Origin of the sequence: Pseudoalteromonas sp. TB51 (assembly GCF_000498055.1) — a bacterium.
Lineage (GTDB): Bacteria > Pseudomonadota > Gammaproteobacteria > Enterobacterales > Alteromonadaceae > Pseudoalteromonas > Pseudoalteromonas atlantica.
Genome location: NZ_AUTO01000109.1, coordinates 1 through 46,898 on the forward strand (window position 1 = coordinate 1; position 46,898 = coordinate 46,898).

The 46,898-nt window shown below is 41.3% G+C and carries 40 protein-coding genes, 6 tRNA genes, 1 other RNA gene and 1 pseudogene; 33 read left to right on the plus strand and 15 right to left on the minus strand.

All coding sequences use genetic code 11. The features are described from left to right. Positions 1-511: DUF2726 domain-containing protein (locus L650_RS0105350; protein WP_029772451.1), on the minus strand; the 511-nt coding region annotated here is incomplete at its 3' end. Between the two features lie 114 nt (positions 512-625). Then, on the minus strand, positions 626-1,546 hold the full coding sequence (gene folE2, locus L650_RS0105355) for a GTP cyclohydrolase FolE2 (RefSeq protein WP_029772452.1): 921 nt from the start codon (positions 1,544-1,546) through the stop codon (positions 626-628). A gap of 225 nt (positions 1,547-1,771) precedes the next feature. On the opposite strand from folE2, the gene arcB reads away from it, so the two are divergent. Then, entirely contained in the window at positions 1,772-4,090 is a 2,319-nt protein-coding gene (arcB, locus tag L650_RS0105360) for an aerobic respiration two-component sensor histidine kinase ArcB (RefSeq protein WP_029772453.1), read from the plus strand. 14 nt (positions 4,091-4,104) lie between these two features. On the opposite strand, the gene arcA is transcribed toward arcB, so the two are convergent. From arcA to trmB, 4 genes are all read right to left on the minus strand, one after another. Next, positions 4,105-4,821 carry a two-component system response regulator ArcA gene (gene arcA, locus L650_RS0105365; RefSeq protein WP_004587530.1) on the minus strand — a complete coding sequence of 239 codons (717 nt, stop codon included), beginning with the start codon at positions 4,819-4,821 and terminating at the stop codon, positions 4,105-4,107. Positions 4,822-5,311: 490 nt separating this feature from the next. Beyond that, the gene (locus tag L650_RS0105370) at positions 5,312-6,916 is read right to left on the minus strand and encodes a sensor histidine kinase (RefSeq protein WP_029772454.1); all 1,605 of its coding nucleotides are present in this window, start codon (positions 6,914-6,916) and stop codon (positions 5,312-5,314) included. A gap of 154 nt (positions 6,917-7,070) precedes the next feature. Continuing rightward, entirely contained in the window at positions 7,071-8,096 is a 1,026-nt protein-coding gene (locus tag L650_RS0105375) for a methyltransferase (RefSeq protein ID WP_029772455.1), read from the minus strand. A 44-nt stretch (positions 8,097-8,140) separates the two neighbouring features. Further along, positions 8,141-8,866 carry a tRNA (guanosine(46)-N7)-methyltransferase TrmB gene (gene trmB / locus L650_RS0105380; RefSeq protein WP_024031613.1) on the minus strand — a complete coding sequence of 242 codons (726 nt, stop codon included), beginning with the start codon at positions 8,864-8,866 and terminating at the stop codon, positions 8,141-8,143. Positions 8,867-9,027: 161 nt separating this feature from the next. Between trmB and mutY the strand changes: the two genes are divergently transcribed. Both mutY and L650_RS0105390 read left to right on the plus strand, forming a co-directional pair. Further along, positions 9,028-10,089: an A/G-specific adenine glycosylase gene (gene mutY, locus L650_RS0105385; RefSeq protein ID WP_029772456.1), complete on the plus strand. Its 1,062-nt coding sequence runs from the start codon at positions 9,028-9,030 to the stop codon at positions 10,087-10,089. A gap of 33 nt (positions 10,090-10,122) precedes the next feature. Beyond that, the gene (locus tag L650_RS0105390) at positions 10,123-10,395 is read left to right on the plus strand and encodes an oxidative damage protection protein (protein ID WP_004587535.1); all 273 of its coding nucleotides are present in this window, start codon (positions 10,123-10,125) and stop codon (positions 10,393-10,395) included. Between the two features lie 50 nt (positions 10,396-10,445). Here L650_RS0105390 and L650_RS0105395 read toward each other — a convergent pair whose 3' ends face one another. After that, complete coding sequence (locus L650_RS0105395; RefSeq protein ID WP_029772457.1) at positions 10,446-13,220, minus strand: hybrid sensor histidine kinase/response regulator; 2,775 nt, start codon at positions 13,218-13,220, stop codon at positions 10,446-10,448. Between the two features lie 338 nt (positions 13,221-13,558). On the opposite strand from L650_RS0105395, the gene L650_RS0105400 reads away from it, so the two are divergent. The 9 genes from L650_RS0105400 to L650_RS0105440 all read left to right on the plus strand — a co-directional run bounded on the left by L650_RS0105400 (position 13,559) and on the right by L650_RS0105440 (position 21,268). After that, positions 13,559-13,634, plus strand: a tRNA-Phe gene (locus L650_RS0105400). A 71-nt stretch (positions 13,635-13,705) separates the two neighbouring features. Beyond that, positions 13,706-13,781: transfer RNA gene (locus L650_RS0105405), tRNA-Thr, on the plus strand. Positions 13,782-13,827: 46 nt separating this feature from the next. Then, a tRNA-Phe gene (locus tag L650_RS0105410) sits at positions 13,828-13,903 on the plus strand. A gap of 57 nt (positions 13,904-13,960) precedes the next feature. After that, positions 13,961-14,036 (plus strand) — tRNA-Thr (locus L650_RS0105415). 124 nt (positions 14,037-14,160) lie between these two features. Next, a tRNA-Phe gene (locus L650_RS0105420) sits at positions 14,161-14,236 on the plus strand. A 411-nt stretch (positions 14,237-14,647) separates the two neighbouring features. Next, positions 14,648-15,280 carry a putative quinol monooxygenase gene (locus tag L650_RS0105425; RefSeq protein WP_029772458.1) on the plus strand — a complete coding sequence of 211 codons (633 nt, stop codon included), beginning with the start codon at positions 14,648-14,650 and terminating at the stop codon, positions 15,278-15,280. Between the two features lie 222 nt (positions 15,281-15,502). Next, positions 15,503-16,918 carry a TolC family protein gene (locus L650_RS0105430; protein ID WP_029772459.1) on the plus strand — a complete coding sequence of 472 codons (1,416 nt, stop codon included), beginning with the start codon at positions 15,503-15,505 and terminating at the stop codon, positions 16,916-16,918. Continuing rightward, positions 16,908-18,188, plus strand: coding sequence for an efflux RND transporter periplasmic adaptor subunit (locus L650_RS0105435; RefSeq protein WP_029772461.1), 1,281 nt, complete (start codon positions 16,908-16,910; stop codon positions 18,186-18,188). Before L650_RS0105430 ends, L650_RS0105435 begins: the two co-directional genes overlap by 11 nt. Next, positions 18,185-21,268 (plus strand): efflux RND transporter permease subunit, encoded by a 3,084-nt coding sequence (locus L650_RS0105440; protein WP_029772462.1) that lies wholly within the window; start codon positions 18,185-18,187, stop codon positions 21,266-21,268. The genes L650_RS0105435 and L650_RS0105440 overlap by 4 nt, the downstream gene beginning before the upstream one ends. Before the next feature lie 128 nt (positions 21,269-21,396). Here L650_RS0105440 and ssrS read toward each other — a convergent pair. Further along, positions 21,397-21,580: non-coding RNA, 6S RNA (gene ssrS / locus L650_RS23585), on the minus strand. A gap of 193 nt (positions 21,581-21,773) precedes the next feature. Here ssrS and L650_RS0105445 point away from each other — a divergent pair. From L650_RS0105445 to L650_RS0105460, 4 genes are read left to right on the plus strand one after another with little or no spacing between them, the layout of a single operon-like run. Further along, positions 21,774-22,328 carry a UPF0149 family protein gene (locus tag L650_RS0105445; protein WP_004589599.1) on the plus strand — a complete coding sequence of 185 codons (555 nt, stop codon included), beginning with the start codon at positions 21,774-21,776 and terminating at the stop codon, positions 22,326-22,328. A gap of 25 nt (positions 22,329-22,353) precedes the next feature. After that, complete coding sequence (pepP, locus tag L650_RS0105450) at positions 22,354-23,676, plus strand: Xaa-Pro aminopeptidase (protein ID WP_029772463.1); 1,323 nt, start codon at positions 22,354-22,356, stop codon at positions 23,674-23,676. Positions 23,677-23,691: 15 nt separating this feature from the next. Beyond that, on the plus strand, positions 23,692-24,879 hold the full coding sequence (gene ubiH / locus L650_RS0105455; RefSeq protein WP_029772464.1) for a 2-octaprenyl-6-methoxyphenyl hydroxylase: 1,188 nt from the start codon (positions 23,692-23,694) through the stop codon (positions 24,877-24,879). Beyond that, the gene (locus L650_RS0105460; RefSeq protein WP_029772465.1) at positions 24,876-26,042 is read left to right on the plus strand and encodes an FAD-dependent monooxygenase; all 1,167 of its coding nucleotides are present in this window, start codon (positions 24,876-24,878) and stop codon (positions 26,040-26,042) included. The genes ubiH and L650_RS0105460 overlap by 4 nt, the downstream gene beginning before the upstream one ends. 310 nt (positions 26,043-26,352) lie before the next feature. Here the strand turns inward: L650_RS0105460 and L650_RS0105470 are convergent, their stop codons facing one another. Then, the gene (locus tag L650_RS0105470; protein WP_029772466.1) at positions 26,353-27,552 is read right to left on the minus strand and encodes an alpha/beta hydrolase-fold protein; all 1,200 of its coding nucleotides are present in this window, start codon (positions 27,550-27,552) and stop codon (positions 26,353-26,355) included. A gap of 445 nt (positions 27,553-27,997) precedes the next feature. Between L650_RS0105470 and rpsF the strand changes: the two genes are divergently transcribed. From rpsF to alr, 9 genes are all read left to right on the plus strand, one after another. Beyond that, complete coding sequence (gene rpsF / locus L650_RS0105480; RefSeq protein ID WP_004588455.1) at positions 27,998-28,339, plus strand: 30S ribosomal protein S6; 342 nt, start codon at positions 27,998-28,000, stop codon at positions 28,337-28,339. Positions 28,340-28,382: 43 nt separating this feature from the next. Then, complete coding sequence (gene priB / locus L650_RS0105485; RefSeq protein WP_004588456.1) at positions 28,383-28,700, plus strand: primosomal replication protein N; 318 nt, start codon at positions 28,383-28,385, stop codon at positions 28,698-28,700. A gap of 12 nt (positions 28,701-28,712) precedes the next feature. After that, positions 28,713-28,940, plus strand: coding sequence for a 30S ribosomal protein S18 (rpsR, locus tag L650_RS0105490; protein WP_002962753.1), 228 nt, complete (start codon positions 28,713-28,715; stop codon positions 28,938-28,940). A 35-nt stretch (positions 28,941-28,975) separates the two neighbouring features. Continuing rightward, the gene (gene rplI, locus L650_RS0105495; RefSeq protein WP_004588457.1) at positions 28,976-29,428 is read left to right on the plus strand and encodes a 50S ribosomal protein L9; all 453 of its coding nucleotides are present in this window, start codon (positions 28,976-28,978) and stop codon (positions 29,426-29,428) included. 210 nt (positions 29,429-29,638) lie between these two features. Next, on the plus strand, positions 29,639-30,187 hold the full coding sequence (locus L650_RS0105500) for an RNA polymerase sigma factor (protein WP_004588458.1): 549 nt from the start codon (positions 29,639-29,641) through the stop codon (positions 30,185-30,187). After that, the gene (locus L650_RS0105505; RefSeq protein WP_004588459.1) at positions 30,180-30,656 is read left to right on the plus strand and encodes a hypothetical protein; all 477 of its coding nucleotides are present in this window, start codon (positions 30,180-30,182) and stop codon (positions 30,654-30,656) included. The genes L650_RS0105500 and L650_RS0105505 overlap by 8 nt, the downstream gene beginning before the upstream one ends. A 9-nt stretch (positions 30,657-30,665) precedes the next feature. Beyond that, on the plus strand, positions 30,666-31,604 hold the full coding sequence (locus L650_RS0105510) for a DUF4097 family beta strand repeat-containing protein (RefSeq protein ID WP_029772468.1): 939 nt from the start codon (positions 30,666-30,668) through the stop codon (positions 31,602-31,604). Positions 31,605-31,717: 113 nt separating this feature from the next. Further along, complete coding sequence (gene dnaB / locus L650_RS0105515) at positions 31,718-33,097, plus strand: replicative DNA helicase (protein WP_004588461.1); 1,380 nt, start codon at positions 31,718-31,720, stop codon at positions 33,095-33,097. Next, positions 33,097-34,176, plus strand: coding sequence for an alanine racemase (gene alr / locus L650_RS0105520; protein WP_029772469.1), 1,080 nt, complete (start codon positions 33,097-33,099; stop codon positions 34,174-34,176). Before dnaB ends, alr begins: the two co-directional genes overlap by 1 nt. A 14-nt stretch (positions 34,177-34,190) precedes the next feature. Here the strand turns inward: alr and L650_RS0105525 are convergent, their stop codons facing one another. Then, positions 34,191-34,430 (minus strand): DUF2960 domain-containing protein, encoded by a 240-nt coding sequence (locus L650_RS0105525; RefSeq protein WP_004588463.1) that lies wholly within the window; start codon positions 34,428-34,430, stop codon positions 34,191-34,193. 98 nt (positions 34,431-34,528) lie between these two features. Here L650_RS0105525 and L650_RS0105530 point away from each other — a divergent pair, with 98 nt between their 5' ends. The 3 genes from L650_RS0105530 to L650_RS0105540 are packed head-to-tail and all read left to right on the plus strand — an operon-like array spanning position 34,529 to position 36,249. Beyond that, positions 34,529-34,780, plus strand: coding sequence for a hypothetical protein (locus L650_RS0105530; protein WP_004588464.1), 252 nt, complete (start codon positions 34,529-34,531; stop codon positions 34,778-34,780). 41 nt (positions 34,781-34,821) lie between these two features. Beyond that, positions 34,822-35,439, plus strand: a complete 618-nt coding sequence (gene pnuC, locus L650_RS0105535) for a nicotinamide riboside transporter PnuC (RefSeq protein ID WP_004588465.1) — start codon at positions 34,822-34,824, stop codon at positions 35,437-35,439. A 3-nt stretch (positions 35,440-35,442) separates the two neighbouring features. Further along, positions 35,443-36,249, plus strand: a complete 807-nt coding sequence (locus L650_RS0105540) for a phosphotransferase (protein WP_029772470.1) — start codon at positions 35,443-35,445, stop codon at positions 36,247-36,249. On the opposite strand, the gene L650_RS0105545 is transcribed toward L650_RS0105540, so the two are convergent. Beyond that, positions 36,246-36,428 carry a hypothetical protein gene (locus L650_RS0105545; protein WP_024031630.1) on the minus strand — a complete coding sequence of 61 codons (183 nt, stop codon included), beginning with the start codon at positions 36,426-36,428 and terminating at the stop codon, positions 36,246-36,248. The genes L650_RS0105540 and L650_RS0105545 overlap by 4 nt on opposite strands. A gap of 234 nt (positions 36,429-36,662) precedes the next feature. Here L650_RS0105545 and L650_RS0105550 point away from each other — a divergent pair. Both L650_RS0105550 and L650_RS0105555 read left to right on the plus strand, forming a co-directional pair. Then, positions 36,663-36,737, plus strand: a tRNA-Arg gene (locus L650_RS0105550). A 151-nt stretch (positions 36,738-36,888) separates the two neighbouring features. Next, positions 36,889-38,115, plus strand: a complete 1,227-nt coding sequence (locus tag L650_RS0105555; protein ID WP_029772471.1) for an HD-GYP domain-containing protein — start codon at positions 36,889-36,891, stop codon at positions 38,113-38,115. Here L650_RS0105555 and L650_RS0105560 read toward each other — a convergent pair. Then, positions 38,075-38,398: a hypothetical protein gene (locus tag L650_RS0105560; protein WP_029772472.1), complete on the minus strand. Its 324-nt coding sequence runs from the start codon at positions 38,396-38,398 to the stop codon at positions 38,075-38,077. The two genes, L650_RS0105555 and L650_RS0105560, sit on opposite strands and share 41 nt — an antisense overlap. 281 nt (positions 38,399-38,679) lie before the next feature. Between L650_RS0105560 and L650_RS0105565 the strand changes: the two genes are divergently transcribed. After that, positions 38,680-39,948, plus strand: coding sequence for an outer membrane protein transport protein (locus tag L650_RS0105565; protein ID WP_029772473.1), 1,269 nt, complete (start codon positions 38,680-38,682; stop codon positions 39,946-39,948). A gap of 105 nt (positions 39,949-40,053) precedes the next feature. Here L650_RS0105565 and L650_RS0105570 read toward each other — a convergent pair. The 3 genes and pseudogenes from L650_RS0105570 to pepA all read right to left on the minus strand — a co-directional run bounded on the left by L650_RS0105570 (position 40,054) and on the right by pepA (position 45,173). Further along, positions 40,054-42,890: pseudogene (locus L650_RS0105570) on the minus strand (valine--tRNA ligase). 55 nt (positions 42,891-42,945) lie between these two features. After that, the gene (locus tag L650_RS0105575) at positions 42,946-43,392 is read right to left on the minus strand and encodes a DNA polymerase III subunit chi (protein ID WP_029772474.1); all 447 of its coding nucleotides are present in this window, start codon (positions 43,390-43,392) and stop codon (positions 42,946-42,948) included. Positions 43,393-43,661: 269 nt separating this feature from the next. Beyond that, a complete protein-coding gene (gene pepA / locus L650_RS0105580) occupies positions 43,662-45,173 on the minus strand; it encodes a leucyl aminopeptidase (RefSeq protein ID WP_029772475.1) in 1,512 nt (503 codons plus the stop codon). Between the two features lie 308 nt (positions 45,174-45,481). On the opposite strand from pepA, the gene lptF reads away from it, so the two are divergent. Beyond that, the gene (lptF, locus tag L650_RS0105585; RefSeq protein WP_024031637.1) at positions 45,482-46,594 is read left to right on the plus strand and encodes an LPS export ABC transporter permease LptF; all 1,113 of its coding nucleotides are present in this window, start codon (positions 45,482-45,484) and stop codon (positions 46,592-46,594) included. Further along, on the plus strand, positions 46,591-46,898 hold a 308-nt coding region (locus L650_RS0105590), incomplete at its 3' end, for an LptF/LptG family permease (protein ID WP_128081044.1). The genes lptF and L650_RS0105590, both read left to right, overlap by 4 nt.

Consider the following 46,898-nt stretch of genomic DNA (forward strand, 5'->3'; position numbering starts at 1 on the left):
GAGCCGATTGCACCGCTGCAGGTTTGCCTAATTTAAACATAATTGCATCGCGCACCTCAGAAGGGCGGTAGCCTGATTTTACTTTCATACGAATATGTGGAATGCCAGCGGATTCTAAAGCGCCGTTTACAAACCAGTCGCGCTGCGCTTTGTGGCCATCTTTATTGGCGTTGTTAACTAAATCGACCGCTGCCACTATCGTCATTTTTTCTTTATCTACCAGCACAAAATCGAGCTGCTTATTTTTAGCTTTAGCTAAAGCTGCACGTTTTGATTTAGCTGAGAGGCCTTGCTTGCAGTCGATTACATCGATGAGTTTGACGCGGCTCACAATTTTGTATTGATCGCCTACCGCACGCTCTAAAAGATTTAAAAATGCACCCTCAACCTGTGTAAACACGGTTTGTTTGCGGGTAAAAGGATAGGGATTGCCGCCATCATCACTAAATTTTGACGCAACCACAGAGGCCCCAACCACTAATACTAAAATTGATAATAAAGCGAATTCCATACGGTAACTCCATAACAACAAATTGACACTGCTTAAGTAAAGCAATTTACGTGCCTAAAAATTGGTTGTTATGGCTAATTACCGTATGTATTTATTATTAATGCAGCATGGCTGCTAGGCTTTGTAACCGCCCTCAATTCCTTTAACGGCAATCGCGACTGCATCATGCGCATGGAGTGATTCATAATGATTAATTTGCAGCCAGTAATCACTAAAGTTATCGTTTTCAAGAACCGCTTTAATTTTACGTGCAGCGTCTTCACAAAACATTAAATTTTGACCGTTAAGGCGGGCAAATTCTTGCTCATCTTCACGTTTTACTGCCGCTTGTACGGGGGTTTTTAGCTCAGCTTCTAATGTATCAATTAAATTTACTACGTCAAATTCACTAATTGTGTTGTCTAGCTTTACTTTAACGTTTGCAATTGAACGCTGTGAGTGAGGCGTTGCCACAATACCCTGCGTTGTACCTAGCCATGCTAAAACATCTTTTTGATTAAGTGTTTCTTGATTAAACTTTTCGCTAAAAGCATTTTGAATAAGTTGGCGAGCAAGTGCTGCAGAGCATGGACAGGTTGATGAATAAGTAACATCCACGCTTAGCTCGTAGCTAATTACGCTATTTTCAATAGTGCTGGTTAGGGTAATTGGGTAGCTTTTCCAACCTGCTTTACCGCTTAATAACGATTTACGACGCAGCGGTAACTCAAATTTAAACTCTATTTGGGCTTTGTCACTTAATCCTTCGTGGCTGGAGATAAAGGTATCGAGTGCTTGAGCTAAAGTTTGTGGGTTAACTTGTTGCTCTGTTGAGAGTAAATCAAGCGCTAAAAATAAACGTGACATATGAATGCCTTTAGCGTCTTCTTTATGCAAATTAACAAAGGCACGCGCTTTTGCGTTAACGGTAACGGGTGCTAAATCTTTCGATTCAAAAATAAATGGCAGTTCGATTTCGCCCATACCAACCCAGTCTAACTTACCTGTTTGTAAGGCGGGAGCCGTATCAGCTATATCGGGCATGTTGGTTTGCATGTGCGCTACTCGTTATTGGTCATAATAAAGCGCAGCATTTTACACTAAATAATTTATTGCTGAAATGATGAGTTTAACAGTAGGCAAAAGTAAACATGAAAATTTTCTGTTTTTGTCGCACAACATGAATATAGCTAATAGAAAAATGCTAAAATCTGCTGCAAAATGCGTTTGACTATTAATAGGCACTTTTTATTTATGCCTAGTAACGAGATACACTGACCTATGACCGATTCTTCTTTGAGCCCTTGGGCTCGAGTACTTTCTAGTTTAATAACTCGCTTTGGTGAGTTAAAAACCGCGGCAATGTGCTACGCGCTTTTATTAGGCGTGTCGCTTATATTGTCGAGTATGTTTTATTATGTGGCACTGGGTGAGGTTAATTTAGTTGATATTTTAGCTGTGGTATTTTTTACCGCGGTTGTATCTCCCTTTATGATCAGTATTTTACTCAACTCGATTAGACAATTAGATGCCTCATACGCTTATTTAGACAGCGCCACAAAACAAGAAAAGCTGTTAAATCAAACATTAAAAGATAATATCAATCGCCTCAACATTGAAATAGATGAGCGAAAAATGGCTTTTCATGCCAAGCATCGCGCCATTGAAGAGCTTCGCCGCGAAATAGCAGAGCGTAAAAAAACACAACAAGAACTTGCTCAGCAAGGCATGCTCCTTCGCTCTATTGTCGACTCTTCTCCCGATTTATTTTATTACCGAGATAACAACGGCGTGTTTGCCGGCTGTAATAAAATGTTTGAAGAGGTTATGGGCAAAACCAGCGCTGAACTAATTGGTAAAACAGTGGAGCAGATTTTCCCTAGCTACTTTTTAGCAGAAGTACTCAGAACCGATAAACAAGTCGAGCAAACGCATCAAGCGCTTACAATTGATGTTGAATATATGGTTAATGGTGAAAACCGTTGGTTTGAGCTGCGTAAATTACCGTTTATAAACGATCAAGGTGACTACATAGGTTTGCTTGCATTTGGCCGTGATATAACCAGCCGTAAAGAAGCAGCACAAGCGCTTGAAACAGCCTATAAGGATAAAGGTAAGTTTATAGCAACGCTTAGTCATGAGCTGCGCACGCCATTAAATGGCATTGTAGGTTTAACCCGCATGCTGCTTGATACAGAGCTTAATAAGCAGCAACGCAGTTGGTGTAATACGGTGTTTTCGAGCGCTGAAACCTTAGGTAATATTTTTAACGATATTATAGATTTAGATAAAATAGACCGAGAGCAGTTAGATATAGCAACCGACTCTATTAACGTTTCAGACTTTATTAACGATGTAGTGAACTTTGCCGGTTTAATTGCTGAACAAAAAGAGCTTGAATTTTCAATTGAGCGAAATGGCACATTAGATGTTTATGCACTCCTAGACCCAACGCGTTTACGCCAAGTGGTATGGAACTTAATTAATAATGCCGTTAAGTTTACCCAGCATGGCGAGGTAAAACTCACATGTAGCCGAGAAGAGCGTAACGATGGACCGTGGCTTGAACTTAAAATATCAGACACAGGGCAGGGGATCCCAGAGGATCAACTCTCGCGCATATTTGATATGTACTACAAAGCCCCAGATTTAAGCGGTAAAAACGCGATTGGCTCAGGCATTGGTTTAGCCGTAACCAAAGCGTTGGTCAGTGCAATGAAAGGCACCATTTCGGTAACCAGTACAGAAGGGGAAGGCAGCTGCTTTACAGTACACATACCGCTTAGCTTATGTGTAGCGCCTACCGAACAAAGCTATGCCGGTAGAGGTTTATATATTTTACTTGTAGAGGATGTACCATTAAATGCCGAAATTGCGACTAACCTGTTAGAGCAGCGCGGCCATGAAGTAATTTGGGCCGAAACGGGTGAAGATGCACTCTCGTTTGTAGAAACCGAAGACGAGCTAGATTTAGTACTACTTGATATGCAACTGCCCGATATAAATGGTGATGAGGTGGCAAGACAAATACGTGCCGATAGCCATTTTGATAAATTACCTATCGTTGCGCTTACAGCGAATGTACGTAGCGCCGAAGAAGACTTAGAAGGCATTTCGGTGCAAGGGGCGCTTGCTAAACCGATTAATACAATAAAGCTTGATAAAATGCTGGCTGATTTATTTGATATTCAACAAAGTGAATCAGACAAACCGCTGCTAACGGTAAGTAAAGAAGCGCTTGAGGGTATTAATGCAGGTGTGCTTGATGTTGAAACCATTGAAGACTTTGTAAACTCTATGGGGCTTGAAGTATTTAAGCGCAGCAGTGGTTTATTTGAAAAACTAAACCCGCAATATCAGCAAGAGCTGCAAAGCGCGTTAAATGAAAGCGACAGGGAAGAGTACAAATCGGTGGCGCATAAGCTTAAAGGTGCTGCGGGCTCTGTAGGATTAAACGACGTACAGTTACATGCTAAAAAGATGGAACACGGTGCGCTTGATGAATCAGATGAAGTACTAAAAGAATGGTTAGATATATTGGCAGATAAAATAAATGAAGGACAAATTGCCCTTCATTCGTTTTTACAATTATTAGAGTAAGCGGTTTACTCTAATTAAGCGTCGATTTTACCAATAAAGCGGTAACCTTCACCATGGATGGTGCTGATTAGCTCAGAAGTAGAATTATCACTTTCGAAGTGCTTACGAATACGACGAATCGTTACATCTACTGTACGGTCATTAGCGCGAAGCTCACGGCCAGTCATATGCTTAATAAGTTGCTCACGGCTAAAAATACGCCCTGGAGAATCAAGCATTAAACGCAACGCTCTGTATTCACCTTTAGGTAAACGCTTAGCATCACCATTTGGTGACGTTAAACAACGGCTGTTTTCGTCAAGTTCCCAACCGTTAAATGTAATTACACCGTTGGTTTCTAGCACTGACTCTTCGCCGCCTAGCGCTGTACGGGTAATTAAGTTGCGAGCGCGTATAGTCAATTCACGAGGGTTAAAAGGTTTAGTGATGTAATCATCAGCACCAATTTCTAAACCTAAAATACGGTCTACATCGTTATCACGGCCGGTTAAAAAGATTAAACCGACTTTACGTTTTTGGCGTAATTCACGTGCTAAAATTAGCCCGTTTTTACCCGGTAGGTTGATGTCCATAACTACAAGATTGACGTCATCATTATTTGTAAGCTTGTCATGCATATCATCGCCATCAATGGCTTCAATAACTTTGTAACCTTCAGCTTCAAATAAACTCACGAGGTTTAGTCGAGTTACGTCTTCATCCTCTACGATTAGAATGACTGGCGTTTGCATTATTAATTAACCTTTTTGGAATATTTTATTTACAAAAAATCGAATCTTAACTAAATAATTCGATTACTAGAGATTATAGGATTATACCCAAATGTTAACAAGAAAAAACAAGTTGGATAAAAATAAAACAGTAGGGGTGTTCCAAACTAACCAAAAGGCATTGTGCAAAAACTACTGTTTAATGATATATAACGGATGCAGCTTTTTGAATTATGAAAACGAAGCCATTTCCTTTAATAATTGATACATCCACCAATCGCTTAAAGGTACTAAAAATAATCGCGCAAATTCAAAACGGAATTATATCATTTTATAACCTTTCATCAATGTATGTGATACTGCAAAAGCAATAAAGTTCAGAAATTGTATCGCTTAATTATTAGATCAAGTTAAATAATTAAACATGAAATATCACATGCTCTCTCTATAAGGTCATTAAATGGTAATTCAAGTAAAAAGCGTAAATAAATACTCTTTTTTTAAACACTTTTTATGGAATTGTAATAACAAAGCGTACGCCGGGTTTCGCATCTAGGTCATACAGTATATGCCCACCTAGTGCTTGGGTTACCAAGTTGTACACTAAGTGCATGCCTAAACCACTTGCCCCTTGGCCTCGCTTAGAGGTTACAAATGGGTCAAATATCCTGTTTTTGACATTTTTATCAACGCCTTGGCCGTTATCTGTGTAGATTATTTTTATTTGTGGGCCTGTTATTTCTATATCAAACTTAATTTCGTTATTTTCGCTATTGCTAAAACCATGAATGGCAGAGTTTAAAATAAGCTGTTGGAATATTTGTTGTAGTGGCTCAGATTTACTCTCAATGGTTAAATCACTCGGACAATTGATCACAACGTTAGGCTTTGACTTTATTAACTCTGATTGAATCGACATTAACACATCAGATATTAACCTATGGATGTTTACATGGGTTTTAATCCCATCATCTTGAATTACAGCTACCTTTTTAAAGTTAGAGATAAGGTCGGCCGCACGGTTTAGGTTTCTATAAATTAAATCAAGGTTTTCGATACCTTCGTCAATAAAGCGTTTTAATTGGTTAGAAGTTAGAGACTTATTATCAAAACTAAGCTGAATATCGGCAAGTTTATCGCGCAGCAAGGTTGAGCCAGTAATACCTAGGCCAATTGGGGTGTTAACCTCATGGGCTACGCCGGCTACCATTTGCCCTAAAGATGCCATTTTTTCGTTTTCTACTATTTGTTCTTGGTATTGGTGCATTCGCTCAAGGGTAGAAAGCAGCTCTTGGTTTGCTTCACGCAGGGCTATTGTTCTTTGGCTTACCTTTTCTTCTAAGCTTTGGTTGAGTTGTTTAATCTCTAGTTTGTCTTTTTCATGACGTTCTATTTGCTTACGGGTGCGAGTAAGCATGATATTTAAGCTGTTTGATAAGGCTGTAACCTCTTTTACGCTGGTGCTTGGTGCGCGTACGTCATAGTTATGATTTTTTGATACGTCTTGTAGCAATACACTTAAGTGTTCAATAGGGTTAGCGATACTTTTTTGTGTTTTTATCGCTATAAAGTACACAAAAAACAAAATAAACAGGGTAAGGAAAATATCTATAATAATTTTTTGTTTTATAAATTCATCTAGGCTTTCTAAACTACCACGCATGTAAACGTAACCCACCACCTGCTCGTTATTAAGCACAGGTGTTATTAGCTCAATGTAGTTGTTGGTCGCTCTTGGCTCGTTAAGCTCTTTAATGCTGTCTACGCGCAGCGGAACAGGTGGGGTTTTTTTAGCATTAAAGCTAATAAAAAATACAGGTTTACTCGATGTTTTCTCTATTGCGTAAATATGAATGTTTTTAACAAGGGGGATTTTATCAAACGACTTTAGGCGTTTTTCTTCTGTTTTTCTGTCGTCTTTTACCAATGAATCTGCGGCATCAAAAGCAACAATATCGGAAAGGATCACGAGCTTGTTTATGATCAGTTCCTTTTGTTCTTTTACACTCATATAAGTGGAAATTGAAACCGATAAAGTTAAACAAATAGCAGTGATAAGCATGATGGTGTTGATCAGCGCTTTTCGAATACTTTTTTGATGTACTTTTTTTGGCATTATTGCTGCATCGCCTAAGCATGAATATTTATATTTAGAACTTTAGTTTAGCAAAAACCATAGAAAGTGAAGGGAAATAGTGAAATTAATTCTGATATTTATTCGAAAGTTAGGCTAAGTATTAATTACACTTAGCCTAACTAAGTATAATTAGTTAGCTACTGTAAACGGCAAATTTGTTATTTTTGTACACAGTGTGGAAGCTACCAAACTGCGCCTCTAAAATTGGCGGGTATTTTAAAAAGCTATTAGCCACTATGCTTAGCTTTCCTACCTTGGTTAAGTGCTGCTTAGCATTTGATAAAAATGCTTCAGCAATTGTGTAGTCGGTCGCTATGCCAGTATGAAAAGGCGGGTTACTAACTATTAAATCAAACTTGCCGCTAATACTTTTTAAGCCATCACTTAAAATTGTGCCGCCTTTAATATTATTAAGCTTTAATGTTTGCTCAGTAGCATAAGTTGCAAGTGCGCTCACATCGCTGCAAGTAAAAGTCAGTGCTGGGTTTTTAATACCTAAAAAAGTGGCTATTAAGCCTGCGCCACAGCCAAAATCCAGTACATTACCTTGTTTAGTGGTAGGGGCATTTTCTAGTAGCATTTTTGTGCCAGCATCTAAAGCGCCGTGGTTAAATACACCCGGAACACTGATAGCATCAAACTCTACTCCTGCTACATTTATTCTAAACGTTTTATGGTAGCGGCTAATCTCAAAGGTTGGGTTGTTCTCTAGTTGCTCAAATGAGAACAAAATACAATGCTTAGCAGAGTCAATTTTATTACTGTGCTGCGCTTTGCCCGCGAGCTGTTTTTCTATCGACTTAACGCCACTTTTATTTTCGCCTACCACAAGTAGCTGTGCTTTTTCGTTAATAACGGCGCGAATATTATCAAGTGCCATTAATACTTCAGGCTTTGATTTTGGGTAGTAAAGAATGACTAAATCGTAATCGTTGGCGGCCATTTCATGGTTAACACACACGTTTATGCCATTTATTTTTTTAGCAAATTCCCCATTAGCATGGTTATAACTAAATGCGGTGATGGCACTTTGAGGATTTAGCTGCTTTAGCTCTGCTAAAAAGCCATCTTGAACAAAGTTGACCACCAAGATAGATTTTCCCACTAGTTCTTCGCTATTACGAAGTAACAGTAAACTTGGGTTGGTTAATATGCTCATAAATGGCTTTGCCTTACAAATTATTGATTAGTAAATTGGTGTAATTATTTTGTGCGCTCAAACATTAAGTCCCATACGCCGTGACCTAAACGGTGGCCGCGCTGTTCAAACTTAGTTAGCGGGCGCGAATCAGGGCGAGGTACGTAGTCGTTGGTAGATGACTGATTTTTATAGCCTGGCGCTGCTTGCATAACTTCTAGCATGTGCTCGGCGTAGTTTTCCCAGTCAGTAGCCATATGAAAAACACCGCCAATTTTTAATTTGGTACGCAGTTTTTCAGCAAATTCTGTTTGCACTATACGGCGTTTATGATGACGCTTTTTATGCCATGGATCAGGGAAGAATAATTGCAGCGTTGTTAAGCTTTCATCTGCAAGGCAGTCAGCGAGTACTTCTACCGCATCGTGTTCAAATACACGTAAATTAGTAACACCGGCTTCATCTGCATCCATTAAACATGCGCCAACGCCTGGGCGATGTACTTCAATACCAATAAAGTTTAGGTGCGGTGCATTTTTCGCCATTTCAACTAATGACTTGCCCATACCAAAACCAATTTCTAATACTACATCATTGTTATTGCCAAATACTTGGGCTAAATCGAGTAGGCCGTTTTTATGCTCAAGCCCCATAGTTGGCCAGCATTTTTCAATTGCGGCAGCTTGGCCTTTAGTTAAGCGGCCTTCGCGTTTTACAAAACTGCGAATTGTGCGGATATATTTACCTTCTTGCTTAGCTTGCTCAAGGTTGTTGTTACTTGATTCACTCATATTATTGGCCTGACAAAAACAATGTGTTTAAAAATGGTTGCGTATTATCCCTGACCACGCAGCTAATCACAAGTATTAGCGTGTTATAGCGCCTTCATAGCTTGATCTTTTTATTAACTGCAATAGACTGAGCCGCTATTGAGCATGAGTAAAAGTAGTATATGTTGGATTTAAATAAACAGCAGTCAGACAAATTTGCTAACCAAGTGGTTCAGTGGTATCACCTTCATGGGCGTAAAACACTGCCTTGGCAACTAGGTAAAACACCTTATAAAGTGTGGGTGTCAGAAGTAATGTTACAGCAAACGCAAGTTGTTACGGTTATTCCATACTTTGAAAAGTTTATGGCAAGCTTCCCTGATATCATAGCTTTAGCAAATGCAGATGAAGATTTAGTGCTGCATCATTGGACTGGCTTAGGTTACTACGCACGGGCACGTAACTTACATAAAACGGCCAAAATAGTGCGAGATAAATACCAAGGTAAATTTCCAACTACACTTGAGGAAGTCATGGATTTACCCGGAATAGGGCGCTCTACCGCAGGTGCGGTATTATCGCTGTCGCTTGGCCAGCACCACCCTATTTTAGATGGTAATGTTAAGCGAGTGCTTGCCCGTTATTTTATGGTTGAAGGGTGGTATGGGGTAAAAAAAGTAGAAAACCAACTTTGGCATTTGTCTACCCAGTTAACCCCTAAAAACAATGTGACTGAGTTTAATCAAGCCATGATGGACTTGGGCGCCAGCCTTTGCTCTCGCAGTCGCTTTGATTGCCAAGCGTGCCCACTTAATAGCGATTGCGGTGCGTTTAATGCCGGTAAAGTAAAAGAGTTTCCTCATTCTAAACCTAAAAAAGCGGTGCCTAAAAAGAGTTGTCACCAATTAATTATTCAGCATGACGAGAAAGTTTTAATGGAAAAACGCCCAAGTAGCGGTATTTGGGGCGGTCTGTTTGGCTTTTTTGAGTTTAACGAATACAGCGAAATGGTTTTATTTTTAAATCAGCAAGGCTTAAAAACCGAGCTGGAAGAGCTAACGCCTTTTACTCATGTGTTTTCGCATTTTGAGCTGACAATAAATCCACATGTGCTTAATATTAATAACGTACCGGATGTAGTAAACGATAAACAACTTGTGTGGTACCCACTCGATCAATCTATAGAGGTGGGTTTAGCCGCACCGACTAAAAAGTTGGTTAAACAAATGAGCCCAATAGGTTAAACTATTAGCATTTAGCGCTTAAGAGAGTCAATTATGGCACGTACAGTATTTTGTCAAAAGTTACAAAAAGAAGCCGAAGGGCTTGGATTTCAGTTATACCCTGGTGAACTAGGCGAGAAAATTTTTAATAATATTTCTAAAGAAGCATGGGGCCAGTGGCAGCATAAGCAAACTATGCTAATTAACGAAAAGCATTTAAATATGATGGACCCAGAGCACCGTACGTTTTTAGAAGAGCAAATGGTTGGCTTTTTGTTTGAAGACAAAGACGTAGAAATTGAAGGTTATCGACCTCCTGAAAAGTAATTTTTAGGCATAAAAAAAGGGCTATATAGCCCTTTTTTTATAGCTATATTTTATAGTGTTTCTTCATCAGTATTCGCTGAGCGCACTTGCTCTTTTAAAAACTGCGCAGCTTTAGAATATTCAATTTCAAGGGTATCTCTTTGCGCTATTAGCTCATCAGTATCAAGCTCTGCATTTCGACATTTCTCTTCAAACTCATCTGCACATTGTGCAACGGCCTCTGCACCAATAGTTTTAGAGATAGCCTTGAGCTGATGACAAGCACTGCTTATCTCGTCTCTGTCATTAACCATAACGCCGGAATTAATGCTTTTAATTAGGCTTTGGCTTTGCTCTAAAAACATTTTGAAAAAGCGTAATTGTTTGGCTTTGTCGCCGTTTACATAAGTAGATACCGCGTCCATATTAATAGGCATGGCAGGCTTTTGATGAATAACAACAGTTTGGTCTTTATTATGCTTATCATACCAACGCTTTAAGGTATCTTCTAAGGCATTAAGCTCTATAGGCTTAGTAATAAAGTCATTAATACCTACCGCCAGGCAACGCTCTTTTTCACCTTTGAGCGCATTGGCAGTAACCGCAATAATATAAGGCTGAGCGTCTATAGAGTCTAACAACTCGGCTTCATCACGAATTTTTTCAACCATATCGTAACCTGACATTTTTGGCATATGTAAGTCGGTTAATATGAGCGAGTAATTGTTTTGACGCCACATATCTAAACCTTCTTCACCGTTATTTGCCACTTCAACGCCATAGCCAAGTATATGCAGTTGGTCGGTTAAAACTTGCTGGTTTAGTAAGTTATCTTCTACTAATAAAATGAGTTTATTGGCATCGCGTGCTTGTTCAACATTTAAATAATTGTTGAGTGTTTTTGTTTTTTTAATTTGTTTAGGTTGATGCAAGCCTGCTGCTACCAATATCGACATCATAAAGTTAGATTTACACAGCGGTGAGGCATTAATATAAAATACATTTTTATGGTTTATAGCGGCTTCATCAAGCTTACTTAATACCACTACTTGTTGATTATTATCTTCAAGTGAGTAAATAAGACGACGCAGTAAAGAGTTAACTTTTTCCATATCATCTATGCCATCGACAACCCAGATAATATCGTGCTGCTCTTGTTGAGCTTCTATTTCTTGCTGGTTGTGCACGTAGGTAATTTTAGCGCCCATAAATGACAAATAGCGGTACATTGCTTTTTCGCGCTCTAAATGATTACTCACTACCACTACATGTTTGCCATTGAGCGCATTTTTATGTGCGTACTTAATTTTTCCTGAGGTACCAAATGGAAGCTCAACGGTAAATTCGCTACCAATGCCTGCATGGCTAGTTACATTAATAGTACCGAGCATAAGCTCGGTTAAACTTTTACAAATAGAAAGCCCTAAACCAGTGCCGCCGTATTCACGGGTAATTGAGTTTTCGGCTTGCACAAACGGGTTAAATATTTCTCGCAGTTGCGCTTGGGTCATGCCCTTGCCGTTATCGGTTACGCAAAAACGCAGCGTAAAATGATCCGCCGTATTATGGGCCACTTCTACCGATATTTTTACGTGCCCTTGGCGTTTATCATCAGTACTGGTGAACTTGATAGCATTACTACAAAGGTTATACAGTACTTGGCGAACCCGTATTGTATCGCCAGTTAAATTAGTTGGAATATCTGGCGCAATAGAAAGCTCTAAATCTAATTTGCGCTTTTTAGCAACAGATGAAAGCACGCGAGCCACTTCTTCAATCGTATCAGTAACTGAAAAAGGCGTAGGGTCAATATTTAGCTTACCCGCTTCAATTTTAGAGAAGTCTAAAATATCATCCAAAATACTTAATAGTGAAAACGCTGACTCACGGATAATAGTACTTAAACGATGCTGCGCGCCATCAAGCTCTGTTTGTCTTAATAAATCTATAGTGCCAATAACGCCGTTCATAGGCGTGCGAATTTCATGGCTCATAGTGGCTAAAAAGGTCGTTTTAGTTTCGCTAGCGCGTTGTGCTTTTAATGTCGCTTGCTCTAATGCAATTGTTCTTTGTTGTACTTCGCTCTCAAGGCCTGTTTGTAATTTTTGAAGCTCTTTTTGCGCAGCCTCTTTTTCAGACATTACCGAGTTAACTTTATCTAGCAGCAAGTTTATGTTTATAGCCACGCCAGATAAGCCTAGGTCTAGTTTTTCACTTACTTTACTGTCGTAATTGCCATTTTCGGTAATCGCTTGAAGTTCTTCATTTAACAAATGACTACTTTTACGTAAGCGAGTATTTATATAGGTATTAAATAGTAGGGCTAATGCAAATAAGGCAAACACGCTTACAATTGCAATAATGTAGGCTATTACTTGCGAGTCTTGCTGCGTTAAAGGCGGTGCTGGTAACTGTTGTTTTATTATTAGCTCACCAATAGGCTGGTCGTTCAAAAGCAATATATGATGCAATATACCTTGCTCAGTTAAATGCTCATCTACTTTTTTAGACTCGATAGCGGGTTTAGTGCTGCTATATACAAGTTGGGTTTCTGATGTGGCATTAAAGCGATAGAGCGTATATTCAAACTCATCATCTAATACTGAGGTAAGCTCAAGTAGCTGGCGAACCTTGCCTTGCCCATACATAGTAAGTGCATCTACCATTGGTAAATCAAGTTGCTGTGCTAGCTGCGTAATACTTACTTTTTGTTTGGCTGCTGGTGCAGGTTGTGTGTTTTGCGAATAAAACGCAAAGGCAACAATAGCAAGCGCTGTTACTGCAATATTAATTATTAAAAAAAGCGGCAGTAAGCCTTTCACCGGCGAAGAGAATTTACTCTGCATTGATTGTTCCCATTGGTATTTGTTTGTACGATAAGCCCTTATCGTATTTTCACAGTAATCGTATCATTTACGTAAAATAATTCACTACGTTTTTAGTCTGGTTTAATTGATTAAATTAAGGTTTTTTGTGAGTTTTTGTTGGATAAATAAACATTAGTCTATAAAAACTCGCTTTGTTGTGTGAAAACCGTTCAAACAGTTATAAAGAGTAAAAAAAAAGTTGACTTGTAAGGGCAAAACTCGTTTAATACGCCGCACGCCCAGATGGCTCAGTCGATAGCGCTGAGTGGGAATTGCATTAAAAATCATTTATGATTTTTAATTAGCACTGTTAAAGTGCCTCGATAGCTCAGTTGGTAGAGCAGAGGATTGAAAATCCTCGTGTCCCTGGTTCGATTCCGGGTCGAGGCACCATTTATTAAAGTAGTGGTGTTTAATCAATAGTTTAAACGTTATTACGCGTGCCTTAGCACACAGTTTAGTGTGCCGACTTAGCTCAGCTGGTAGAGCAACTGACTTGTAATCAGTAGGTCAACCGTTCGACTCGGTTAGTCGGCACCATTTATTCAAATTAAATGTTTTAAATATTTAATTGCACAGTTTTTGTGCCTCGATAGCTCAGTTGGTAGAGCAGAGGATTGAAAATCCTCGTGTCCCTGGTTCGATTCCGGGTCGAGGCACCATTTACTTTAAGTTCTCAATCTTTAAAATTGAACGTGCCTTAGCACACAGTTTAGTGTGCCGACTTAGCTCAGCTGGTAGAGCAACTGACTTGTAATCAGTAGGTCAACCGTTCGACTCGGTTAGTCGGCACCATTTATTTTAGTAATTTGAAAAGAGCACTGTAATCAGTAGTCTATTTAAGTTACCCGTCGACTCGGTTAGTTGGCACCATTTATTTAAATTAAATGTTTTAAACATTTAATTGCACTGTTTAAGTGCCTCGATAGCTCAGTTGGTAGAGCAGAGGATTGAAAATCCTCGTGTCCCTGGTTCGATTCCGGGTCGAGGCACCATTTATATTAAAGCCCTGCATACACATGCAGGGCTTTTTTTTGCTTAAAATTTATTATGGACAAAACAGTCCATATTAATTGGGTATATCCTCTCTTTTTCTCCCTTGTTTGCATGCGCATAATTACCTCATCAAAAGGTTAGGTGCTGTTATTACTCACTCCATTTACTCACTCAATATGATTGATTTAAGTAATAAAGTGCAGGGTACCTTTAGCCTTAATAATGCCAATCCGTAATAATACTTTAATCATTTTGCGGGGCTAAACGTGTCGCTACCGGCGCTAAAAATTCTCATTTAGAACAACTAAATAGCGAATTTTTTTGCCTAGCTATCAACATGTTTTTCAAGCCTCAAAATAGATCACTTAATTAAGCGTATTGGTATCAGTAATTTAAAGCTGGAGCTAATTATGATCACGCAAATTGTTAAGTTTGAAATTAAAGATGAGCACATCGCACAATTTAAAGCGCTACTAGAAGAAGACAAGCAAGGCGCTAAAGCCGAAACAGGTCTTATAGAGATGCGTTTATATCAGGATAAAAACGAGCCAGGCGTCTTTTTTGCTTATGAGCGTTTTGAAGATCAAAATGCAGTTGATTACCATGGCGCACAAGATTACACACAAACGTTATTAAGTGCGTTGCCTGAAATCAGCCAATCGGCGCCACAGGTCATGTTATTAGAAGATACAGTGCCAGCTCCGCTGCATGAGCGTAATACAAAAGTTGTTAACCCTGAAGATGATATATGTATTGTGTTTTTTATTTTTAAGATTAAGCCAAGTTTTAAAAATAAAGTCATTGAGCGTTTCGCAACTCATGTAACGCAAACGCGCAGCCAGGAGCCTGGTAACTTAGTGTTTGATTTATATAGTATTGAAAATAACGACGATACATTAGTTGTTTATGAACATTGGCGCAGTGAATCTGCGTTGTGGGATATTCACTTTAAACAGCCGTACGCAGTAAAAACAAGCGAATTATTAGCGCAAGCAGTTGTTGGCGATATGCAGCAATATATGAGCTTCGTTAAAGAAATTTAAAGGCTTGTGTTTAACAGCATTACTTACCCCATTTAGCAAATAGTGTATTACACGCTATTTGCTTTTTTGTATAAATACCCTCCAAATTCCCTGCCGCTTTTTATAATAACTGACTATTATGTTAATTCATCGCAACGTATGTAATGTTATGTAAAGTAAGTTGAGCAAAATTTGTCAAAGTGCTTGAATTACATTCATAAATGGCAGTAATTTAGGTTAACTATGATTTGGCAAACTAAGCCAACTTTATTGGCTCTTAGCTTGGTATTGTTGAGCGGTTGTGCGGGTACGCTAAACCCTCAGCAGCGCGAGCAAGCACCCAGCGACATTACAGCGACATGGCAACATGGTTTAGCGCAAAATACACTTGCAGTAGATCAGCAATGGCTGCAAACCTTAGAAAACCCTTATATTGAAAACCTTGTTAATAAAGCACTTAATAATAATCAGGCCTTGTTGCAAAGTGCCTACGATGTACAAATACAAAAGCAGCAATTAATAATTTCAGGCTCTGCGCTTTGGCCCGATCTTGATTTATCTGCGCAAACTAGGCGCAGTAAAGACAATAGACCTGTAAGTTATGATAATGCCAGCTCTGTCACGCTAGAGCTAAGCTATGAAGTAGATGTGTGGGGTAAGTTATCTGATGCTAAACGCCAGGCAAACCTAAACTACTTGGCGGAACAAGCTAGTTTTGAGCAAGCTAAGCAGCAATTGGTGGCCGATGTTGTCACCGGCTGGTTTGATTTAGTAACCGCCCAGCAGTTACTCGATTTATATAAACGCCGAGAAGAAAACGCACAGCAAAACTTAGATATTATTGAATCGGGCTACCGCCAGGGTATTAATGAAGCACTCGATGTATATTTAGCCCGTAATGAGCTTAATAACGAGCGTACTCGTATTGCTAATCAACAAGCCACGCTTGTAAGCGCGTCGCGTTCTTTAGAGCGCTTATTAGGCGGCTACCCCAAAGGCGATATATCAGCAGAGATTGAACTGCCTGTTTTTCTTTCGCCAATTAATACCGGTATTCCCTCTGAGCTAATTACACGCAAGCCTCAATTGCGCGCAAGCTGGTACCAGTTATTAGCAAGCGATGCAGGCCTAGCCTATGCACATAAACAGCGTTTCCCTAGTTTAAACTTATCAGCAAGCGTGAGTGATAGCACCGATAGAGTGAGCGATTTATTCTCGCCATCAAGCTTAGCGTGGTCTTTATTAGGCAGTATTTCTGCGCCAATATTCAATGGTGGCCAGCTAAAAGCAAATGAAGAAGTAGCACGCTTAAATGCACAAAAACAAGAGCAAGCATATTTAGATACCTTGTACGATGCATTCAGCGATGTTGAAAACGCAATTACTCAGCAGCAATCCTTGCAAGCCAGTTATAAAAGCACGCTAGAGGCACAAGAAAACGCCCTTGCAGCAGAGCAACTGTCGTTTGAGCAGTACCAAAGCGGCTTAGTAACTTACACTACTGTGCTTGATGCCCAATCCCGCTCTTTTGATGCGCAAAGCTCACTCATTGAAACAAAAAACCAGCTAATTGCTAACCGAATAAACCTATACGTTGCCCTTGGCGGCGATTTTAACGCCCCAACAAGCGAACCTAAGAGCAATAACGATGAAAACTAAATCAGCAAAACTTTTAATCCCAGCCGTAGTGGTGGTGGCCACCATTTTAATTGTTATGTTTATTAAGGGTAATCCACCTGAAGCAAAACGTTTTGGCTCACCTCCTAAAGCCACGGTGAGCGTATCGGTAAAAAAGATTGAGCCACAAGATTACTTAATTTTTATTGATAGCTATGGCACGGTAAAGCCGCGTACTCAAAGTTTGTTAGTTGCTCAAGCATCTGGGCAAATTAATAAAGTAAGTGATGATTTTAGAGAGGGCGGTTTTTTTGAAAAAGGCGATGTACTGCTACAGCTTGACGATAGAGATCATCAGGCTGAGGTTAAATCGGCGCAAGCAGCATTACTTACTGCAGAGCAAAGTTTGTTAGAAGAAAAAGCCCGCGGCCAACAAGCAATTACTGATTGGAAGCGTTTAGGCGGCTCATCTCAAGCGAACAGCTTAGTACTTCGCGAGCCCNAAGCCGCACTTGAAAAAGCACAGCTTGATTTAGAGCGCACCCAAATTACTGCGCCTTACGCTGGGCGTGTGCTTAGTCGTAATGTAGACCTTGGCCAAGTGGTAAGCGAAAACACAGAACTTGCAACTATTTATGCCATAGACAGCGTTGAAGTGCGCTTACCAATTAAAAATAAAGACCTCTCGTATATTAGTTTGCCAGAGCAATACAGAGATGGCAGTAAAAACCAAGCCGGCTCACTCGTTAAGTTTAAATCTGACTTAGTGGGCGAGCAAACATGGCAAGGGCAAATAATACGTACTGAAGGCGCTATCGATGAAGGTGCACAGCAATTGTATATTGTTGCTCAGATAAATGACCCTTACAAAGCCACGGCTAATAACCAATACCCAATTAAAATTGGGCAATACATCACTGCGCAAATTAGCGGTAAAACAGTGCCTGATGCGTTAATAATCCCTAATAGTACTATTTATCAAGGCAGCTACGTGTATGTGGTTGAAGAGGGGCTGCTAAAGCGTAAAAACATTACGCTTGCATGGCAAAATGCTACACAAGCTATGGTAAAAACAGGCCTTAATGCAGGCGATAAGTTAGTAATTACACCGCTTGGGCAAGTAAGTTCAGGCACAGCAGTAAGCATTTTAGGCGAAACCGATATGCAAAATATGCGAGCAAAAGGCCCAAATGGCGCAGGCAAAGGTAAGCGTCCATCGCGTGAGCAGCTAGAAAAAAAAGCGCAAGAAATGGGAATTAGCGTTGAAGAGCTAATACAAAAACGCCGTGCTGCACAAGGAGATAAGCCATGATTGCTTGGTTTACAAAAAACCATGTAGCAGCCAATTTATTGCTTATTACGTTACTGCTATCGGGTTTATTTAGTTTATCGAGTCAAATACCGCTTGAGGTGTTTCCATCGTTTGAAACAGATCGTATAAGTGTAAGCGTTACTTTGCGCGGCTCAACCCCAGAGGATGTAGAGCAAGGGGTTACCATTCGAATAGAAGAAGCCGTTCAAGATTTAGAAGGTATAGAGCAAATTTCTAGCCGCTCATCAGAGGGCTCTGCGTCGGTAACTATAGAAGTAGAAAGTGGCTACGACCCGCGCGAATTATTAGCCGATATAAAAAGCCGTGTAGATGCTATAAACACTTTTCCGGCCGATGCTGAAAAGCCCATTGTGGCGCTTGCAGAGCGAAAGCGCGAAGTAATAGCTGTTACCGTAGCGAGCGATTACGGTGAAAAAGAAACCTTAGAATACGCCGAGAAAGTACGCGACGATATTTTACGCCTTCCTAATGTTACGCAGGTTGAGCTAAGTGGTGTACGCGATTACGAGCTCGCCATAGAAGTAAGCCAAGATACACTTCGCCAATACAATTTAACCCTTGCACAAATATCCACTGCTGTGGCTAAGTCGAGCTCTGATATTTCGGCTGGTAATTTAAAAACAGAAGGGGGCGATGTACTTATAAGCTCAAAAGGGCAGGCTTACCGAAAAGATGAATTTGCAAACATTGTAGTTAAAAATCAGAGCGACGGTACAGTAATACGCTTAGGTGATATAGCAAACATTAATGATGACTTTGAAGAGACCCCAGTACGTACACGCTTTAATGGTAAACAAGCCGCCTTTATAGATGTATACCGCATAGGGCCGCAAAGTGCGATAGATGTCGCAGATGATGTAAAAAACTACATAGAGTCCAAGCAAAGCTCCTTACCACAAGGTTTTGAATTAAGTTACTGGGATGACGACTCTCAAGTTGTAAAAAGCCGTATTGCTACGCTAACCAGCAGCGCCCTACAAGGGGGCATTTTGGTACTGGCTTTGCTAACTCTATTTTTACGCCCAGCCATCGCATTTTGGGTGTTTATTGGTATTCCTGTTTCGTTTATGGGCGCATTTATTGCAATGCCTATTTTTGGTGTAACCCTTAATATTATGAGCTTATTTGGCTTTATTTTAGTACTGGGTATTGTGGTGGATGACGCCATAGTAACGGGGGAGAACGTTTATACTCATTTAAAAACCGCAGAGTCGGGNGAACAAGCTGCCATTTTAGGCACGCAAGAAGTTGCAACACCAGTTACCTTTGGGGTACTAACAACCGTAGCGGCCTTTTTACCTTTAGCGTTTATTGAAGGCGCACGGGGCGCCTTGTTTGCACAAATTCCGGTGGTGGTTATTCCGGTATTACTGTTCTCGTTAATTGAGTCTAAATTTGTGCTGCCAGCTCATTTAAAGTACATAAAACTACGTAATCAAAAAACAAAATCATCAAAGCTTGAAGTACTTCAGCAGCGTTTTGCAGACGGATTTGAAAGCGCTATTTTAAAATACTATCAGCCTATTTTAGCTAAAGCATTGCGCTATAAATTAGCGACGGTGAGTTTGTTTGTTGGTGTGTTTTTTATAATTTTAACTTTAATAACCAGTGGTTGGACTAAGTTTGTATTTTTTCCGCGTATCCCAAGCGAAACCGTACGAGTAACATTAACCTTGCCAACAGGCACGCCGTTTGAAGTTACCAATAAGTATGTAATGGATATGTCGCAAAAAGCGCAGTTATTGCAAGACAAATACCGCGATGAAGATACCGGCGAAAGCGTTATATTAAATATTTTAGCCTCAACCGGTGGGCGCGGCGGCGTGTCTAACTCAGGCAGTGTGCGCTTTGAAATAACCCCTGCAGAGAGCCGCGACTCAGACATTGGCTCACGCGAGCTGGTAAGTGAGTGGCGCGATTTAATAGGGATTATTCCTGGCGCCGAAAGCGTAACCTTTAGGGCTGAAATAGGACGCAGCTCAGACCCTATAGATGTGCAGCTAAGTGGTACATCGCTCGATACGTTACAAAAAATTGCCGAAAGCGTTAAAGCGCGCTTAAGTACTTACCCAACCGTATTTGATATTGCCGATAGCATGTCTGATGGTAAAGAAGAGTTGCAAATAGAGCTTACTGAGCAAGGTTTTGCTTTAGGCTTAAACCGAGTTGATGTAGCAAACCAAGTACGTAACTCGTTTTTTGGCTCGCAGGTGCAGCGTATTCAACGCGGTCGTGACGATGTACGCGTTATGGTACGCCTACCTATTGAAGAGCGCCGCTCTGTAGCCGACTTACAAAATATACTTATTACTACGCCTACGGGCGGCTCGGTGCCACTTTCGCATGTAGCCACATTAATTGCAGGGCAAAGCCCATCTACGATTAATCGAATAGACCGCTACCGCACACTTAACGTGACTGCCGACATAGAAAAAAGCAATACCAACATGACCGCGCTGCAAGCCGACCTAACTGAGTATTTAGATGAATTAATGCAGCAATACCCAGGTGTTGATTACAAGCTAGAAGGTGAAGCTAAAGAGCAAAGAGAGTCGTTTGGCTCGCTTGCTTGGGCATTGTTATTTGTATTTTTTATTATTTACTCACTATTAGCGATACCGCTTAAATCGTACATGCAGCCAATTATTGTAATGAGCGTAATACCGTTTGGCATGATAGGCGCTGTAATAGGGCACTGGGTTATGGGGATGGAGTTAACCATTATGAGCTTACTTGGTATGTTGGCACTTATTGGTGTGGTGGTTAACGACTCACTTGTGTTGGTCGACTTTATTAATAAAAAACGCAGTGAAGGCGGCAAAATTATTGATGCGGTTAAACTTGCAGGGGCTGCACGTTTTCGCCCAGTAATGCTAACAAGTTTAACCACCTTTATTGGTTTAATGCCGCTACTATTTGAAAAGGCGACACAAGCACAGTTTTTAATTCCAATGGCAGTAAGCCTTGGCTTTGGTATTGTGTTTGCTACGTTTATTACGCTTATATTAGTGCCAGTAAACTATATGCTGATGGAGCGTTTTCAAAGCTGGTTTAGATAAATAACGAAATGTGTTCTAGGACTAAGCTGTGGTTGATTAATATCAATTGCAGCTTTTTTTTGCTAAAAATTTATAGAGTAATAAGCGGTATTAAAAACAGGAAAGTAGCAAAAAGATAGGTAAGAAAAGTGTTCCCCAAGCGTGCGGTGTCCGGCGTCAGTCCTGAAACCAGAAGGTTTCAGGGCGGAAAGCTGCGGTCTACCGTAGGCTTCTCGGTACATGCCGAGCTTGCACAATAGTAGACGAACAGAAATCCTGGTATAAAATTTATCGGCTCAGGGACTTAACCAAACTCCGGCACCCCAGGGAACAAGTTCAGTATATAAGACATAATCCATTCCTTAAACCCCAAACGTAAAAAATTGAACCGTTCGAGCAGTTTTTGCCCGCTGGTAACTCGCTATTTACTTATCATGCTACTTTTTGAGCAGGATCATACAATTAATTGGAGTTGCTTTTTATCGAGTGGTAGCATTGCCTTAACTAGCAAAGCGAAGATATAAACATGAGCGACTTACCAGATTACCAAAAAGCCCAGCTGCTTTTAGAAAAAAACGAAATTTTTGTCTCACCGGCAGAAGCGCACGGCGTAATTAGTGGATTACTAGCGTGTGGTTTAAGTATTGATGACAAAGAATACTTAGGCCTATTAAGCGATGTATTTAATGATGGCCAAGCGTTTAGCAACGACCTAAAGCAGTTTTTTGGCACCATTTATAAGCAAGTGGTAGCAAGTTTTAACGATGAAGCTTTTGCGTTCGATTTATTTTTACCAAGCGATGATGAAACACTCATCGATCAAGCCAATGGTCTCGTATCATGGGTTGCAGGGTTTATGCTTGGATTTGGTTTAAAACAAAAAGACTACGGTAAGTTATCGGCAGATGTAAAAGAAGTTATTAGTGATTTTAGCGAAATTACACGCCTAGATACCATGTTTGACGAAACCGAAGAAGACAGCCAAGCCCTGCATGAAGTGATTGAATATGTACGTGTATCGGCATTGCTTTGTTTTGCCGAGCTTGGCAAAGAAAAAGCACCTAAAAAAACACTACATTAATCTAAATAAAGCGGGTTGTTAAAGCATGGTTGAAATACAAAAGTCAGAATTTAAAGCACGCCGTGAGCGTTTACTTGCGAAAATGGATGCAAATAGTGTGGCCATTATTCCTGCGGCCAGTGAAGTAACTCGTAGCCGCGATACTGAATATGCATTTAGACAAGACAGCGACTTTTTTTACTTAACCGGCTTTAACGAACCCGATGCCGTTTTAGTGCTGTGTAATAACAGCGATACGCCAAGTACGTTATTTTGTCTTGATAAAGATAAACTGGCCGAAATTTGGCACGGCCGCAGAATTGGCTTCGAAAAAGCTAAAAATGAGTACTTATTCGACGAAACTTACGCATTAAGTGAGCTAACTGAACAATTATTAGATTTGGTTAACGGTCAGCAGATTTTATTTTATGCACAAGGCGCTTACCCAAGTTTTGATACCAAAGTATTTACCTTGTTAAACACACTTCGCAGCGCGCCTAAAAAAGGCTATCAGGCACCGAGTACGATAAAAGATGTGCGTGGTCTTATTCACGAAATGCGTTTGTTTAAATCGCCAAGCGAAGTAAACATTATGCGTGAAGGCTGCGAAATAAGTGCCCGTGGGCATATGCGTGCAATGCGTTATTCGCACCCTGGTGCTACAGAGTTTCAGCTAGAGGCAGAGCTGCATCATCATTATGCAATGAACGGAGCGCCGCATCCTGCGTACGGCACCATTGTTGGTAGTGGCGATAACGCTAATATTTTGCACTACACGCAAAATAGCGATGTGCTAAAAGATGGCGATCTAGTATTAATTGACTCAGGGTGTGAGTTACAAGGTTACGCTGCCGATATTACGCGTACTTTTCCGGTTAATGGCAAGTTTAGCGAACCTCAAGCCGCGCTTTATAACATTGTACTTAAAGCGCAAAAAGTGGCTTTTGAAGAAGTTAAACCCGGCGGGTTTATGTCGCATGCCAATAAACGTGCAATGGAAGTAATGACTCAAGGTTTACTTGATTTAGGTATTTTAACCGGCGACTTTGATGAGTTAATGGCAAAAGGTGCCTGTAAAGAATATTACATGCACGGCCTTGGCCACTGGTTAGGCCTTGATGTTCACGATGTAGGCGATTACAAACAAAACAACGTTGAGCGCGCATTTGAGCCAGGCATGGTTTTAACCATAGAGCCTGGGCTTTACATTAGTGAAGATTCATATGCACCGCAGCAATATAAAGGCATTGGTATTCGTATCGAAGATAATTTACTTATTACTGAGTCAGGGCATGAAAACCTCACCCTGAGTGTGCCTAAAACCATAAACGATATAGAAGCACTTATGCAAAGTGCGAAAAGCGCATAAGCTTGGAGAAATAAAGTGGCTAAGCAGTTTGATGTCGTTGTTATTGGGGGCGGGCTTGCAGGGGTAAGTTGTGCGCTAAGCATTGCTAAAACAAACCCTTCACTCACTATTGCGGTAGTAGAAGCAAACCAAGTAACGGGCGATTACCACCCAAGTTTTGACGACAGAAGTATTGCCCTTGCACAGCAATCGGTTGAGTATTTACAGCAGTTAAATTTATTTGAGCCAAGTGCGCCATACACAGCAGCAATAAAAAAAGTAAGCGTGTCGGATCGCGGTCACTTTGGTAAAGCACATATTAGTTGCGACGAGTTTGCTAAACCTTCATTAGGTTACGTGGTTGAGGTAAACCCGTTTGGCCGCGCACTGTATCAGCGTTTAACGCAAGCGAGCATTGCACTTTATTGCCCCGATAGCGTAAGCGCTATTAAGCAAAGCCTAAACAGTAATGAGGTTACTTTACAAAGCGGCGAGCAACTTAATACTAAACTACTGGTTATTGCCGATGGTGCGCAATCTCCAACCCGTAACTTACTGGGTTTAGGCTTTAATACTCAGCCCTATGAGCAAGGCGCTATTATAGCCAATGTTGAAGTAGCAGGCGGGCATAACAACCATGCGTATGAGCGCTTTACCGAGCACGGCCCTATGGCGCTTTTACCAATGAGCAATAGCCGTTATTCATTAGTGTGGTGCATGAAGCAACAGCACGTTGAGCAGCATACAGCCTTAAACGAAAATGATTTTTTAAACGCACTGCAAAGTGCATTTGGTTACCGGGCAGGGCAATTTACAAAAGTGGGCACACGCACAAGCTACCCGCTAGTATATGGCCAAGCTGAATCATTAACGGCGCATCGTACGGTAGTCATTGGTAACGCTGCTCATGCTATTCACCCCATTGCAGGGCAGGGCTTTAATTTAGGCCTGCGTGATGTACAAGTACTTAGTAATTTAATTGCAACAAGTAAATACGAGTTAGGCAGTTATGCGTTTACCCGTGAGTATTCACAAAAGCGTAGCAGCGATATAAATACCGTAATGAGTTTAACCGACGCACTGGTTAGGCTTTTTTCAAACTCGTCACGGGTATTAGCGCTTGGGCGCAGCATTGGGCTTTTCTCAATGGATTTATTTCCCGCATTAAAAGCACCATTGGCCAAGCAGCTAATGGGGCAAGTTAAACAAGGTACACGTTTATGAAGCAAGCACAGGTTTGTATAGTGGGTGGTGGCTGCGTAGGCTTAACCCTCGCGTTAGGACTCGCTAAAGCCAATGTAAGTGTTGTGGTGCTAGACGCCGCGCCAAAGCAATTACCGCCAAGTGATGAATACGCCTTGCGGGTAAGTGCGCTGAGTATTGCAAGCCAAAACCTGTTTGAGCAATTAAACGTATGGCCACACATAATGGCAGAGCGAGCGTGTGCATATACGCATATGGACGTACGCGATGCCGACAGCTTTGGTAAAATAGCCTTTAATAACGAGCAACTTGAGCTTGAACACTTAGGCCATATAGTTGAAAACGATATTATTCGTTTTGCACTTATAAAAGAGCTAGAGCAACACCCCACTGCCACACTGATGTTTGATACTGAGTATCAACAAATACACCAAAGTGAGTCCGACGTATTTATAACCCTTAAAAGCGGTGAGCCTATTATTGCTAAGCTGCTGGTGGCGGCCGATGGCGCAAATTCGGCTATTCGTAAACAATTTAATATGGCGCTAAGCTTTAAAGATTACGACCATCATGCATTGGTTGCTACGGTTAAAACCAAAGAGCCACACGCAAACACCGCACGCCAAGTGTTTTTACCAACTGGACCACTGGCTTTTTTACCACTTAGCGATGACAACACCCATTCTATTGTGTGGTCTACCAGCCCTAATCATTGCGATGAATTGCTAGCAATGGACGACACTACTTTTAATAAAGCTGTAATGGCAGCCATAGATGGCCAATGCGGGCTATGTGAAGTGCAAAGTAAACGCATAGCATTTCCACTTAAAATGCGCTACGCCCAGCAATGGGTAAGCGGCAAAGTGGTATTAATGGGCGATGCAGCCCACACCATTCACCCACTTGCAGGGCTTGGTATGAACCTAGGCCTAAAAGACGCCGCGTATTTAATTGAGCTACTGACAAGTGATAGTAAAGAGTTTGCAAGTACCCGTACACTTCGTGATTACGAGCGCACCCGCAAGCTCGACGCGCAAAAGCACATAGCCATGATGCAAGGGCTTAAAGAATTATTTGAAGGTGCCAACCCGGTTAAAAAGCTGATACGTGGAGTCGGGCTGTCACTCGTTGATAACCTAGGCCCAATAAAACACCTATTCGCCAAAGAAGCGATAGGCAAATAACGTAGGTTGGGAAGAGCGAAGCGAAACCCAACGTATAAAGTAAAGTGGTTAGTTTTTAGCTATCAGCTATCAGCTATCAGCTATCAGCTATCAGTAAAGAAAAACCGATGTTTAGTTTAAACATCGGTTTTTTGTTTTTAAGTGGCTTTAAACAGATTAAAAGCTGCGCTTTTCACGCGAGCAAGCTTTGCGTCTACATGCAAAGTTTAACACTGAGCTTAATTTTACCTGTAGGCATTTAGCTTGCTGACGCGACGAGCGTAGCGCGTAATTACTATCGTTAGTTAAAAAGCGCTTTGCGTTAAATCAGTTACAAATTGGCTTGGGCTTCATTCACCATATCTTGTAGTGCATCAATTAACAGTGGGTCGCGCGAGTTTTGTTTAGCAAGTTTTAGTGCGTGTTTCATACTGGTAACAGCCTCTTTAAACTGTTTGTCAGCCGTGTACCCTTGCGACAATCGCATGTGGGAGTAAGCAGCATCAGGGTAATCACGAGTAAAGTGTTTAAGTGTAGTTATCGCTTTTTTAGTGTTATCAAACTTTTGCTGGCTATGGGCAAACTCTACGTACACATCTTGTGGAATTTTAAGCTCAAACCCGTACTTATCGCTCAGTGCTTGGTAGTAACCTGTGATAAGTGATACATCGGCAAATTTTCCGTGCTCGTCAGTCACTTTAAAAATTAGGTCACTAAATAAGTGAATTAGGCTATCGCTAAGGGCTGGCAGTATAGTGCCCATATGAGTAAAAGTAGGGTAATACTTATATTCCCATTTTAGCTGTGTGGGCATTTGTTGTTCTAAATTTACTAACGTATTTAATGCGCCTGTATAAAAACGTGCGCCTTCACTCGCTACACTAATAAATAACTCTTGAGTGCCTTTAGGGTTTTTAGTGTATTTAATAATATTATTTTTTAACTCTTCGTCACTCCACCAACTATTTGGGCTTATAGCTATGTAGTTGTTAAATAATTCAGGCTGATTAACTAAAGTGTAAAGCGCTAATGTACCAGCGTTAGAGTGACCAATTAAGGTGTTGTAGCCGTTAGTTGGATAATTGCTATTTATGTAGGGCATGAGCTCGTCAGACACAAATTTTAAAAAGCTGTCGGTTTTCCCAGCATCAGGCCATTTATTTTTTACAAAGGTTTGAAACTCAGTTTTCGGCTCACCATCTACTTTAGGTAAGTAATCACGCACGCGGTTAGTTGTATCAATACCAACAAGCATGGCATTAGGTATTTGTTCGTAATCAACTAAGGATTTTATAACACCTGACGCCGTATGAAAGTGCTCAACACCATCTAGTAAATAAATAACATAAAGCGGCTGATCGTCTTTTACAGTGTCAGGTATGAAAATTCTGATAGGCCTGTCTTCGTTAAGTATTTTTGATTGTAAAATGATTTTTTTACCAACGGTTATGTCGGCTGTAGCAGTGTCTGCGTGGCTTAAAAAAGAGGTACTAAAAGTAAGTGCAAATACAAATGATAGTAAGAGCTTCATAAATATCCTTATTAAATAATGTGTTGCTTAATAATTGCACGGCTTTAGGTTTGAGTAAATGTTTATATTTTAGGCGCAAATGGAGGGGGTAAGTAATTAAAAGCTGCGCTTTTTACGCAAGCAAGCTTTACGTTTACACACAAACCCAAGGCACTTATCGTAATTCTGCTTGTTGATATAAAGCGAACGCATAGTAATATCCCCCTGATAGCTGATAGCTGATAGCTGATAGCTGATAGCTGATAGCTGATAGCTGATAGCTGATAGCTGATAGCTGATAGCTGATAGCTTTAACACTTATCTATCAAAGCTTAAAAAACCTGCTTGCTTAATTATCCATCTAAGCGTAAAATGCGCGCTCATTTCGGCTTTTACACTATTAATTCCTTGCCTTAAACCGACCGGCCGAAACGGTAGAAGGCTCTATTAACCGTAAGGAATATCCATGCGTCATTACGAAATCGTATTCATGGTTCACCCTGATCAGAGTGAGCAAGTATCTGGTATGATCGAACGTTATACTGGTTCTATCACTGAAGCTGGTGGTACTATCCACCGTCTTGAAGACTGGGGCCGTCGTCAACTGGCTTACCCAATCAACAAGCTTCACAAAGCTCATTATGTTCTTATGAACGTTGAAGCACCTACTGAAGTAATCAGCGAGCTAGAAACTACTTTCCGCTACAACGATGCAGTGCTTCGTAACTTAGTTATGCGTACTAAAAATGCAGTAACTGAAGCGTCTCCTCTTGCAAGAGAAGAGAAGAAAGAAGCACCAGCTGCTTAATTGTTTTGAGTCCTAGCATGGCACGTAGTCAGCAGTTAGTGTAATGGTTAGCCCATATATGAATCAGCTGGTTATATCGGGGGTTGTTTGTAAAACACCCAAGTTTAGCCAAAGCCCTGCAGGCATACCGCATTGTATTTTTGTTGTAGAACATAAATCGATGCAAACCGAAGCAGATCTTAACCGTAATAGTTACGTTAGGCTTCAGGTTGTTGCCAGTGGTAAGCAAATGCAACAACAGACTCAACATTTGCACGTTGGGCAGGCATTGCAAGTGAGTGGTTTTTTAAATCGCCACGAAGGTCGTAACGGCCTTAGCCAATTGGTTTTGCATGCTCAGCATATAGAAAGAATTATTTGAGGAATTAATCTCATGGCACGTTATTTCAGACGTCGTAAGTTCTGCCGCTTTAAAGCGGAAGGCGTACAACAAATCGATTACAAAGATCTAGCTACTCTTAGAAACTATGTTACAGAAAGTGGCAAAATCGTACCTAGCCGTATTACAGGTACTAGCGCTAAATACCAGCGCCAGCTAGCAACTGCTATTAAGCGTGCTCGCTACTTAGCCCTTCTTCCATACACTGACTTACATAAGTAAGCAGCGGATTAACAGTTTTTAAAAGGTGTAGAAACATGCAAGTTATTCTACTAGATAAGATCGCTAACCTAGGTGGCCTAGGTGACCAGGTTGTTGTTAAATCTGGCTTCGCACGTAACTTCCTTTTCCCGCAAGGTAAGGCAGTTCCTGCAACTAAAGCAAACATTGAAACGTTTGATGCTCGTCGCGCAGACTTAGAAGCGAAAATCGCTGAACAGTTAACTGCAGCACAAGCACGCGCTGACAAACTAGAAGCATTAGCAGAAGTTACTTTAGTATCTAAAGCTGGTGACGAAGGTAAGCTATTCGGTTCAATCGGTACTCGTGACATCGCTGACGCTATCTCAGCTGTTGGTGTTGAAGTTGCTAAATCAGAAGTTCGTTTACCTCACGGTACTATCCGTGAAACTGGCGAATTCGACGTTGCAATCGCAGTACACTCAGACGTAACAGCTACTATTAAAGTAATCGTTATTGCTGAAGCTTAATTTTTAATTAAGCCCAAAAAGCCGTGCTTTTAGCGCGGCTTTTTTGTATCTAAAATTCCTCTTTAATACCCATCTAATAGCTCTTTATAAAATTATTTAACTATTTTTATTATTAGTTTAAACCTTTCTTGTCTGTCTTTGCGTCTTAGTAATCAATACACTCATTAATACACGTTTTTAAATAAAAATAATTAAAAGGCGACATCACGGATGTTACACACAAAACCCGAGCACACGCCCCTATGCGACCTTGCTCTCATTGAGCGTGTTAAAGCGGGGGATCAAAATGCTTATAAGGCATTATATGAGCTGCATATAAAGCGTGTTTACGGTTTATGTTTGCGCTTATTGGCCGATGAAGCGCACGCTGAAGATGCCGCTCAAGAAGTGTTTGTGCAGGTGTGGCATAAAATAGCGCAGTTTGACGGGCGCTCACAATTTTCTACTTGGCTATATAGCGTAGCAAGCAACATTGCGATTAGTTATGTACGCAAGCATAAAAGCTGGTTAAACAAAGTTGTGAGCATAGAACAAAGCGGTATGGATGAGCAAAGCGCGCAAAGCTGTAAGGGATTAAACGGGTTAGATAAATTAATTGTTCGCCTACCAGAGCGCGCCCGTATGGTGTTTGTTTTATATGCCATTGAAGGCTACCGCCACGAAGAAATAGCCCAGCAATTGGGAATGGCAGTGGGGTCGAGTAAGTCGCAATATCATCGTGCAAGGCAGTTATTACAAGAGTGGTACGAGTATGAGTAAACAAAATTTTGATGACTACTTAAACGAGTCTTTAAACAATTTAAATAAAGACATAGCGCCCAATAAAGCACTTTGGCAGGGCATTGAGCACGCCATAGTTACAGCTAAGCCACCTGCTGTTAAAGCGCCATTATGGCCTAAATTGAGCGCTATTGCTGCGTGCAGTGCAGCGGCGTTATTAGCAATAAATATATTTATGAGCAATAACGAGCCAAGCCAAGTGGTTGCTATGAGCGATTACTTTAAAGCGCAAAAGCAAAGTTTATTAGTGCAGTACAAAAACCAGGATGCACTTACTAATAACTGGCAAGCACAGTTACAAGAGCTTGAAGAAGCAGAGCAAGCAATTAAACAGGCACTTGAAAACGAGCCACAAAATCAGGCATTACTGACCATGTTGGCGCAAGTTTACCAGCAACAACTCGACTTAATTAACAAGGTGCATGCACCGCGTTGGCAGCAAATATAGGGGAATAACATGAAAGCAATTTTACTTGGGCTAAGCCTATTACCACTGAGCGTTTTAGCGGGCGAAAAAATAGATAAGCAAATAGAGGTGCCAAGCGGCGGCACTATTTTTATTGAAAACCAACGTGGCGATGTAAACATAACCGGCTGGGATAAAAACGAATTTAAAGTCTCCGGCGAGCTTGACGACAAAGCAGAAGGGTTTGAGCTTAAAACGACAGGTGATAAAACCGAATTTATAGTAAAAATGCCACGCAATTTGGGATGGGGTAACAATGGAGATGGCTCTAACTTAACAGTATTTATGCCAAAAAGCAGTCACTTAGAATTTGCTGGCGTAAATGTGTCAGTGACTGCAAAAACACTTAAAAAAGGCGCTGAGGTTGATGTTGTTAATGGTGAAATTACGGTAAATGACATTAGCGGCACTGTTAAATTAAGCACCGTAAATGGCGATGTAAACGCACAAAACTTAAGCGGCAATATTCAATTTGAAACCGTAAACGGTGAAATTAACGATAGGCAATCAAGTGGCGAGCTGCGTTTTAGTGCCGTAAATGGCGATATTAAATCAAGCACAACCGCAAACGACGTACGATTAGAAAACGTAAATGGCGATATCGATTTTACATTATCGAGCATAAAAAGCTTACGTATTAATACTGTAAACGGCGAAGCTGAAATACACATCAGTGAGTTGCTAAAAGGGGCTGATGTTCGCTATGAGTCGGTAAGTGGTGATGCTGATTTTTACTTCCCGCAAAGCGTGTCGGCTCAGTTTGAGATTAAAGCGCACGCCAACGGTAAAATTATTAATAAAGTTACCAGCGATAAAGTTACTAAAGCTAAATATGGCCCTTCTAGTGATTTAGAGTTTAGTGCCAATGGTGGCAGCGCAAGTGTTGAAATGGATACTATAAGCGGGCGAATTGAGCTGCGAACTAAATAACGCTAATTAGCGTTAATGATTACAAAAAGCAGGAAAAGATTTCCTGCTTTGCTATTTGCACAGCCCCGCCAAGTCGATAGAATAGAGCCATTCAATTTTAGTACTGTGAAGTTATGGCCAAACCAGATAAGCAAGTCGATACCCTTAAAGTTCCTCCCCATTCAATAGAAGCTGAACAATCTGTTTTAGGTGGCTTAATGCTTGATAACCAAGCTTTTGACCGCGTAGCAGAGCTGGTTGTTGCGCAGGACTTTTATACCCGCACCCATAAGCTTATTTTTGAAGCCATGACCGCGCTTGCTGAAGTGGGCGATCCGATAGATTTAATCACAATTTCAGAAAGCCTTGAAAAAAATAACCAACTAGCAGGCATTGGTGGTTTTGCGTATTTGGCCGAAATAGCTAAAAACACCCCAAGTGCTGCGAATATCGATGCATACGCCAATATTGTGCGTGAGCGCGCGGTAGTACGCGAAATGATTGGCGTAGCTAATGAAATAGCCGAAGCTGGTTTTAACCCAGAAGGGCGCACCAGCCACGACTTATTAGACTTTGCCGAGAGTAAAGTATTTAAAATTGCTGAGCAACGTACAAAAAGTACCGAAGGCCCGCAAAGCATTCATAACATTCTTGAAAAAACCGTCGATAAAATCGAAGAGCTATACCAGTCGCCGCAAGACGGTGTAACCGGTGTAAGCACTGGGTATGCTGATTTAGATAAAATGACAGCAGGTATGCAGCCTTCTGATTTAATTATTGTTGCAGCACGTCCGTCGATGGGTAAAACCACCTTTGCGATGAACCTTGCTGAGCACGCCGCAATGACGCAAGACAAGCCTGTGCTTATTTACTCATTAGAGATGCCCTCTGAACAAATTATGATGAGGATGTTGGCATCACTTGGTCGTATTAACCAAACTAAGGTACGTACTGGCCAGCTAGATGATGACGATTGGGCGCGACTTTCATCAACCATGGGGCTGTTGATGGAAAAAGGCAAAATGTATGTTGATGATGCATCGGGGCTTACACCTACCGATGTGCGTTCACGTGCAAGACGTATAGCGCGCGACCACGGTGGTATTAGTATGATCATGGTCGATTACCTTCAGTTAATGCGCGTACCTAGTTTATCAGATAATCGTACTTTAGAGATTGCCGAAATATCGCGTTCATTAAAAGCGCTCGCTAAAGAGTTACAGTGCCCGGTTATTGCGCTTTCGCAGCTAAACCGTACGCTAGAGCAACGTGCTGATAAACGCCCAATTAACTCAGATTTACGTGAATCAGGTTCAATAGAGCAAGATGCCGATTTAATCATGTTTATATACCGTGATGAGGTATACAACGAAGACAGCACTGAAAAAGGCATCGCCGAAATTATCATAGGTAAACAGCGTAACGGCCCAATTGGTAAAGTGCGCTTAACCTTCCAAGGGCAATTTTCTCGCTTTGATAATTACGCGGGGCCAGCAGTTGATGATGAATACTAATGCGCCTAGCCACTGCCGAAATTAACCTAACCGCCCTTGCGCATAACTTATCGCAGGTAAAACGTTTTGCGCCAAATAGCAAAATAATGGCGGTATTAAAAGCCAATGCGTATGGGCATGGTTTAGTAAAAATTGCCCAGCACTTAAATAGTGCTGATGCTTTTGCTGTTGCCCGAATTGATGAAGCCCTCGCACTGCGCGCCGGTGGTTTAACAAAGCCAATAGTACTGCTTGAAGGTTTTTTTAATAAAGCCGACTTACCTATTTTATTGGCTAATAATTTTCAAACTATTGTGCACGACGAAAACCAGCTTGCAGCAATAGAAAATGCCACCTTAGATGCGCCAATTACTTGCTGGCTAAAAATAAACACCGGCATGCACCGATTAGGTATAGCACCGGAGCGGTTTGACGCATTTTATAGCCGCTTGCAGCGCACACCCAATGCTAAAAGCACCATTAATTTGATGACCCATTTTTCGTGTGCCGATGATACGCACAATACTAAAACGGCACAGCAAATTAGCTTATTTGATACGCTTGTAAAGGGCATAGACCAAGCACATTGTTTATCAAACTCGGCCGGTATTATAGCTTGGCCAGCAGGACACGGTGATTGGATACGCCCAGGACTTATGCTTTATGGGGTGTCGCCAATGGCAAACTGCACAGGGCAAGAACACAATTTAAAGCCGGTCATGCGTTTAACCACAAAGGTGATTGCAGTGCGTGATGTTGCCGCACACGCGCGTGTAGGGTACGGAGGCCGTTGGCAAAGTGATAAACCAACCCAATTAGCCGTAGTGGCTATGGGTTATGGCGATGGCTATCCGCGTCATGCCAAAGAAGGCACACCGGTTATGATTGCAGGGCAGCGTTACGGTATTGTAGGCAGTGTGTCTATGGATATGATAAGCATTGATATAGGCGAAAACGAGCACAATGTTAAAGTAGGCGACAGCGTTACAATGTGGGGGCCGGAGCTTCCGGTTGAAGAAATAGCCCACTGCGCTGATACTATCCCTTACGAATTACTGTGTAATATTACACCGCGCGTAAGTTACGAGTACCAGCGATAGTTAATAAGTGATATTTATTCTTTAATAAAGTAAATATCACTAAAGCCCATACGGGCAAATTCTTGGTCACGAAAGTTACGTACAGCCGAAGAGCCTTTTGAGGTCATTTCTATTTGGCGTACCATGTTTAAGTAGTTAGTTAAATCAATACCTTCGGCAGCGGCAATAGCTTGATACATGTCGTGGTATTTGTCTTTTGCGAAGTTAATTTCGCGCGGTTGGTTTTTAAATGTATAGGTTATTCTGCGTGCCATAATAAGCTCAGCTAATTGAGTGTGAGTGTAATTTTACACTGTATTGAACTGGCATTGAACGATTTGTTGAAATCAAATAATTAAAAGTAGAGTTTAAAATGAAATTATCAGTAGAGATCAGTAAATACCCACTTCATCAAGATTACATCCCGTTTATTAAGGGCTTTATTGACCGTTTAAACGAATACGACAACTTAAAAGTGATCACCAATACGCTTTCTACGCAAATTTTTGGCGATTACGATTTAGTAATGCAAGTGCTAAACACTGAAATTAAACGCTCGTACGAAGAGTTTGGTAAGGCTATTTTTGTTTGTAAGTTTTTATCTGGCGATTTATCTCCAGAGTAATCGCCTTTATTTAACGTGTATTAAAAACGGTAACCGCACACATGGATTTTTTAACACAAACCTTAAGTGGTTTTACAGCAATGTCGCATTGGGAATATATTGCGGTAGGGTTGTCTATTGCTTATTTATTACTGGCAATAAAAGAAAGCCTATGGTGCTGGCCTGCCGCTTTTTTTAGCACGCTTATTTATACCATAATGTACTGGAATGGCGCGCTGCTTATGGAGTCGCTACTCAATTTTTATTACATGTACATGGCTGTATTTGGCTGGATGGTATGGCGCAAAGGCAAAGCAGATAATATTAGTATTACCTCATGGTCTACACAACGCCACGCCATTCTTATAGGCGCTACGAGCTTAGCGGCCATTATTATTGGCTATGTAATGCAAAACTACACCCACGCCGATTTTGCCTACCTAGATAGCTTTACAACCTGTTTTGCGGTGGTAACCACGTATTTAGTTGCTAAAAAAGTACTCGAAAACTGGCTGTATTGGATTGTTATTGATGCGGCCTCTATGTATTTGTATTACGAAAAAGGCTATTACCCAACGCTCGCGCTATTTATTTTTTACACTATTATGGCCGCGTGGGGATTTAAAACCTGGTACGAAGAGTACGAGCAAAGCCAAGCTAAGCCATTAGCGCAATTATAACGCATGCACCGTAATCCAAATATTGCCGCGTTATGTAGTGAGTTTGTGGCACCTGAGCACGTGCTACAAACCACTAAATTAGTGAATGGTTTAAGTAACGACAATTACCTAATAAAAACTGCACAGCAAAACTACTTATTAAAATGCTACAAATCGCATTGGCCTAAAATAGGGCTACAAGCCCAAACTGCACTTAGCCAACATAACGTTTGCCCTAAACCCATTTGGCTCGATAAGGCTAACAGGCGAGCTGCATTTCGCTATATTTGTGGTGATATCGCTACTAATAATTACAGTATTGACCTAGTTGAAAAGTTGGCACGCGTTCATAGTTACCCTCTAGCTACACAGCCAATGGACATTGCAAAAGAGCTTGTGTATTACGCTAATAGCAACATATATCAACAGCACAGCCGCTTAATTGAAGATACGCTAAGCGCCATTAGTGATATGCCCTACAGCAGTGGCTTTTGTCATAACGATTTAGTTAAAGATAACCTAATAGTAAATTCAAGAGGCATGTATTTAATTGACTTTGAATATGCGCAAACAAACGACGTGTATTTTGATTTAGCGGCACTTGCGGTTAGCTTAGAGCTAAATGGGCACGCAGAGCACACTTTGCTTGAGCAATATAGCGCCCAGCAAGCAATACCCAGTGAGTTTTATTGCGCTTATGACAAGCTACGTTACTTTAAAGTGGTGTTTTTGGTGTTGTGTATAGGGTGGTATGAGCAGCGCGACATAAATAATAAGGCAAGCACATTACGCGCGCAGCTAAATAAGTTATTAAACGAGATAAAAGATTAAAGCCCGCCAAAACGCGCGGCAAGCTCTTTGTACTTTGCTACTTCGTCAGCATCAAATTGGGGCTCACCGTTTTCATCTTCAGACTTGGCAATAAGCAAGCTCTCACGAGCAAGGCGTTTTACCCGCTCGGCTTTTACACCTAAAAACTCAGCCACTTGCTCAGTCGACATTAAACTCATAATTACATCCTCTATATAATCCGTAAGCATTCAGAACATGTTGCCAAACGGTTACTATTTTTTTATCGAATACCAATAAATAGCTTGTTTTTGGCAAGTTGTGAAGTGTTTTATCAAAAACAGTTTGATTTATAGGCATATAACTCAATGATGCTGGTATTTATTTAAAGATCTCTTTATTATTGCCAGTGCTAAAGCATTGATATCGCGAGTTAGTGTTTTAGCAACAAATGTGCTCTTGTGGTGAAATGGATATCACGTGGCCCTCCGGAGGCTAAGTTCTAGGTTCGATTCCTAGCAAGAGCGCCATTTGCTTTTTATTGTTTTCCTTGTTTACGTCTACCTTTATTTTAGTAGTCCTTTATAGTTATATGGTATTGCCCTCAACTCAAAAAGTAGACTTTTAGGGTTAAACAATGCTATTTAGTAGGCATATTTAATTGTAGAAAACGCTTCTGCCATGCTCATCGCGTTACCCATTTCAGAGCTCACCCCAGGTATGTTTGTTGACAGTGTTACCAAACAGCATGAAGGGCTCAACAGTATAAAAATAAAAACCAGTGGCTTAGTGCGAAACCAGGCAATTATAAAACGCTTAGTAACCGAAGGCGTTTTAGAGCTGCTTATCGACTTTACCAAAGGCGATGCCGCCATACCCGATAAGTACAAACCTAAGAGTGCGCCCCCACAAAAGAGCACCACTTCAAGCAGTAAAACAAAACCACCCGCGGTAAAACCTGCGATTACCCTTGAGCAAGAATTTGCCAAAGCTAGCATCAACTTTGAGCAGCATAATCGCAAGCTGCAAGCTTTGTATGGTGATGTAACCACAGGGTTGTCGGTTAATTTAAAGGTGATTGATGAAATGGCTAACGATATTGTCAGCTCGGTATTTAGAAATACCAGTGCAATGACCATTTTAACCCGCATAAAAGACAAACATAGCTACAATTGGCGCCACATGATTAACTGCGCTATTTTCACCGCCGTGTTTGCTAAATATTTAGGATACAAAGAAGAAGCCGTGCAGCAGCTTGCTATGGGCGCGTTACTTCACGACTTAGGGCAAGCTAAACTCCCGCAGGGGATTATTTCTAGGCCAAGTAAACTCACTAGCAGCGAAATGGATATTATTAAACGCCATGTGGCTCAAGGTTTAGGCTTGGTTAAAGGTGAAAAAGGCATTACCCCCCTAATACTCGACATGATAGTTAACCACCATGAGCGATTAGATGGCTCAGGCTATCCGCGTGGTATTACAGCTGAGAAGCTTAGTCGCCCAGCGCGCATAATGGCGATTGTTGATGTGTACGATGCGCTAACAGCCGATAGGCCCCACCAAGAAGGGGATGAACCCATTAATGCGCTGCGTTATTTGTTGGCTAACAAAGAGCTATTTGATGCAGAGCTAGTACAGCACTTTATTAAATGTTTAGGTGTGCACCCAGTAGGCACTATTGTTAAATTAACTAATGAGCGATTAGCTCTCGTGCTCGAGGGCAATAAATCAAATCCCATCAAGCCTAAAGTTAAGCTATTTTATAATGCTAAACACGGGCACCACGTCACCCCTAAAGACTTAGACTTAAATGAGCCTGATCAAAGTATTAAAATAGTGTCGAGTATCAAGCCACTCGACTATCAAATTAATTTGGCTCGTTTGTTAAAAGAGCACTTGTTGAATTAGCTTTTTTACAGCGCTTAAGTTTTTCGCGTTTAGCAGAAATATAAGCGCCTAAAAAACAACTCGCCATTAACGTTAGCCATAATAATGTTCCTTGCTGTACATGCAGTGCAATACAGCAAAAAGCTAACGACACTAATGCATTTAGCATGGCCCCTAACCAGTAATGGTTTACGGGGTTATCGCATTGGCCGGCTTGTGTGCAGGCACAATAGTTTGCTTTATAAAAACAAAACACACTGGCGCCACAAAAAATGAGCCCTGCAATAATAAGTAAAATGATCACCTATTTGCTTCCTTTGTGATTTTGTAATGAGTTTAAAATGCAGGGAATTACAAGTCAATCTAAATGATAATTAATTACAATTAGAGTATAAGCTCTAATAACACATTTCTGCTCCGATGAGTTTTAAATAGTTGTTAAAATGTAGTTAAAAAACGTGTTTTTTGGTGTTTTTTGTCGCTTTGTTACAGTTTTTTATAAAAAATTAAGGTAGTGTAGCCAAGTTTAAAATCCTAATAACAACACATAGATACCCAAACGCTTGTTTGGTTAAGGACACAACAATGAAATTTTCTAAAACTCTTATTGCAGCTTCGCTTGCATTTGTTTCGGCTGATAGTTTTGCAGCCGCGTTTCAATTAGCAGAGCAAAACGCGTCAGGTTTAGGCCGTGCATACGCAGGTGAAGCATCTATCGCAGATGATGCGTCTGTTGTTGCTCGCAACCCTGCATTAATGACTTTATTTAAAGATAAGCAACTTAGTGTTGCTGCTATTGGTGTAATTCCAGATGTGAGCTTAGAAGGGACGCAAACCAATAACGGTATTGATCCAAGTGCCCTAGATGATGACAGCATAGCACCAAGCGCAGTGGTACCTGCCGCTTACTTTACTATGCCGTATAACGATAAAGTATCACTAGGTTTTGGCGCGTTTTCTAACTTTGGTTTATCTACAGAGTTTAACGATGACTACGTAGCGGGCCAAATTGCAGGCGAGACAGAAATTTTCACCGTTAACCTTAATGCAAGCGTTGCTTATAAAGTAACTGAGCAATTTAGCTTTGGTATTGGCTTAAACTACATTTATGCAGATGCAACCGTAATCCGTAAAGTAGGCGCTAATACAAGTGGCTTTGATTTTGGTGCTGATGCAGTAAACCTTCAAGGTGACGACACTGGCCTAGGTTTAAACGTTGGTTTAATGTACCAACTAGACGAAAATAGCCGTTTTGGTTTTAACTACCGCAGCGAAACAGACATCACATTTGAAGGTGATTTCTCAAATGACTTACCAGTGGCTGTAGGCGGCACTGGTGGTGCACAACTACCGGGTTCTGTAGAGCTAACGTTACCAGCTATTGCTGAGTTTTCTGGTTCTCACCAGTTAGATGAAAAACTTGGCTTACACTACAGCGTATTATGGACAGGTTGGAGCAGCTTTGAGTCACTAGAAGCGCAAGTAACTGCACCAACAGGCGATAAGTTTGTTGCTTTTGAAAAACAAGAGCAGTTTGACGATGCGTTTCGTTACTCTATCGGTACAGATTACCAATACAACGAAGACTTATTACTTCGTGCAGGTGTAGCGTTTGATGAGTCGCCAGTATCGCAAACTCACCTATCTATCTCTATCCCTGATACAGACCGTTTTTGGTTCTCGTTTGGTGGTAACTACACTATCGACACGCAATCAAATGTTGATTTAGGTGTAAGTATTATTCGTGGTAAAACACAAACATTTACTGAAGCTGATGAGTCAGGCAGTGAGTGGGGCTTCGAGTCTAAAGGTCACGCTGTACTTGTTGGCGCTCAGTACAACTACAAGTTTTAATGTAGCTGTGCCTTGTGGTTAATCGCAGGGCACAAAAAAGCCGCTCACTTTAACAGTGAGCGGCTTTTTTAATGCCTGCTAAATTGCTTTAGCAGGCAACTAAAATTATAAGCTTTCTATTTTAGTTTTTTGCTCAAGTAGCTTGGTTTTAGCATCAGTGAATTCAGCTAATTTAGCATTTTCTTTTGCAAGTACGGCTTCTGGTGCGTTATTTACAAACTTTTCGTTAGCCAGCTTGTTTTGCACTTGGGCTAGGCCTTTTTCTGCTTTTTCGAGTTGCTTGTTAATACGTGCAAGCTCTGCTTCAACATCAATTAAGCCCGCCATGGGGATCATAATTTCAAGGTTGCCAACATAGGATGTTGCACACGCTGGTGCATCGTCTTTGTTTTCAAGCAGGGTGAACGATTCAAGTTTAGCAAGCGAGGCAATAAATGACTCGTTCTCGTTAATACGGCGCACATCATCGCTTGATGCGTTAGCTAGTAACACGTTAAGTGGCTTACTTGGGCTAATGTCCATCTCACCACGAATAACACGAATTGCTAAAATAAACTGTTTAACCCACTCTAAGTCGTCCATAGCTTGGGCATCAACGTTTGCTTCATTATAAACAGGGAAGCCCTGTACCATGATGCTGGTACCTTTAGTTTCAAGCCCTGCAAGTGGTGCAACGCGCTGCCAAATAGTTTCGGTAATGTATGGCATCATTGGGTGCATTAAGCGCAGTAGGCTTTCTAGTACCGTAATGAGTGTATTACGTGTACCACGTTGCTGTGCTTCATTGCCTTTAAATAATACCGGCTTAGTCAGCTCTAAGTACCAATCACAGAACTGGTTCCAAGTGAATTCGTAAAGCGTGTTAGCGGCTAAATCAAAGCGGTAGTTATCAAGGTGCTCAGTGTAGGTTTTAACCGTTGCTTCAAATTGACCTAATATCCAACGATCGGCTAACGAGAACTCTTTTTGTGCATCGTTGAAGCCACAATCTTGCTCTTCTGTGTNCTTGCGTTCCATAGTTTATTACAGAAGTTACGGTAACCTTCTAGGCGGTTCATATCCCAGTTGATATCACGGCCGGTTGATGCCATTGCTGCAAGGGTAAAGCGAAGCGCATCGGTACCGTGTGCCTCAATACCATTTGCAAATACTTTGCGCGTGTCTTTTTCGATTTTAGCGGCAAGTTTAGGCTGCATCATGTTGCCAGTACGCTTTTGTACTAAATCTTCAAGCTCGATGCCGTCAATCATATCTAGTGGGTCAAGTACGTTACCTTTTGACTTAGACATTTTATCGCCGTTGTCATCACGTATTAGGCCGGTAACATACACTGTTTTAAACGGCACTTGTGGCTTACCATTTTCATCTTTTATAAAGTGCAGCGTCATCATTATCATACGCGCAACCCAGAAGAAAATAATATCAAAACCCGTTACTAACACGTCAGATGGGTGGAAGGTTTTTAAATCATCCGTGTTCTCTGGCCAACCTTGCGTTGAGAACGTCCACAGCGCAGATGAGAACCAGGTATCAAGTACGTCTTCGTCTTGGCTTAGCGTAACATCATCGGCAATGTTGTTGTCGCGGCGTACCTCAGCTTCATCGCGGCCAACGTAAACGTTGCCTTCGCTGTCGTACCAAGCTGGAATACGGTGACCCCACCAAAGCTGGCGTGAAATACACCAATCTTGTACGTCGTTCATCCACGAGAAGTACATGTTCTCGTACTGTTTAGGCACAAACTGAATGTCGCCATTTTTAACGGCATCTTTTGCAGGTTCTGCAAGTGGCGCAACACGTACATACCATTGGTCGGTAAGGAGTGGCTCAATGATCACACCAGAGCGGTCGCCGTAAGGTACAGTTAACGCATGGTCTTCGATTTTTTCAAGTAAACCAAGTTCTTCAAATTCTGCGATAATCGCTTTACGCGCAGCAAAACGGTCTAGGCCGTGTAAGCGCTCAGGAATTGGCGCATCAAACTCAAGTTCTTTACCGTCAAAGGTGTATGTTTCACCTTGGCTTAGAATAGCAGCGTTTTTATCGAAAATATTGATCATTGGCATTTTATGACGCTTGCCAACTTCGTTATCGTTAAAGTCGTGTGCAGGGGTGATTTTTACACAACCCGTGCCTTTGTCTTTATCAGCGTGTTCATCTGCAACAATTGTGATACGACGATTTACGATAGGCAGTAAAATCTCTTTACCAATTAAATCTGTGTAGCGTTCGTCATCTGGATTAACCGCCACACCTGAGTCACCTAGCATGGTTTCTGGACGTGTTGTTGCTACGATAATGTAGTCTTTGCCGTCTTGTGTTTTAACGCCATCAGCAAGTGGGTAGCGCAAATTCCACATGTGGCCTTGTTTGTCTTTGTTTTCAACTTCAAGGTCTGAAATAGCTGTGTGTAATTTTGGATCCCAGTTTACTAGGCGCTTACCGCGGTAAATTAGGTTTTCTTTGTGAAGGCGTACAAAGACTTCTTTAACCGCTTCAGATAAGCCATCGTCCATCGTAAAGCGTTCACGGTCCCAATCAACCGATGCGCCAAGACGACGAAGCTGCTTAGTGATAGTACCGCCAGATTCGTTTTTCCATTCCCAAATTTTATTAATAAAATCTTCGCGGCCTAAATCGTGACGTGTTTTACCTTCTTCAGCGTGTAGTTTACGCTCAACCAACATTTGCGTTGCAATACCCGCGTGGTCAGTACCTACTTGCCATAATGTGTTGTTACCTTGCATACGCTTAAAACGCGTAAGGGTATCCATTATTGTATCTTGGAAGGCGTGGCCCATGTGCAAGCTACCGGTGACATTTGGCGGCGGGATCATGATCGAATACGGTACGCCTTGGCCAGATGGCTTAAAGTAGCCTTTTTGTTCCCAGTCTTGGTATAGCGACTGTTCAATATCTTGCGGATTGTAGGTTTTATCCATTACACAGAACCTTAAATAAGTACTTAAATTAGTTGGTTAGCTTTATCCTAAACGGCTAGCTATTAATCTCTTGCGTGCTGATATTGGCACCAAGTTGGCGCAGCTTTTTAAAGCGCTCACGAGCGGCTTGTTTAGCTACAGACTCTACTGGTACAAAATCAAAAACTTGGCTAAAACGCCTAATAAAATCAGGCAGGTTATTAGCTAAGTTAATTAAAACGTTACGTTTGCCAACAGGAGGCGTGGTGCCTATTTCTACTGGTGCGCCGGCTTTAGGGCCTTCGCCTTGCAGGTTATGCGGCACAAAACTGTCGGGATCAAATGCCCAAATGGTTTCGTCAATGACATAGGCGGTGTGTTCGTTATCTACAAAAATAAATACACGATGCCCTAATCGATACTGCTCTGCGGCAATTTGAGCTGCTAAAGCAAAATGATCATCAGCCTGCGCTTTAGATTCATCTTGTTGCTTTAGAACGAAAAATTGAGCATTCATGTTCATTGTATCGGGGTTTCCCATGACATTGAATGTGCACATAGTTGATACACATAAATTAAGAGGCCGATTTTGCCATATAACGGGGTTTGCTTCAATTAATACACAGATAATTACAGCAATAAAAAAGGCGCCAAATGGCGCCTTAATACAAGTTAAATAACCTAAGCTCTGGTTAAAATATTTTTGCCCTATGGCAAATAAATTTAACGCTGTTAGCGCTAAAAATACCTGCTGAGTGGCTTTTCTAAATAAGGCTCAGGTTAATTAGGTTATTAGTCGTGCGTAGCTTCGCTTACACCCGCTCGGTTTAATAAATACTGAGTAAGCATAGGAACAGGGCGACCTGTTGCGCCTTTTTTAGCGCCACTGCGCCACGCGGTACCGGCTACGTCTAAGTGAGCCCAGTTATACTTTTTAGTAAACTTAGATAAGAAACACGCTGCGGTAATAGTACCAGCAGAGCGCCCACCTAAGTTTGTAAAATCGGCAAATGGGCTATCGAGTTGATCTTGATAGTCATCCCACAGCGGTAACTGCCATGCACGGTCGCCACTTTGCTCAGACGCTTTTAATAAATCATGCGCAAGTGGGTTGTGGTTTGACAGTAAACCTGTTGCATGTGCACCAAGGGCAACAATACATGCGCCTGTTAGTGTTGCTACGTCAATTACTGTATCTGGGTCAAAACGCTCAACGTAAGTTAACGCGTCACATAATACTAATCGGCCTTCGGCATCAGTATTAAGCACTTCAACGGTTTGCCCCGACATTGTTGTTAAAATATCACCAGGGCGATACGCGTTAGAGCTTGGCATGTTTTCACAGCCGGCTAAAACACCAATTACGTTAATTGGTAGCTGCATTTGTGCCAGTGCGCGCATAGCGCCAATTACACCGGCTGCGCCGCCCATGTCGTATTTCATTTCATCCATGGCTTCGCCAGGCTTAATTGAAATACCGCCTGAGTCAAACGTTAAGCCTTTACCTACTAGCACAATAGGCGCTTGCTCATCGCTTGCACCTTTGTAGTTAATAACCGACATAACCGATTCGTTATCACTGCCGCGACCAACTGCTAAGTACGAGTTCATACCTAGTTCGGCCATCTTTTCTTCGCCAATAATATCAACGGTGATGTTGTCAAAATTACTAGCCAGCTCTTGCGCTTGTTCGCCTAAATAAGCAGGGTTACAAATATTAGGTGGCATGTTGGCTACGTCTTTACATAGCTTACTACCTGCGGCAATGGCTAAACCATGCTCAATAGCGCTTTCACCAATGGTCAGCTCGCGACGCGTTGGTACGTTAAACACAATTTTACGAAGTGGACGACGAGGGTCTACTTTTTTGCTTTTTAGCTGGTTAAATGTGTATAGGCAATCTTGTGTTGTTTCTACCGCTTGGCGAACCTTCCAGTAGGTATCACGACCTTTAACGTGTTGCTCTGTTAAAAAGCACACCGCTTCCATTGAGCCGGTTTCGTTTAAGGTATTAATTGTTTTAGAAATTATTTGCTTATATTGCTTATCATCAAGCTCGCGCTCTTTACCACAGCCAACAAGCAATACGCGCTCGCTTAAAACGTTAGGTACATGATGCAATAATAAAACTTGCCCCGGCTTACCTTCTAGGTCGCCACGGCGTAGTAAATTTGAGATATAACCATCGCTGATTTTATCGAGTTGTTCACCAATGGGGGATAACCTACGTGGTTCGTAAACGCCAACGACAATACACGCGCTGCGTTGTTTTTCTGGGCTACCACTTTTTACGTTAAATTCCATTGTTACTCCTGGTTGTGAGTCATATACGTTATTAATTGGGGCTAAAAAAATAAAATCTAGTCTTCGCTACGTAACTTATGTAGGGATAATCTTAATTTTAGCTGATTTTTTCTGACTCTTACTGTGTAATTGAACTTTATATGTTTAAGGGCTACTAATGCAACAATATATCGTGCACTTAGGTAGGATAATTAATTTTGTTAGCTTATAATAACGACTTATTTACCAGATAAAACTGGGTAAAATAGCTACTTTATTATCAAATTATCACTATTGTAGTGAAATTCTATGTTTAACAGGGGCGAGCATTGCTTATTTTTCGTTATTTGACCGCTGAGGTTTTAAAATCGCAGGTCGCCGTATTTTTAACTTTAATGACCATTTTTGTGTCACAAAAGTTTGTGGTTATTTTAGGAGATGCTTCTGAAGGGAGCATTCCTGCCAAGTTAGTATTATCGATGATTGCGCTTAAACTGCCGCAATTAGCTTCGCTGATCCTGCCATTGAGTATATTTTTGGGGATTATTTTAGCCTACAGCCGCATTTACGCCGACAGCGAAATGACCGTTCTTAAAGCCTGTGGGGTGAGTGAGTGGTATGTGGTACGCGTTACTTTAATTTCGAGTGTGGGTTTGGCTATATTAGCCGCCTCTCTCACCATGTACCTTGCGCCGTGGGCGAGTGAGCAAGAGTACCAATTAAAAGAGCAAGCCAAAGCCGATGCGGGTTTATCTGCGTTAAGGGCTGGGCGGTTTCAACAAACCGGTAATGAAAAAGCCGTAGTGTTTATTCATAACATTGAAAACGGTGGTAAAGAGCTAAACAAAGTATTTGTAGCGCAGCTGCCCGATACCGAAAAAGATGACCTTGCACGTTTAGTGTATGCCGAACAAGGCGTGGTGGTAGAGGCAATAAATGGCGAGCAACAATTAGTGCTAACCGATGGCAAACGCTACGAAACCGATGGCAAAACACCGGCCCTTAATTTAACGCAGTTTGATGGCTACAGCGTACAAATACGCGAGCAAGAAATAGAGCATCAGCGCCGTAAATTAGAAGCAATACCTACTAATCAACTATTGCCACTCAATACCTCTGAATCTATAGCCCAGTGGCAGTGGCGTATTGCAATACCGCTTTCTATTCCGTTACTAACGTTAATAGCAGTACCGCTAAGTGTGGTTAATCCGCGCCAAGGTAAGTTTGCTAAATTAGTGCCAGCCATTAGCTTGTACTTAGGTTATTTTATCTTACTCAATGCTGCAAAATTTGCCGTAGAAGATGGCAAAATACCGCCTTCAATTGGTTTGTGGTGGATTCACTTAAGCGCTTTATTTATAGGTAGTTTATTAATTATAAAAGGTCGCCCATTGGGCGCCTGGCTTAAAGCCGTTGTAACAAAACGGGAGTTAAGCGCATGATGAAAACACTCGATTGGTACTTAGGCCGCAGCATTTTACAAACCACCGGATTTGCTTTGTTGGTGCTAGTAGGGATTAGTACATTAATTAAGTTTATTGATCAGCTAAAGTCGGTTGGTCGTGGCAGTTACGATTTAATGACCGCAACGCTTTACACCTTTTACAGTATGCCGGGCGATTTAGTTATATTCTTCCCGATGGCCGCGCTTATTGGTGGCTTAACAGGCTTAGGTGCATTGGCTTCAAACAGTGAGCTGGTGGTAATGCAAGCTGCGGGTATGTCGCGCTTGCAAATTATAGGCTC

Bases quoted from the DNA above. Each gene is read 5' to 3' on its own strand.
- folE2 (WP_029772452.1), bottom strand. From the start codon at position 1,546: ATGCAAACCAACATGCCCGATATAGCTGATACGGCTCCCGCCTTACAA.
- arcB (WP_029772453.1), top strand. From the start codon at position 1,772: ATGACCGATTCTTCTTTGAGCCCTTGGGCTCGAGTACTTTCTAGTTTA.
- arcA (WP_004587530.1), bottom strand. From the start codon at position 4,821: ATGCAAACGCCAGTCATTCTAATCGTAGAGGATGAAGACGTAACTCGA.
- L650_RS0105370 (WP_029772454.1), bottom strand. From the start codon at position 6,916: ATGCCAAAAAAAGTACATCAAAAAAGTATTCGAAAAGCGCTGATCAAC.
- L650_RS0105375 (WP_029772455.1), bottom strand. From the start codon at position 8,096: ATGAGCATATTAACCAACCCAAGTTTACTGTTACTTCGTAATAGCGAA.
- trmB (WP_024031613.1), bottom strand. From the start codon at position 8,866: ATGAGTGAATCAAGTAACAACAACCTTGAGCAAGCTAAGCAAGAAGGT.
- mutY (WP_029772456.1), top strand. From the start codon at position 9,028: ATGTTGGATTTAAATAAACAGCAGTCAGACAAATTTGCTAACCAAGTG.
- L650_RS0105390 (WP_004587535.1), top strand. From the start codon at position 10,123: ATGGCACGTACAGTATTTTGTCAAAAGTTACAAAAAGAAGCCGAAGGG.
- L650_RS0105395 (WP_029772457.1), bottom strand. From the start codon at position 13,220: ATGCAGAGTAAATTCTCTTCGCCGGTGAAAGGCTTACTGCCGCTTTTT.
- L650_RS0105425 (WP_029772458.1), top strand. From the start codon at position 14,648: ATGATCACGCAAATTGTTAAGTTTGAAATTAAAGATGAGCACATCGCA.
- L650_RS0105430 (WP_029772459.1), top strand. From the start codon at position 15,503: ATGATTTGGCAAACTAAGCCAACTTTATTGGCTCTTAGCTTGGTATTG.
- L650_RS0105445 (WP_004589599.1), top strand. From the start codon at position 21,774: ATGAGCGACTTACCAGATTACCAAAAAGCCCAGCTGCTTTTAGAAAAA.
- pepP (WP_029772463.1), top strand. From the start codon at position 22,354: ATGGTTGAAATACAAAAGTCAGAATTTAAAGCACGCCGTGAGCGTTTA.
- L650_RS0105460 (WP_029772465.1), top strand. From the start codon at position 24,876: ATGAAGCAAGCACAGGTTTGTATAGTGGGTGGTGGCTGCGTAGGCTTA.
- L650_RS0105470 (WP_029772466.1), bottom strand. From the start codon at position 27,552: ATGAAGCTCTTACTATCATTTGTATTTGCACTTACTTTTAGTACCTCT.
- rpsF (WP_004588455.1), top strand. From the start codon at position 27,998: ATGCGTCATTACGAAATCGTATTCATGGTTCACCCTGATCAGAGTGAG.
- priB (WP_004588456.1), top strand. From the start codon at position 28,383: ATGGTTAGCCCATATATGAATCAGCTGGTTATATCGGGGGTTGTTTGT.
- rpsR (WP_002962753.1), top strand. From the start codon at position 28,713: ATGGCACGTTATTTCAGACGTCGTAAGTTCTGCCGCTTTAAAGCGGAA.
- rplI (WP_004588457.1), top strand. From the start codon at position 28,976: ATGCAAGTTATTCTACTAGATAAGATCGCTAACCTAGGTGGCCTAGGT.
- L650_RS0105500 (WP_004588458.1), top strand. From the start codon at position 29,639: ATGTTACACACAAAACCCGAGCACACGCCCCTATGCGACCTTGCTCTC.
- L650_RS0105505 (WP_004588459.1), top strand. From the start codon at position 30,180: ATGAGTAAACAAAATTTTGATGACTACTTAAACGAGTCTTTAAACAAT.
- L650_RS0105510 (WP_029772468.1), top strand. From the start codon at position 30,666: ATGAAAGCAATTTTACTTGGGCTAAGCCTATTACCACTGAGCGTTTTA.
- dnaB (WP_004588461.1), top strand. From the start codon at position 31,718: ATGGCCAAACCAGATAAGCAAGTCGATACCCTTAAAGTTCCTCCCCAT.
- alr (WP_029772469.1), top strand. From the start codon at position 33,097: ATGCGCCTAGCCACTGCCGAAATTAACCTAACCGCCCTTGCGCATAAC.
- L650_RS0105525 (WP_004588463.1), bottom strand. From the start codon at position 34,430: ATGGCACGCAGAATAACCTATACATTTAAAAACCAACCGCGCGAAATT.
- L650_RS0105530 (WP_004588464.1), top strand. From the start codon at position 34,529: ATGAAATTATCAGTAGAGATCAGTAAATACCCACTTCATCAAGATTAC.
- pnuC (WP_004588465.1), top strand. From the start codon at position 34,822: ATGGATTTTTTAACACAAACCTTAAGTGGTTTTACAGCAATGTCGCAT.
- L650_RS0105540 (WP_029772470.1), top strand. From the start codon at position 35,443: ATGCACCGTAATCCAAATATTGCCGCGTTATGTAGTGAGTTTGTGGCA.
- L650_RS0105545 (WP_024031630.1), bottom strand. From the start codon at position 36,428: ATGAGTTTAATGTCGACTGAGCAAGTGGCTGAGTTTTTAGGTGTAAAA.
- L650_RS0105555 (WP_029772471.1), top strand. From the start codon at position 36,889: ATGCTCATCGCGTTACCCATTTCAGAGCTCACCCCAGGTATGTTTGTT.
- L650_RS0105565 (WP_029772473.1), top strand. From the start codon at position 38,680: ATGAAATTTTCTAAAACTCTTATTGCAGCTTCGCTTGCATTTGTTTCG.
- L650_RS0105575 (WP_029772474.1), bottom strand. From the start codon at position 43,392: ATGAACATGAATGCTCAATTTTTCGTTCTAAAGCAACAAGATGAATCT.
- pepA (WP_029772475.1), bottom strand. From the start codon at position 45,173: ATGGAATTTAACGTAAAAAGTGGTAGCCCAGAAAAACAACGCAGCGCG.